Origin of the sequence: Streptomyces sp. A012304, from assembly GCF_026008495.1 — a bacterium.
Classification (GTDB): domain Bacteria; phylum Actinomycetota; class Actinomycetes; order Streptomycetales; family Streptomycetaceae; genus Streptomyces.
The window spans coordinates 207,616-249,514 of record NZ_BQUN01000188.1 but is presented as its reverse complement, the minus strand read 5'-3'; the positions used below and the strand labels follow the sequence as shown (position 1 = coordinate 249,514).

Genomic DNA, 41,899 nt, shown 5'->3' with positions numbered 1-41,899 from the left:
TGGGGCTGGGGAGGCTGGTACGGGTCCTCGGGCTGGTGCGGCCCGGAGGGCGGAGGTATGGACACAGGTACCGTGCTCCTGGATCGGACGGAAGGGCTCAGAGGCGCCGGGACTGCGGTGCAGAACTGACGTACGACTGGGCGCATGGTAAGCGCGGTGGGAGCGGGGGCGGAACGCGGGGCGCGAATGCGGCGATACGGGCGGTGAACGCGCGCGCCACCCGCTGGGCGGCGGCGGGGCCGGCCGGGCGGAACACGGTGTTCTCCCCCGCCGGGGTCTGGCCACTGCCGGCCTTTCGTCTGCCCCTGGGCGCGCCCGGCCCGGGCCTCACCATGACCCCGGACCCACACCCCGCGCCCCCGCCGGTCACCGGCTGGGCCTCACTCCTCGAACGCGGTGTCCCGCGCCCGCTTCTCCCAGGCGACGACGTCCTCCCGCACCGCGTCCAGGTGCCCCAGCACCGCCGTCACCGCGTCGTCCCCGAGGGGCAGCCGCAGCGGCGTCCGCTCGGACTCCAGCGCGGCGAGGATGAGGGCGGCGGCCTTGGCCGGGTCGCCGGGCTGGGCGCCGTCGCCGCCCGAGACGAAGCCGCGGGTTTCGCCGACCTTGGAGTAGACGCCGCTGTCGGCGCTGGCCCCGGCCCGGCCGGCCTCGAACAGCCCGGTCCGGAAGGCGCCCGGCTCCACGATCAGCACCTTGATCCCGAACTCCCGCACCTCGTCGGCGAGTCCCTCGCTCATGCCCTCCAGCGCGAACTTGGTCCCGCTGTAGGCCGAGAAGCCCGCGAAGGACATCTGCCCGCCCATGCTGCTCATCTGCACGATCGCGCCCGAACGCCGCTCCCGCATGTGCGGCAGCACCGCCCGCGCCAGCGCCGCCGGCCCGAAGACATGCACGTCGAACAGGGCCCGCAGCTCGGCTTCCGTGGTCTCCTCGAAGGCGCCGACGTGCGTACGGCCCGCGTTGTTGACGAGGACGTCGATCCGCCCGTGCCGTGCGACGACGTCCGCGACGGCGGCCTGGGCGGCGGCCGTGTCGGCGACGTCCAGGGTGAGCGCCTCCAACTGGTCGGGGTGCGCGGCCACCAGGTCCGCCAGACCGTCCGTCCGCCGCGCCGCGCCCACCACCACGTCACCTGCGGCCAGCGCCGCCTCGGTGATCGCCCGGCCGAAACCGCTGCTCGCCCCGGTCACCAGCCACACCTTGTTCATGCCGACTCCCCGTCTCTTCCTGGAACTTGGTCGCTCTCGCACCACCGATCCTGCGGGAGAACACGGTTGCCCGTCCAAGACCCCCGGTGATAACCGATGGCTATGACGAGCACGGACGTACACCTGCGCGATCTGCGCTACTTCACCACCGTCGCCGAGGAACTGCACTTCACGCGCGCGGCCGAGCGGCTGTACGTGTCCCAGCCCGCGTTGAGCAAGCAGATCCGGGCGCTGGAGCGGCAGTTGGGGGTGGAGCTGTTCCGCCGCGACCGGCAGGGCGTGACGCTCACGGCGGCGGGCACGGCGCTGCTGCCGCACGCGCGCCGGGTCCTGGCCGGGTGGGCCGAGGGCGCGGCGGCGGTGGCGGAGGCGCGGGCGGCGGAACGCAGCACGCTGGTCGTCGGTATGAGCACCAGCCCCGGCCGCGGCGGCCTGCTGCCCGCGATCCGCTCCCGTTTCACCGCCGCGCACCCCGACGCCGTGCTCCGGCTCCGCCAGGTCCCCTGGGAGGACCCGACGGCGGGCCTCGCCGACGGGGAGGCGGACGTGGCCTTCGTCTGGCTGCCGCTGCCCGACGCCGACCGCTACGCCTGGACGGTGATCGCCGAGGAACCCGTCGACATCGCCCTCCCCGAGAGCCACCCCCTGGCCGACCGCCCCGAGATCGACTTCCGCGACCTGCTGGACGAACCGTTCCTGGCCCTCCCCGAGAGCAGCGGCCCGCTGCGCGACCACTGGCTGGCACTGGACGCCCGCGGCGGCCGCCCACCGGTGATCGGCGCCGAGATCGCCGGCACGGAGGAGACGTACGAGGCGCTGGTGGCCGGCCTCGGCATCTGCCTGGTCGCCAGGGGCAACGTCCCCCTCCTCACCCTCGGCGGCGTCACCACCCGCCCGCTCCACGGCGTCCCCCCGAGCCGCTACGTCCTGGCCTGGCGCACGGAGGACACCGGACGCCCGCTGGTGCGGGGGTACGCGGAGGCCTGCCGACGGGTCGCGGGGCGGGCGGGCGGAGCCCCGGAAGTTCCGGCCTGGGTTCGTCCGGAGCCGCGATCGGTCAGGAGTGGGTGACCTCGAGGCCGGAGATGCGGACCTCGCCGTAGTTGTCGTCGGCGCACGGCGCGGAGTTGCCGCAGTTGGCCTGCGTGTAGGCCCCTGCCTTGAAGTAGTTGGTGTCGCCGTCGTGCGGGATCGTGGCTTCGAGACGGCCGTTGTAGTACACATCGATCTCCCCGTCCTCGGCCACGAACTTGGCCTCGAACTCGGTGCCCAGCTCGTAGTCGTCGGTGACGAGGTGGTGGTGGCGGTCGTCGCCGTCGGTGATGTAGAGCCTGCTGCCTTCGAGGCGGAAGACGGTGACGTCGTCGTCCCCGCCATGCACCTGCGCGCCGACCAGGTACGGCCGCTTCTTGGGCAGCGCCGTGAACGCCTCCCTGACCACCAGCGTGTGGGTGCCGTCCGTGGTGGACCATTCGGCTTCGTCCTCGCCGCCGTCGGTCATCTCCCGCAGTTCGGCGCGCGGGTAACTGGAACCTCCGGTCGTCACACCGTTGACGGCGGCCCGGAACCTGACCGCGTCACAGCCGGACTCGGCGCGGAACCAGGGCTTGGCCGAGAACGTCGCCAGCTCGGGCTGGGTCACCTCGGTGGGGTCCTCCTCGTCACCGGTGGGCAGGGTGAGCTTCCAGTTCGTCAGGTCGAGGACCTCGGCAGGGTACGTGCAGTCGGCGACCGCCGGCCTGTGCACGGCCGGGGAGTCGGCGTGCGCGGACGGCGTGAGCGTGGCGGCGGAGACGGCGGCGGTGACGCACGTCAGCAGGACGGTCCGTGTGCTGGGCATGGGGAGGTCCTCCGTCGGGGGTTTCGGCGGGTGCTGACGCGAACCGTAGGCGTCGTCGCCGGGAGGGGTCCCGGAACCGCTGAGCCGCCGCGCATGCGTGCGACTGATGAAGGGTCTGGGTAGACACTGCGCACGGTCCTCCGCGCGCAGTACTTTGATCGGTGCGCACGGCTCGGCCTTGTGTGATCCGGACTCGACCGATGGGGGAAGATCAGTGCGTTCCGGGGACGAGTTCGCCGACCGCTATGTCCTCAAGGAAGTCATCGGCGCGGGGCGGGGCGGCGACGTGTGGCTGGCCCACGACAAGGTCGTGGGCCAGGACGTCGCGCTCAAACCGGAGCGGACGGACGGCGCGGGCGAGACGGCGGTGCGGCAGCTGCTGGGCGAACCGCGTGCGATGGCCAAGTTCCGCGGCCACCCCCACGTCGTCACCCTGTTCGACGTCGTGACCGTGCCGTCGGACGGAGACGGGGCGGACACGTACTGGTTCGTCATGGAGTACATGCCCGGCGGTGGGCTGGACCGGCAGCCGACGGTCTCTCCCGCGCGGGCGGCCCGGATCGGTGCCCAACTCGCCGACGCGCTCGCCGCCCTGCACGAGGAGGGCATCGTCCACTGCGACGTCAAGCCCGCCAATGTCGGGCTCACCCGGCGCGGTGACGCGAAGCTGCTGGACTTCGGGGCCGCCTACCGGGTCGGCGGCAGCGAGACCATCACGGTCAACGGCCCGTACAGCTACACCCCGGACTACGCCGCCCCCGAACTGGCCCGGGGCAACGTCCCCCGGCCGGCCTCGGACGTGTTCTGCCTGGCCGCCACCCTCCACGCCCTGGTCACCGGTGTGCCGCCGCGTGGCAGCGAGCCCGAGGAGCCCGAGGAGAACGACGACCGCCAAGAGGACCCGGACTCCTGGGAGAACACCGAGCGCCTGAGGCACCAGCGGGCCGAACAGGGCTTCGTCGCGATGGACCCCGACGCCGTGGGAACGCTGCACCCCGTCCTCTCCGCCATGCTCCGGCGCGACCCTCGACAACGCCCTGACGCCCGCGAGGTCAAGCGGTTACTGGAGGAGCTGGCCGGAGCCGAGCCGAAACCTCCTGGGGACACGGCCGCCACCGCGGCCGGACGCCGGCGTCGGCGGTCGCTGATCGCGGCCGCGCTCGGCGCGGGCGCCGTACTGGTCCTGGGACTCGTCGTCCTCCCCGACGACGGCGCCGGTGGGAAGGCCACCCCCGGGCCCGGTCGGAGCGGGTCGGCGCGGGCGCAGGCCCTGATCGGCGATCCGCACACGGCCGATGTGTGTGCCCTGGCCGATCCCGCCGCTCTCGACCAGTTCGGCGGCAGGGACGGGGACGTCCGCGTGGACGTGGACTACGGGAACTTCGACCAGTGCGACGTGCTCGTGGACGTCGACGACAAGAACCGGATCGACGTGTCGATCCGCCTCCTTCGGGGCTCGCCGCCGGAGGCGTCCGAGCCCTCCCGCACCGTCGGACGGATCGGCATCCGCGACGACGAGGCGGAGAGCGACGAGTGCACCAGGCTGCTGGCCGCCGACGGCAGCACCGAGGACACGCTGGTGAAGGTCCGCGTCAACATGGGCAGGGGCTCGGTGTTCGGCGGCAACGCGACGCTGTGCACCGTCGCCGACAAGGCCGCCACGAGCGCGGCCGAGGTCCTCGACCGGGGTCCGGTCCCGCGCCGTTCACCGGCCTACCCGCAGCGGTCGCTGGCCTGGGCGGACGCCTGCGAGCTCCTCGACGCCAAGGCGCTGTCCGCCGTTCCCGGCCTCAAGGTCGACGTGCCGGACGTCGGCGTCGCGAACTGGAGCTGCAAGTGGTCGAGCGACGTCGACGAGCTGGATGCGGAGGTGAGCTTCTTCCGCGACCAGCCCAAGTCCGCCCAGGACGGCACGGTCCTCACACTCAGCGGATACCGCACCGTCGTCGAACCGAACGACGACGGTGACACCTGCACGGCCTTCGTCGAGGACCACAGGTACACCGGCCAGGGCGCCGAGACCGCCGCCGAGATGGTGCGCCTGGAGGTCGCCGGCGAGCGGCCCACGGACGAGCTCTGCGGGATGGCCGAGGACCTCGCGGCCTCCGCCGCCGAATTCCGCGCGCGATGACACGGCAGGCGCCGCCGCCCCCTTCAGGGCGCGGAGTCCGGCCAGGCCGTGTCGTCCTCCATCCGGTCCAGGTCCGGCGGTACGAGCGTCGTGGACTCCACCAACCCCTTGATCAGGTTGTGCAGCAGGCGGTTGTCGCCGGGGCGGCCCTCGGACTTGTCGTGCAGCAGCGGATACCGGAACCCGGCGCGGTCCAGACGGCGCCGTACGGCCTCGATCCGGTGCTCGATCCTGCGCTCGTTCCAGCCCGCGTCCGGCCGGAGGTAGGCGAGCTGCTTGGCGGCCACGGAATACGACAGGGGGCGCGGGTCCTCCTCGTAGAGCAGGTACCGCTGGCCCAGGACGACCAGCAGCAGCCGTTCGTCTTCGTCGAGCGCCCAGATCTTCGGTGACACGGTCTCGGCGGTCCTTCGCGACACCGGCCCGTGGTCGTCGTGGCCCGCCACGTACAGCTCGACCAGGTGCTCACGGTAGCCGGAGCCCTTCACGAACAGCGGGGTGTAACCGGTGTCGAGGGGGATCGCCTCGGTGCTCAGGTGCATCATCCGGCCGCGCGGCAGCCGTACGAGCTGCTGCCCGGTGTTGCGCAGCCACCACAGTCCCTGGCGGTACGACAGCTCACCGTGCTGCCGGCTCACCCCCAGGTCGTCCACGCCGACCCCCAGGTCGACGTCCGGCTCTTCGCCGCGTCCGAAGCGGAGGGTCAGGCCCGGCCTGGGCGGGGCGCTGAGCTCATCGGTGACCGTGCGGGCGTGCAGGGTTCCGGGCGTGGCGGGCGCGACGCCGCGCGCGAGGCTGGTGGTGAGGGGCATCGCCGGTCTCCTCGGTTCGTGGACTTGCCGGTTGTGTGGGCCACTGGGCACGCGTACGACGTTCCGGCCAGTGTCCATACCCGCTGCGGGACCCCTCCCCGATCCCGGTCCGTACGAAGCGACGCGCCGCTCGTCCGGGAGCCGTCCCCGGACGCCCGTCCGCCGAGGTAACGGTCCGAGCCGCCGCTCACCGGACGACCAGCGGCTTGAACGCGGACCGCACATCGGACCCGGATTCCGTCACGTACTCGCTCGTCGAGTTCGCGGAGGTGTAGATGGACCACGGGCAGCTCGTGCCGCTGATCTGGATCGTGCGCTGGGCGACGAGCTTGCCCGTGCGCAACTCGTACACCTTCACCGGGACCGCGATCTTGTGGAAGGTCACGTTCGCGGAGGCGCCGGAGGACCCGCTCTTGTAGTACGAGCAGGTCTCGACGGCACTCCCGTAGGTCTGCTCGCCCATGCAGACCACCAGGACCGCGTCGGCGGCGCCGCCCGCCTTCCAGGAGCCGGGGAGCTGCTTGGAGAAGTCGGTGCCGTACTCGTCGTAGGCGTAGAACAGCGCGCGGTTGACGCCCTTGCCCATGGGCTTCGCTCCGCTGTACTTCGCCGGGCTGGAGCAGTACTCGGGCTGTGAGCCGGATCCGCCCGCGAGCAGGTGTTGGACACCTGCCAGCTCGATGCTCAGTGTGGCCTTCCTGGCGCCCTTGCGGGCCTGGCCCGCGAGGGCGTCGCCGGGGTACCGGTCGAGCAGCTGGTTGTAACGCGTGCGGGCCTGCTCCCAGCTGTCCTCGGCCATGAGGTCGTCGCCGCATCCGACGAGTGCGGCGGGCTCGGTCCGTTCGACCGTGTCGGAGGTCCGGTCCAGAACGTCGTCACTGTGCTCACGATCGCGGAGCCAGTCGGTGACGGTGACGGTGTCGCAGGGGTCCTTGGCGGGCAGGCCACTGAGGAATCCGTTCAGGGCCGCCTCGACCGTCTTGTCGTTGCCGGGCTCCGCGAGCACCGCGGCGAGGGTACCGAAGCCGTCCTCCAGGGCGTCGGTGTCCCCGGTCAGCGCGGTGGTCAGATCGGTCCGGGCCGTCTGCAGCCGCTCGCAGGCTCGTACGGCCTCGTCGCCGCGGGCGGCGAGCGGCGCGTCGGCGACGCGGTGCCCGAACCACACCTCGTGCTGGGCTTTCAACACCCCGGCGCAGTCGCCGCGTTCGCGGGCGTGGGTGACGCTCTGCCCGATCCGGGAGGCGTCGTACCGCAGGAGACCCACGGCCAGCAGCACCGGCAGCGTGACGCCGAGCGCCACCAGACGCTGACGGCGTACCGCGACCCGGTCAGCGCCTCGGCCGGCCAGGTACCACCCGTGGATGATGACGGCCGCCCACCATACGAGCACGGCGATCTCGTACGACGCGTCTTCGGTCGCGACCAGCCGGGAGGCCGACACCACGGTGCCGGCCACGGCGGCGACGGCGAGTCTCCACCGCCCCATCAGCAGGTAGCCGATGCCGAGCAGGGAGGCGTTGCCGAGGGCGACGGCCACCGGGTCGTGCGCCCTGCCCTCGGCCGGTGCGGGCTCCGGCACCACGGGCGGCCCGGCGGCGTACGTCGGGTTGCTCATGCTGGTCTCCCCCGTTCGCAGCGGTCTGGGTGCCCGCATGGTGCGGCTCCGCTCCCGGGAGGGGTCCCGGAGCGCGCCCCAGGCCACCTCTGCCCCGCTTCCCCGGGACCCCTCCCGAGTCGCGACCCGCACAGTGGGCGGGGTCTTTTCCCCGGGCGAAGGGTGAGCTGATGGCGGAGGAGAGCGTCGAGGTCGTGATCTCGGCGGACGGCACCGTGGAAGTGCACGTCCAGGGAGTCTCGGGCACGCGGTGTCTGCAGGACACCGACGAGTTGGTCCGGCTGCTCGGCGGGGCGGTGGAGCACCAGGTACTCACCGAGGACGCCTACCAGCAGGACGCGGCCGAGCAGCAGGACCGCCTGTGGCAGGGATGAGCGGCCCGGGCACGCCGTGGCGGCTGCATGCCGTGGTGCCCCGAAGTGCCGCCAACGGTCCGGGAGTCCGGTACGTCGTCTGGAGCCAGGGATGCGCTCTGGGCTGCCCGGGGTGCTTCAACCCCGGGACCCACGCCGCGGCGGGCTCCGGTCTCGTGCGCGGGGCCGGCGAGGTGGCCGCCGAGGCGCTGGCTGACGCCGCGCGTCTGGAGGGCGTCACGCTGACCGGTGGTGAGCCGCTGGAGCAGCCCGCCGCGGTCGCCGCGTTCTGCGCCGAAGTACGGGCGCGCAGCAGCCTGTCGGTGATCGTGCTGACCGGGTTCACCCGCGCCGAGATCGAGGCGGACCCCGCACGGTCCGCGGCCGTCGCCAACGCCGATCTGGTCGTCGCCGGCCGCTACAACGCGCGGTTGCGGCTGGCCCGGGGGCTGCGCGGCTCGTCGAACAAGGAGTACTGGGCGCGTACCGGGCGCTACTCGGCGGACGACCTGGCCGCCGTGCCGGAGCTGGAGATCACCGTCGGGGACGACGCGACGGTCACGTTCACCGGGATGGTCGCGCCGGGAGGGGAGTTCTGAGTGGGAACCGTGGGCATCGCCGACGAGATCCGGCTGTATCTGCGCGCCCGGGTGGCGCTGATCGTCCTCGTCACGGTCGAGGAGCAGCGGGCGCTGGACGTGCTGGACCAGGTGCGGCGGGACCGGGATCCCGCCTCCGACCTCGTCACCTGGGACATCGCCGACGGGCTGGAGTCCGCGTCGGGTCGGCAGCTGCCCAAGGCGGCCACTCCGCCGGACGCGCTGAACAAGATCAAGGAACTGGCGCAGAAGGAGCCACGCCGCCGCGACCTGTATGTGCTCAAGGACTTCCACGCCTTCTGGGAGCGCGACCCGGCGGTGCGCCGGCGTCTGCGCAACCTCGCCCACAAGCTCGTCTTCACCGGTTCCTCGCTGATCGTGACCACTCCGGTGCGCGGCATTCCCGTGGAACTGGGCGACGACGCCGTGGTGGTGGAGATGCCGCTGCCCGAGGCCGACGCGCTGCGCCGCGAGCTCGACCACCTCGTCGACCGCACCAAGGGCGTGAAGTCCACGCTCACCCCCGCGGGCCGAAGCCGCCTGGCGCAGGCCGCGCTGGGCCTGACCGCCGCCCAGGCGCGCCGGGCCTTCGCCAAGGCCATCGTCCGCGACGACGTCCTGGACGACCGCGACATCGACGCGGTGCTGGCCGAGAAGAAAGCCGTCATCCGGGAGAACGAGGCCCTGGAGTTCTACGGCGCCGAGGAGAGCCCCGACGACCTGGGCGGCCTGGACGTGCTCAAGGAGTGGCTGCGGCTGCGCGAGCGCGCCTTCGGCGACGCCGCCCGCGAGTTCCGCCTGCCCGCCCCCAAGGGCATCGCGCTGATCGGCATCCCCGGCACCGGCAAGAGCCTCACCGCGAAGATGATCGGCGGGCTGTGGCGGTTGCCGCTGCTGCGCCTGGACGTCGGCGCGCTGTTCGGTTCGCTGGTCGGCGAGTCGGAAGAGCGGGTGCGCCGGGCGCTGCGACTGGCGGAGACCGTCTCTCCGTGTGTGCTGTGGATCGACGAGGTGGAGAAGGCACTGGCGGCCGGCGGGCACGACGGCGGCACGTCTCAGCGGGTGTTCGGCACGGTGCTGACCTGGATGCAGGAGAAGACCGCGCCGGTGTTCGTGGTGGCCACCGCGAACGACGTCAGCGCGCTGCCCCCGGAGACACTGCGCCGCGGCCGGTTCGACGAGGTGTTCTTCCTCGACCTGCCCACCGAGGAGGAGCGCCGCGAGATCATCACCGTCCACCTGCGCAAGCGCGGCCGCAAGCCGGAGATGTTCGACGTGTACCGGCTGGCCCGGGACTGCGACGGGTTCGTCGGCGCCGAGCTGGAGCAGGTCGTCGTGGACGCGATGTACGAGGCGTTCGCCGAGGAGCGCGACATCACCACCGACGACATCGCCCGCGCCGCCGCCCGCACCGTGCCGCTGAGCCGCTCCCAGCGCGAGGTCATCGAGGACCTGCGCGCCTGGCTGCGCGAGGGCCGCGCCCAGTCGGCGTCCTTCGCGGGGGCGGCGCAGGCGGCCGAGCACCAGGTTCCGGTGCTGGAGGTGTAGCGGAGGTGGCACGGCTGACGGAGGACGGCGCGGCCCGGCTGCTGCGGCGGGCCGCGCGGCGGAGCGCGGACGGCACGCGGGGGGTGCGGGCCCGCTGGGCGTGGCGGCGGCTGGTGCGGGCGTGCGCCTGCGGGGACGCGGCGGCCCAGGAGGCCGTGCGGACCGCTGAGTTGCCGGACACGGACGTACTGGAGCTGCTGGCGGCGGGACCGGTCGAGCCCGCTGACCGGGCGGCCTATCTGACGCTGATCGGGCAGCGGGCGCAGCGGCAGGCCCTGGACCCGGACGGGGCGCGGCTGGCGCTGGCGTACTGGACGGCGACGGTGGAGACCCGTGGGCGGCTGCGCGCGGCCATGGCCGCCGAGGGCGACGGGGAGGCGGTCCGCGTCGTCGTCGGCGGCGAACAGCGTGACCGCGTCGCCGCGATGTCGTCCGAGGACCTGGACTACCTGGGACGCCAGTTGGCCGAGCACCGGCGCTGGGACGAGCTGCGCTGGCTCGCGCTCGACCTGCCGTTGGCCAAGGCTGGGGCGACCGCTCGTCTGCTGCCCGCCGAGGAGCGCACCGGAGAGCGCGGTGTCCTCCTCACCGCGCTGTCGGCATTCCCTGCCGAGCAGTTGGCCGCCACGGTCGAGAAGCTGCCCCGCGATGCGGTGACCTCGTACACCGTCGGCATGGGGATGCGGGTTTCCTTCTCCCCTGACCAGGCCGAGATCGCCGTGGTCGCGGCGCGGTCGTCACCCGGCGTCACCGGGCCCGACGGTTTGATGGAGACCATTCGCATCGCGACCGGCGAGAGCGTCCCGCATGTCCGCCGGGAACCGGCGGCACAGCAGGCGAGGAGGAGGACGGGCCTGCTGTCGTGGGTGACGGCCCACTCGGTGCTGCACCTGGGCGACGAGCTCTACCGCATGGATCTGCTCCCGGGGAACCCGCCGGTCCAGGCCCTGATCCGGGTGCGTCCCGAGTACGAGGAGATTCTCCTGAAGGGCCCGGACGTGGTCTCCGGAATGGGCCGGGCGAGCACGGGCGTCGTCGCGGTCACCTCGTCCGGGCTCGTCTTCGTCGATCGCGGCGCCTCCCGCCCCAGGCATGTCGCCGTTCCCCGGATCGCCGCGGAGGCCGGCGCGCTCCTCGGGCCTGAGCCGCACACCGGTCATCTCCTGTGCGACATCACGACCCTCCCGGAATCCCGCTTGATCGCGATCGCCACCTCCCGCTCGCTCCTCGTGGTGGACGAACAGGGGACCGTACTCCACTACAAAGCCGGCGGCGCGACCACGGCGAGCTTCCTCGGCCCGCAGGCGCTGGCATTCGTCACGTACTACTCCGGGTGGGGACACCCGCGCAAGGTCCAGGTCCTCTCCGCGTCCGGTCGTGTGCCACTCGACGGCGAACATCCCCCGGAGCGGGGCGTGTTCGACCGGATCCGGACGCTCGCGTCGGGAGACCGGCCGTACGGTCCCGCGGAAACAGCGGCATTTCGAAGAGCGCTCACGACCCTGTCGGAGCATCCCCTCGATTCCCCCTTCGCCACAGAGCTGCACCGGCTGGCCCACGACCGCCGCGACCTGATCGCGGTGTCCACGCGTGCGGACGTGATGGTCACCGCGGTGAAGTCGCGCGCCGAGAGCACCGCCGTCGATGCCATCGAGGTACACGACGCTCACCTGCCCGCCGCCCGCGAAGCCCTGGAACAACCGCTGCTGCACGCCACCCCGCGGCAGTGGCACCGCGTGCGGGAGCTGGCTACCAAGGTCGGTGATCCCGAGGTGCGCAAGGCGCTGGATCTCCTGGCACACGCTCTCGCGGACCGCTTCGGCGCCGATGTCGCACTCGGCGCCGGGCCCGTGGCCGCGGGCGGCCCGCACGACATCGCCCTCGGCGGACACGGGGAGAGGTGAAGCGCATGCGTCCACGCACCGCCGCGCTCGTCCTGCGGCTTCCCCTGCGCAGGGACTCGCCGCGCCGCCGTGAGGCACTCGGCACCCTGGTCCGCGCGGCCGTCTGCGGCGCCTCCGACGCCCTGAGCGTCGTCACCCGGATCGCGGAGGCCGAGGGTGCCGACGGTGCCGAGGCGCTGTGGCGGGTGTGGCTGACACCGTCGGTGTCCGGGCGGGGTTCGCAGCGGTGGGCCTCCGCGTTCGTGGCCGGGCTGCTCGACACGGCGGCGCCGGTTCCGGCCCGGGTCGTCGACGCCGCCTGGACTGACTGGCTCCATGCCCACCACCCCGAGCTGTGGTCGCTGCTGGAGCGGTACGGCCGTCCCGCGACAGAGGCCGACGGCCGAAGGAACCTGCTCAGCCGCCTGGCACTCGGCGAGCAGGGCGTGGCACTCCCCCCGGCCCTGCTGGCCGGGGAAGCCGTCCGATTCGATCATCCGATCGGGGACGCCGCCCGTGCCCGCCTGCTCGCGGGCGACGATCCCGCGGCCGTCGACCTCGTCTGTCGTCACGCGACGGCGGCGGCCTCCTCCGATGCCCTCGCCTTCTGCCTCGCCCACCGTCTCGCCCCGTCCGACGAGGTCCAACGCGCCCTGTTCTTCGCACGGACCAGGCAGCGGGACCAGTACTGGGCGCTGGACCCCGACGGCGCGTTGCTGGCGCTCGGCTACCGGACCCTGCCGGCCGGGGAACGAGCGTCGCTGCGGGAGGCGATCACCGCGCTCGGCGGCGTCGACGTGCTGCGCGTCCTCGCCGGACAAGGCACCGGCGGCGATGGCCACCTCTCCCTCACCGAGAAGGAACGTGCCTTTGTCGTAGGTGAGCTGGCACAGCGACAGGACTGGGACCGGCTGTGGTCGCTCGTCATGCTGATGCCGCTTCCCGAAGCCGTGGACGCCGCACGCCACTTCGGCGACCGCGAACCGCCGGGCCACGCACAACGCCGTGTGGTCGAGGCCCTGCGGGCCGCGGACCCAGCGGGCGTACGCGGCTGCGCGCAGGCCCTCGGCGCCCCGCACGCCCCGCATTCCCGCGTCGAACTCGCCGCCCTCGACCCGCGCATCGCGGACGTCCATGATGTCGCGTTCTCACCCGACGGCACCCGACTGGCCTTCGCCGCCGGAGGGCTCGGCAACCTCGCCGGAGTCATCGACGTGCGCACCGGAGCGCTGGAGCGCGTGTACGCCGGCTTCACGGATCCGGTGAAGCGGGTGACGCACCTGGGATCGGACACCCTCCTCGTCGTCACGGAGGCGTCGGGAAAGCGGAAGCACGGTCCCGGGAAGCCCATGGTGCATCGCGCCGACCCCAGCGGCATCCGGCCCCTCGACTTCACCGACGAGTCGCGGCACGTCACCGTCACGGGCGTGGACCGCGTCGCCGGCGACCGGGCCTTCGCCGTGACCGCCGGGGCCTACGACTGGGACGGCAACCTGGAGATCGCGGTGTTCGTCGCGGGTCCCGACGGTCCACTCGTCCGGAGCCACGTGGTGGCCGGCCTCGCCGGGGGGCCGTCGACGGTCACCGCTGTCCGCCCCGACGGACGGATGATCGCCGTCCTCGGCGGTGAGCCCGACGCGTACGCCGTCGTGGCCGACCTCGCCGGTTCCGGCGTCACCCGGTTGAACACGGGATCACCTCTGGGCGCGGGCGAGCGGCTGCACGCCGCCATGTCCCCCTCCGCGCTGGTGCGGTGCACCTCCCGGGGCGACCTGCGCCTGTGGCACGCACCGTTCACCTCGGCGGCGCGGCCCCGGCGGATCCTCGTCCGGTCACCCGAGGCGGCCCCGATCGGGGTGGCCTGGTCGGCCGTGCTCGACCGCTTCGTGGCGGTGAGCGAGTCGCACCTGAACCTGCTCGCCGTTCCGTCGTCCCCCGGCAGCCGCATGCCCCGGAACCTCGTGGGCGAGACGATCACCCGCCCGGGCCGACGCGTCGCCTGGGCGGGGTGCCCGGTGCGTATCTCGCCCCGGGGCGACGTCCTGGCCGTTCCCGGCCGGGGCGGCACCGTCGACCTGTACTTCCTGGCCCTGCTCCGGACCTGTCTGGAGCACCGGTTCCGGCACGACGTGGAGATCGGCGCGGTGAGGAGGGGGGCGACCGTGCCCGGCTCCGAGATCGAGTTGGGGGGATGAGGATGGCGGAACGCGGGCTCACCGCGGACGATGCCGCCCTGCTGCTGCATAGGTCCGCGCGCCGGCGCGCCGACGGCTCCCGGGGGGTGCGTGCCCGGCACGCCTGGCGGCGGCTGGTACGGGCCTGCGCCGCAGGCGATCCCGCCGCGCAGGACACCGCACGCGCCGCTGCCGCGGGCCTGCGCGAGCGGGACGCCCTGGACCTCGCGGCCGCAGCACCGGAAGAGCCCACCGACCGTGCCGCGTATCTGGTCCTCATCGGGCAGTTCGCCCAGCGTCGGGCGCTGGACCCCGACGGGTCGTTGCTGGCCCTCGCCTACCGTGCCGCCCCGCCCAGGATCCGCGCACGGCTGCGTACGGCCATGGCCGCCGAGGGCGACGGCGAGGTCATCCGGGTGGTGGTCACCGGCGACCGGCGCGACCGGGTCGCCGAGATGTCGTACGACGAGCTGGACTACCTCGGACACCATCTGGCGGAACGGCAGGACTGGGCGGAGCTGCGCCGCCTGGTGCGCGACCTGCCCCTGGCCAAGGGGGCCGCGGCCGCCCGCCTCCTGCCGGTGACGGAGCGCACGGACGGGGTCGTGGGCCTGCTCGCGGGGGCGTCGGCGCCCTCCCCCGAGCAGCTGAGGGCGCTCGTCGACCGGCTGCCACGGGACGCTCCGATCACGTATGACGTCAGCGGGGACCACCAGGGCGCGTCCTTCTCCCCCGACACCTCGGAACTGGCCCTGAGGTACGCCGTGCGGAAACGGGGACTGCCCAGGGAACTCCGCGTGGAGACGCTGCGGATCGGCACGGGCGACATCACCCGTCGGTTCGCCGGAAGCACACCGACGGCAGCGGAGACCGAGACCTCGATCCTGCATCTCGGCGACGAGATTCTCGTCAAGCTGCGCGCCGGGGACGAACTGTGCCGGATCACCCGGATCCTGCCCGTGTACGAGACCGTCGGCGCGGCGACAGCCATGTCGGACCTGCGCAGGACGAGCCGCGGCGCGGTGGTGCTCTGTCCCGGTGGTCCGGCCTTCGTCGACCCCGGCGCGCTCGGGCTGCGGCACGAGCCGACCGCGCTCTCCGCTCCGCCCGGGACGGACAGGGGCCGGCGGTGGATCAGCGTCTGCCACACGCTCGCTACGCTGCCGGCGGCCCGCCTGATCGCGTTCTCCGACCTCAGGAACGTCTACGTGACCACCGAGGACGGACAGCTCCTCCACGCGATGCCCCTGTACCGCAGGGTCGGAGGGGATTCTCTGTTCTCCCCGGTGCTGTCCTTCCTCTCACGGAACTCACTGGCACTGCACCAGAACGCGTCCCGGGTCAGCGGTCAGTCGACCGAGATCTGGGAGTTCGGACCGGACGGCGACCCGCGCCGCACCGAGCACCGGCTGGGAGTGCCACGGAAACGGTGGCCCGACGACACATGGCGCGTGCCGGTCCTGGACGACGCCTTCGCCGCCCGTGTGTACGCCTCCGGGACCAGCCGGCTCGACATCGACCTGCCGTGGCTGCGGTACCCGCAGTCCGCCACAGCGGGAGTGGTACGGCAGCGCCTTCTCACCCTGACTCCGGGACAGGACATGTTCGTCGTGAGCCGGACCGGGGCCGATGACGGCTTCGAGGTCCACAGCCCTCATCTGCCCACCGCGCGCACGCTCCTCGAACGGCCGCTCCTGCACGGCCGACCGCAGGACGTACGGCACGTACAGGACCTGCGCTCGAGGATCGGTGACCCCGCGGTGCGGGACGCGCTCGACCTGCTGGCGACCTGTCTCATCGACCGCTCGGGCGGCGACATCGCCCTCGGCCGCACCGATGACGTCCCGGCGGGCGGGCCCACCGACCTCGCGCTCGGCGGCGGCCGGCGCGACCCCGAGGACCGACACCGGCAGCGGCACATCACTCACCAGGGAGAGGCATGACCACCCGTATCGGCATCGACTTCGGCACCGCCAACACCGTCGTGGCGGGCTGGGACCACGAGGCGGGCCGTGGCGTCCCCCTCCCGCTGCCCGGCGTCGACCTGCTGCGCGAAGCCGGCCCCGGCCCCACTCAGCGGGTGGTGCCCTCCCTCATCGCCTACGCCCACGACGGCACCACCCGCCGCCTCGGCGCACAGGTCACCCCCGCGATGAGCGACGACCCCGGCTTCACCGTCTTCGCCTCCACCAAGAGCAACGTCGCCGGACACGCCTACGACGCCGCCCGCCCGGTCGGCGACCGCAAGATCACCGGCCGGGAGGCGGCCACCCAGTTCCTCAGCGACATCATGGCGCTGGCGCTGCTCGCCATCGAGGACGACGACCTGGAGATCGTCGCCACCGCGCCCGTGGAGTCCTTCGACGGTTACCGCGACTGGCTGGTGCGGGAAGTCCGCGACGGCCTGCCCACCGCCCGCCTCCGCGTCGTCGACGAAGCCACCGCGGCCGCCGTCGGCTACAGCGCCCGGCTCAACCCCGGCGACGCCTTCGCCGTCGTCGATTTCGGGGCCGGCACCCTCGACGTCTCCGTCGTGCGCGTACAGGAACCGGACGCCGCGGGGTCCGGCGCCGGTGTGCGCACCATCGCCAAGCGGGGCCTGGACCTGGGCGGCAACACGATCGACGCGCTCCTCGCCGAACACGCCATCGGCCACCTGTCCCTGCCGCACGGCGACCAGATCGGCCGCAACCAGGTCTTCCGCCGCCTCCTGGCCTCCGCCGAACGGGCCAAGCGGGAGCTGGCCACCACCGAGCGGGCCGTGATCAGCGCCGCCGACGCCCGCACCGACCAGGTACACCAGGTCACCGTCACCCGCGACGAGTTCGACGCGCTGCTGCGCGACAAGGGCGTGCTGCGCCGGATCAACCAGGCCCTGCGCTCCTGCCTGGACTCCGCCGTGGCCCGCGGCTTCGGCACCGAGAACATCCGCAACGTCTTCCTCGTCGGCGGCAGCTGCCTGATCCCCGCCGTACAGGACCTGGTCCATCTGCATGTCGAACCCGATGTCGTACGCCTGGACCGGCCGTTGGAGGCGGTGGCGGCCGGGGCGGCCGGCATCGCGGGCGGCAGCGAGCTGTTCGACCACATCCAGCACGACTACGCGATCCGGCACGTCGACCGTGACACCGGGAGCTATCAGTTCGAGACGCTGGTCGAAGCCGGCACCCCCTACCCCACCGAGGAGCCCGTCAGGACCCTCACCGTCCGGGCGGTGCACGACACGCAGCGCAAGCTGGGCCTGGCCGTGTACGAACTCGCCCACGCCACCTACCGCGACGCCGCGGCCGAGCTGGAGATCGCCTTCGACGCGAGCGGCGGCGCCCGCACGGTGCCCGTCACCCCGCAGCAGCGCCAGCAGCGGTCCATGCTCTGGCTCAACGAAGACAGCCCCACCTTCCTGGAAGCCGACCCTCCCGCCACGGCCGGGGAGGACCGCTTCCGCCTGGAGTTCCGCATCGACGCCCACAAGCGCCTCACCGTCACCGCCTACGACCTGCGCCGCCAGACGCTGGTACTGGACCGGCAACCGGTCGTCCGGCTCGCGTGACACCCCCCACCGGCGTTCGCCACTCGCCGACTCCCCCACGCTCGGCTTCGCTCGCGCGGGAGGGCCCCCATCGCGTCGACTCCCTCCTCCGCCCTGCATCCGCACGCACCACACCCCGCTCGGGCCGGCCGAAAGGCACCACGCCTCGGAGCCGACCTGATCCACAAGACACCCCCTGGCCGAAGGAGACCGCGATGTCCCACTTCACCCGCGTCCGCACCGCGCTGCGCGAACCCGACCTGCTCGTCCAGGCCCTCGCCACGCTCGGCTTCACCACCGTCGAGACCCACGACACCCCGCAGCCCCTCTACGGCTACCAGGGCGACGCCCGCCCGGAACGCGCCGAAGTGATCGTCCGCCGCGCCCACATCGGCCGCCTCAGCAACGACATCGGCTTCCGCCGCCGCGCCGACGGCACCTTCGAAGCCGTCATCAGCGCGTACGACAGGTCCCGCTACAACGAGCCCTGGCTGACCGGACTGGCCCGCGCCTACGGCCACGCCGCCGCGCTGCGCTACGCCGAGGACAACGGCTACGAGGTGGACTCCGACGTCGAGGAGAACGGCCGACGCCGCCTTGTCCTGCGCCGCTACACATGAGAACCGCGCGCCCCGGAACACCGACAGGCCCTACCGGCACCCGGGCCGACACCGAGGCGACGGGCGCGCGGGACCCCTCCCGGGCCCCCGCGTTTAGAACGGTCCCATGACCACTTCGGAAACATCGGCCCGATGCCGTACGGCCAGGCTGTCTGCGGCGCGCGGCCCGGCGGGGACCGTCTGCGCCCTGGCCCTCGCCGCCGCGCTGACCGGCTGCGGCTCCGACTCGGGCGACGACACGGGGGCGCCCACACCGGCCACGACCTCGCGTTCGGCCGAACCATCCCCCGCCTCGCCCACGCCGACGAAGCCCTCCTCGTCGCCGTCGCCGACCGCGGTGAAGCCGATGAAGCCGTCGACACCGGCCGAGCTGCGGGCGTGTACGGACGGAAGCTGCACGATCGTCGTGACGAAGGGCACCGAGATACCACGCGCCGCCGGCCTGCGGGCGGGACCCTTCACGGTGAGCGCCGTCGGCGCCGAGGGCGTGGACCTCAGCTCGGTCGACGCCAGCGGATTCACCTCCAACCTGCTGGGGCAGCGCCCCGACCAGGGCGGGCCCTCCACCGTCAACGAGCTCTCGATCGCCGTCCTCGCCATCGCGGGAGACACCGCGAAGCTGCGGCTCTTCCCGGCGAAGTAGGGCGAGTGCCCCGGGCCCATGGGCCCGGCTCGCGGTCCGGATCAGAATGCCGGCGCGGCCTGCTCCTGCCGCGGTCCCTGACCGCGTGCCTTGAGGAGCGCGTCCCGTAGGCGGTTGTGGGTCATGGCCAAGCAGGCGTGCACCGCGCCGCGTGCCACCGAGAGTCCCAGGACCTGGGAGACGGTCGTGATCCGGGGGGTGGCCGGCAAGGACTGTTCGAGTCGCTTGCGTACCTCGGGGAGCACCTCGTCCACCAAGGGGCGCAACCGGCCGACGAAGTAGACGGATTCGGGATCGAGTGTCACGGCGACGATGCTCACGGCGGTCGTGACCGCCGTCGTGAACGCCTCCACCGTCTCGGCACGGGCTCGATGGTCCTGGGGTGCCAGCCACAGGTCCTCGACGCGTTCGATGTCCAGTCCGTGTTCACGAGCGAACTTCACAAGCCCCGCGGTGCCCAGCAGCCCGTCGAGGGTGCGGCCGTCGATGCCCGAGGAGAGGGAACCGATGTCGCCGAAGGCAGGAGTACGTCCCCGAGCCAGTTCCTGATCCCTACAGGTGGCGAAACTCAGGGTGCTGCTGACGCTGAACAGGGCGGCGTCATGGACGCTCGCGTCGTCCATGAGCACCTGGAGCAAGGACGCGTTCGCGTCACTGTCGAAGGTCACTGGAGCATCGACGAGCTTTTCGACCGTTCGGTGGAGGTCTCTGCCGGAGTAGATTCTCATCGCATCGGCAGGCCGGAAGACCTCGGCACCGTCGCGGACATGGGCGGGCAGTGCCGCGACGACCTGGCGCAGTGGCCCTCGCGCGCAGGCGCTGGTCTGCTCGATCAGGTCGACCAGCCACCGGCCGGCAGCGGGGACGTCGTGGTGCTCGACCGTCGGAACGGTCACATGTCCGATCTCACGGCCGCGTAGGTCGGTCACCAGCACGCCGGTGGTCAGGGCGCCGAAGCTGACCCCCACGACGTGTCCGGCCGTCTCGGGCACATCGAGGTACGTCGACGGACGGCCGCGTCCGGCGACGGCGTCGACTCCCCCGTCCACGACGAACCCGTCGGAGCGCAGATCCTCGACGGCCCGCGACACCGTCGCCTTGCTCAACCCCGTGAGCTCGATGAGCTTGTTCCGGGTCAACGGCGCATGGGAGAGAACCACGTCAAGGACACTTGCCTTGTTGTAGTCGCGCGGTGTGGGGTTGATGCTGCTCACCTCATGACCTTAGCGAGACCGTACGCGGCCCGAACCAGTGGTATCTGCCGGACTTGCGGGCAGTTCGTCGCCGCCTCAGTGCCGCCGCTCAAGGCCTGTCAGGGCGGGTGCTCAGCAAGCGGGCCACGACCTCCTCCATGGCGACGGCCATGGCCCGCTCCACGTTGACCCAGTCGTCTCTGGCGTGCTCCAGCAGGTAGTCGCGACGCTCGGGCACTCGCTCCGCGCGCCAATGGGTGACCAGCGCGCGAAGTGTGAGGCGTGCCAGCGCGGCGACAGGCAGGAGCGGGAGTTCGGTGTCCTTGATCGGCCGGGCCCGCTCGTATCCCGCGACGAAGCCGCATGCCTCACGCCAGGGATCCCCTGGTGTCCGGCCGAGAAGGTTCGCGAGAGACACGGCAGGATCGAAGATCAAAGCACTACGCATGCTGTCACCGAAGTCGATCACTCCTGTGACGAAGCTGTCCGTGCGCGGATCCACCAGGACGTTGTAAGGGCTGTAGTCACCATGGATCACTTGGGTCTCGAGATCACCCAGCCTCGGAACAACGGCCTCGCGGAAAAGGCGGAACACTTCTTGTGCCAGCCGACGGTGCACGGCGCCGGGCGTGTACTCGATGAGCTCCCGCAGCTGGTCGAAGTGCCGAAGGTCCCACACAAGGCGCCGCTCGTCCGCTGGATGCCTGAATGACCGCAGTGCCAGATCCACTCGCCCGAGCATCTGCCCGGCCTTGGCAAGCTGGTCGGGATCGGGGTTCGTCCGCGCCAGGACGGCACCTTCGACGAAGTCGAAGACGCGCAGGACTCGAACCCCGCCGTCTTTCGTCTCGATCGGTACGTTGTCGCTGCCTTCGACGGTCTCCTTGACCCGCTGGACGGGGAGATGAGGAGCTTCGGTTTCGAGGTGGCGCATCACAGCCGTCTGCAGAGCCACGACAGCTACCGCCTCGTCGGGCGGGGAGACCTTGACGAGATGGTCGGCCGTGGCGGTCCGCAACCGGAACGTGTCGTCCTTCTCGGTTGCCAGCCGTTCGAGATGTCCGCTCAGCCGGTAGTGCCGGGCGACGAGGGCGTCCACCACGTCCGTCTCGATGGGCTCGTGGGACGATGCCAGGCCGCTCTCCTCGAACAACTGCTGGGCGATACGTGCGGGGGGCGAGGTGTTCACGTTCGGTCCCTTCGGCTTTCGGCCTGCTACAGGCGCGTCTCGGCGATCTCCGCGAAGGTTTCGAGGAATCGCGTCACGTCGGCCGAGTCGAAGGCCAGCGGCGGCCGGATCTTGAGCACATTGACTCCTTCCCCGGTGCCGCTGATGAGGACGCGACGCTCGCGCATGTCGTTGATGACGTGGTCGGCGCGGACACGATCGGGCTCCAGCGACTCCCGGTCCTTCACCAGTTCGACGCCCACGTACAGGCCACTGCCGCGGACCTCCGCGACGTGGGGAGACTCGCGAGTGATCTCCTCGATGCCGGCTCGAAGGGCCCTGCCGTTGTCGAGGACCCGCTGCCGCACGTTCTCCGCTTCGAAGACGTCCAGAACCGCGGCACCGGCGGCAACCGCGATCGAACTGCCCGCGAAGGTATTGAAGTAACGGACATTCTGCCCGAACTCTTCGCACACCTCGGGCCTGAACACCACGCCGGAGATCGGCATGCCGTTGCCCATGGGCTTGCCCATCGTGACGATGTCCGGAAGCACCCCGTGGCGGCTGAACCCCCACATCGACTCTCCGAGCCGGGCGAATCCCGACTGGACCTCGTCGGCGATGTACACGCCGCCCGCGGCGTGCACCTCCTCGACCATGTCACGCAGGTAACCGACGGGATCGGTGAAGATGCCGTCGCTCGAGTACGCGCAGTCGGTGATCAGCGCCGCAAGCCTGTAGCCGTGGCGCTCGAGGTCGCTGATCGCGCCGCGCACCTGGCTTCGCATGTGGTCGGGAAGCGATGAACCCGGCGGGACGAGTCGCGGATCAGGAGCATCGATGAGCCGCACATTCGGCCCGAGCGGTGACCCGGCGCCGAGCGTCGGCGAGAAGCTCGCGACCTCGCGAGTGAGACCGTGGTAAGCCCAGCGAGTCACTACGATTCCCTCGCCGCCCGTGTGGTGGCGAGCCACGCGCACGGCCAGGTCGTTCGCCTCCGACCCGCTGCACGCGAAGCTGACCCTCGAGAGCGCTTCGGGCATGGTCGCCACAAGGCGCTCGGCGTAGTCGACGAGTGATTCCTGCACATAGCGCGTGTTGGTGTTGACCGCCGCCAGCTGGCGGGACACGGCCTCGACAACGTGCGGGTGTGCGTGACCGACGCACGGCACATTGTTGTAGGCGTCAAGGTAGTCATTGCCGTCCCGGTCGAACAGGTGAGCGCCTCGGCCCGAGACGAACTCGACCGGCTCGCGGTAGTTCAGTGCGTAACCGGGGCCCAGCACGTTGTTTCGCCGCTTGACGGTGGACTGCAATCGCTCAGGCAGTTCACCGAGCGCTGCGGAGTCGAACCGGTTGGGATAGTTGGCCAGCGCTCGACTCGGCGTCGAAGCCATCAGCAGATCCCCTCCTTCGTTGGCTTGCATCTCGTCGCGCCTGCTTCAGCGGCAGCCTACCAGATTTAGTTTCAGTTCCAACCTGAAACTTATTCCTGCCGGACGGGGTCGGCACCCGCTCGCGACGCACCTGCGCCAGCAAGGCCCGGCAGGTCCAGTTCCCGCTGGGACGGACAGGTCGCGGCGGGACCGACAGGACGGCGAGCTTCCACGACACGGCGGCTCCTCGGCCGCCGCGTTGGCTCCCGACGACCGTTTACGGGTGTCCCGCGGACTGGCTGCGGACCGGCCGGGGTACCGAGGCCGAGAAATCCATGGCGCACCGGGCGGATCCGCAACGAGACTGCGCAGATGAGCGACCGCTACCCCTGTCCCTGCTGCGGGCACCGCGTGCTCGACGCCATGCCCGGCTCCTACGAGATCTGCCCCGTCTGCTTCTGGGAGGACGACGGGCTCCAGTTCCGCTGGCCGACCATGGCAGGCGGGGCGAACAAGGTCTCCCTGATCGAGGCCCAGCGCAACTACCAGGACTTCGGCGCCTGCGACGAACACAGCCGGCGGTACGTCCGCCCTCCGGCCGAGGGCGAGCCGCTGGACCCTGCCTGGCGCCCGATCGACCTGACACGCGACTCCTTCGAGGACTGGGCAGTCGAGGACCGCGCCCCGTGGCCCGACGACCGCTCGGTGCTCTGCTGGTGGCTCCCCACTTTCTGGCGCCGCGACCATCCATGACCACCCACATCGAGAGACTCATCCAGCAGCTCGATGACTCGACCGGCCCGTCGTACGACGCCCGCGCAGAACTCATCGGCATCGGCTCCGAAGCCATCCCCGCCATCATCGACGGACTGCCCTCTCTCGGCGGCTTCGGTCAGCTGACCGCCATCGAAGTCTTCGAAGAAGTGGCGGACCCACGCTGCGGCCCCGCTCTGATCGCCCTCCTGGGCAGCGAGAACCCCACAGTCCGGGATTGGGCCGCGACGGCCCTGGCGAGCCTGGAGATCGACGGCGCGGTCGACCCCCTGCGCCACGCCTATCGCAACTGCCTCGACCGGGCGACGCCACCGGACTGGAGCGAGCCCGTCGCCATCCGCTGGGCACTGACCGAACTCGGCGCACGCAGCCCTGTCGTCCCGCCGCTCACGGCGCGCCTACGAGCCACCGCTGCGGACGACGCCCCGCGCTGGCCCTCGGCCCGCTTCGCCGAGATCGTCAACGACCTGGCCGACCACGCCCAGGTGATCCTCTACTCCCAGTTCTGGCGGGTGGACGCCGACTGCACGTACGGCGTCTCCGGCACCGGCCTGGACTGGGAACTCGACTGGGCCGCGCCCTGGGAGCACCTGGTCGAGGAGTCCCGCACCTGGTCCCTGCTGGAAGCCTCCGAAGCCCCCGCCGGCGACAACATCTTCGTCGCCCTCACCTGGATCGACCGTACCGACCTGTACCCGGAGAGGTGACAGATGCCGTTCCGGCACCCCGAGGAGATCGGGCACGGCTATGTGATCGAGCGCTACGTGACGAGGAAGGACTCGGACCACCCGCGTTACCGCGAACTGAAAAGCGGTCGTGTCCTGCGGCCCGGGTGGCCACACGCCGAAGCCTTCGCCCATCACCTCATAGACGACGCAGGTCGTCATCGCTGGCCTGGAGGCCGATCTCGGTATGGGTGACCGTGCGCCCCGCTCGGCGGGACAGCGCCTCGGCCAGGCCGCTGGCTGGAAGAGCAACCCGAGGACACCGCGGCTCCGGAACGACTCGGCCACCGGCGTGAGGACCGGACCGCGCCCAGCCCGGCCGCCCCGCACGAGCCGGCACCCGAGCCGCCCGTGGCCGCTCCAGGAAGCGGGGCGGGGTATCGCGGCCCGTGGCGGATCGCCCGGGAGGAGGAGCGCGCCGAGTGGACGTTCACGCCGTACGTAGGAGTCGGCCCCCTGCACTTCGGGATGACCTTGGAGGAGATCACCCGCGTCCTCGGCGAAGGACCGGCCGTCTCGTCCTACTCCCACCACGGCGAAGACCAGCAGCTCGACTACGCCGACTTCACTGAGAGCGGGATCAGGGCCCTCTTTCGCGACGGCCGCCTGGGGTGCGTTGCCGCAGACGCCCTCACCGGCCCCCAGGTGAGACTGGACAAGGCCCCGCTGACCGGCTGCGCACCCGCCCACGTGGAGGACTGGCTCGTCCACCGCACAACACGGCCTGGCGGCCTGGCGTACAGCGTCGCCGGCGATCCGGTCTTCGCCGACCTCGGCCTGGCAATCCGCTCCCAGCGCGCCGGCGACGTCCTCCTGACCCGGCCCCTCTTCCTGCTCCACGACTGGCTCGACCTGTGGCACGCGCTGCCCAGCGAGGAGTGGAACTGCTCCTGAAGCGTGGTCTGCGAGCCGCTTGCGTGCGCCGGTTCGGTTGAGCGGTGAGGCGCCAGTTCAGGACCTCGGCGGGGTGCTCGGCGCTGTCGAGTTCTGGCCGCCCGACCCACTCCGCCGCAGGTCAGACGACCTTTCGCCGGACGTATCAGACGTTGAAGCGGAACGTTCATGGAACCCCTTCCTTCCCAGTGTTCCCAAGGGTTTCTGCCCTCTGGAGGGGTGCAGGGTCAGCACCAAGTCAGCACCGTGTCGTCGGGTCAGCACGTCACGCCGCCACGGCGACGGCGCGTATCGGCGACGGCCGAAGCGCTTGCTGCATCACGTCCCGGCACCGGTCCCACGCCTCCGGGCACCAGGTGCCCGTACGTGTCGACGGTCGTCTTGATGTTCCGGTGACCGAGCCAGCGGCTCACTTCGTGGATCGGAACGCCGTTCGCGAGCGCGGTCGAGGCGAAGAAGTGGCGCAGGGAGTGCGGGGTGTACTTCGGCTTCTTGTCCGGGGTGACCACGCCCGCCGCCGCGCACGCCTTCCGCCAGTGATAGCCGTACGTCGACGCCGTGGGCATCTTCCCCTTGCCCCGCTCACGCGGCGCGAACAACGCCTCTACGCCGTCGACCTCGACCGTGCCCCAGCGCTTCAGGTGGTTGCCGATCTCCTGGTCAAGGAACGTCGGCGTGGGCACGTCCCGGTACTCGTCCGCCGTGCGGTGCTTGAGCGGCACAAACCGCGTCACGCAGTCACCCTGGTTCGCCTTGGCGCTGATCTGCCTACGCAGCCGCAGGAAGCCTTTCCGCTGACAGTCGGAGGTCAGCCCCAGAGCCTCACTGATACACAGCCCAGCGCCCGCCTGGAGCCATACCGTGAGCCGGTACTGATCGGACATGGCAGCGGCGATGGCGTACACCTCCGCGAGCGTCGGTATCTCGTCCGGGTCGACGGCGGCGCCTGCCGTCTTGATTGGCGGCACCCCGTCGCACGGGCTCTCGCATATGCGCCGTTCCTTGACGGCCGTCGCCATCATGGCGCGCAGGATGTTCATGCGGTCGTTGACCGTCGATGCCGCCAATCCGCCGTTCACCATGGCCGTCTGAAGCTTCTTCACGTCCGGGATAGTGACCCTGGCGAGGGTGCGGGCACCGAGCGCGGGAACCAGGTGGTTCGAGATGAAGCCCTGGTAGTTCCGTCGGGTCGACTCGTTCACCTGGTGCTGCGCGAGCCACTCTTCCGCCCACTTGCGCATGGAAATCTGCCCGAGCTGGTGGTCGATGTAGACCCCGGCCCGCTTGTCGTTCTCCGTGAAGGAGCGGCTGGACGGTGCCGTACCGGACGACTCTGTGACCATCTTCCCCGTCCGGGACGCGGGGGACTCCGGCTAATGGAAGGGCATCTACGAAGACCTCGCGGAACGTCAGGATCCTGGACACAGGCGGCCTGTGGCCGACCAGCACGCAGGCCACTGGGGACTACGAAAGCCCGAAGCCTCGAAGCCCGCCAGACAAAGGCAGCGGCTCCCCGAAGGAGCCGCTGAACGAGCAAGACGACTTACGTAAGTACGCGATTGCGTCCAGCGGCAAAGCCGTAAGCCTGTGCAGCGGCGAAGAGCAAGTACGCGAAGTCGCGAAGTGGTCCAACCAGGAAGCGGCCTATCGGCCGTTCTTGATGTAGACGACTTACGAGGCTGGACTCCCGTACTTGCTCTTCGCCGCTGCCTTCCTCGGGGCCGCGGGGCGGCAGGAGTCCAGGCTCACGTCCAGTTTCTGACGCCGTTGCCCCTTGCCCATGCCCTTCCACCGTTGCCCTTCACCGTCGTAGGGATGGGGCCTCACGAGGTGGTGGCAGCTCCGGTCGTTCCACTGTCCCCCGCCCTGGCCGCGGGCACCGTACCGTCTCTCACCAGATCCATGACCGCGTCAGTGTGTTCCCTGATCAGATAGTCCATGGCGTGCTCGGTCGACGACTGGTACTCAAGCTGCTCGCTGTAGAAGCGGAGCCGCTCCTGCGCGTCCTCGATGATCTCGCCCCAGGTTCGTACCCAGATCCGATACGTGGGCTGGTTGACAGCACATCCAGGCATCCGGTCCTGCTGGTGGGCAAGTTGACGAAGGCCGTCGTCCATGGCATTGCCGACGAGCCAGAAGTCCCAGGTCACCTTGGGGTCCCGGAACCTGTCGTCGTTCATGACCGCTTGTGCATAGCTGTTGATCTGCGTGAACTCGGACATGCCGAGTGTGGCATTCGACCTCTTGAGTTCGATCACGAGGTGGTGACGCTCCCCTTTCCGCTGCCGGGCAGCACGGGACAGCATCAGGTCGACGATCCCCCGACTCCCGTCCTCCCTCAGAACAGGGGCCGGTGCAGGTGTGTCCCGATCGAGAAGACGACAGTGCTGTCTCAGCACCTCGTTCAGACTGCGGTCGCTAACGTGCAGCCCGTACTCCTCACCGAAGATCCAGCACTCGTTCTCCAGGATCCGGTGCAGCTCGGTGCGTTCCTTGACCCGCCCCTTGGCCACGGGGTCGAAAACGAGGTGCTCCAGAGCCGACAAGAAGTCGAGGCGTCCGGTCGTCGCGGTTGACGCCTTGATCAGGGCTGATAGCGGCGTACGATCCAGCAGTCGGCTCAGCTCCGCCTGCTCCTGCTTGGAGAGCGCGAAGAGCTCCTCTGAGATACGGAGCACTTCGCCCGGTTCGTGGGTCAGTACCGAACGCAGAAGCGCGAAGGACACCTTCTGGGCTCTCTTACTCGCCGGCAGGTGCCGGACGACCGCGGTCGCCACAGCGTCGAAGGTCTCGCGCTCCGCACGCTCCTGGTCATTGGAGGGCTCGCCTGTATAGGGGTAGAAGCCCTCAGCACGCCACGAGTCGACGAGCTCACGACGGCGCTCGTCGGCGCGGGAACGGAAGTGCTCACGCATACGCTCCCGGGCTTCGGCCAGTACCTCGGCAGCGGGCCCCTCCGGTGTCCAATCGGCGAAGGCGAGGTCGCCGACCGAATCGTCCTCGAACCCCGACCAGGACAGGTACGCCGTGAAGTGGAAGCCCGGAGCCTGGATCTCCGGCTTCAGCTGCGCCAAGGACATACCTCGGCCGTCGCAGAGGAACAGAGCCCGGGAGTACGGACGCGACCATTCGATGATCTTCAGCTGGGCCGACGGGTGAGAACTGCCCGGCGGAGCCGCCACGTCGTACGTCTCGACGTGAACCTGCTCCGACGCCGGGTCCAGCCGCGTCCCGTCGTAGGTGATGCAGATGTCCGGGTATGCCTCCAGATGGAGCGCGAAGGCGGCAGTGAGCGCGGTACGGGCGGCGTCCTCGGTCAGCTTCTGGAGGTCCTCCCCACCGAACGCCTCGAAGATCGTCCCCGTCGCGCCAGCCGTCGGCTCGGGATCGCTGACGTCGAACTCGTCCATGGAGCCGCGATCGGACTCGATGACCACACGACGGCGGATCCCCTGCATTCCGCTCACGCTGGTCCAGCGCACCTCGCTGCCGAGCGCGAAGGCCCGGACTCGGCCTCGCCCGTTCTTCCCGTGCAGCACGCGCTTCTTGACCTCGCTGACCTGCGTGCGCTTCTTCCAGGACGTACCGATCTGCTCGAAGTAGTCGCTGCACTTCTCCGCCGCGATACCAGTACCGTCGTCGATCACGGCGACCCGGTCGACTCCACCGAAGTCGTTGCGCTCAAGCACGACGGTGACAGTCTCGGCGTCCGCGTCGAGAGAGTTCCAGATCAGCTCCTCGACGGCTCCCACGGGATGACGCAGGCGTGCCAGCTCCTCGACGTGCCCCCGCCCTACGGTCAACCGAAGCTTCGCCATGGGGTCAGCACCTTCCGCATCATCGTCATCTGATGGGACCAAGGGAGAAGCGGGACGCCTCCCGCGATCTTTAACTCGCATATCTGATAAACGTCACTCGATATTGTCGAGCAACGGAAATGCGTCCAGGATCTCTCCGGGCTTCCGGACAGACATGAGGCTGTTGCCGTGGAGAATGCCTCGTCCGGACATAAGCAGTCCTTGCTGCACTCAACGCCCCGTCCACAGCTCGTCAGAGAGTGGTGCGGCATTCAGACGATCACGGCGACTACGCCAGTCTGGCAGGAAGCCGTCCATCAGCTGAGCGAAGCGCTGACCGTGTCCACGTTCGAGATAGTGGACCATCTCGTGGACGACCACATACTCAAGGCACTCTGGATGCTTCTTGGCCAGTTCGGAGTTGAACCACAGGCGGCGGGTCTCCCGGTTGCAGGAGCCCCACTTGGTCTTCATCCGGCGGATACCCCACCACGGCACCGAAACCCCCAGCTTCGCCTCCCAGCGCTCGATGAGTGCAGGGATCGCCTGGCGGAGTTGCTCACGACACCACCGGTCGAGCAGGTCACGACGGCGCTGGTCACTCGTCCCATTCGGCACGTAGAGCAGCATTCGGTCGCCGTCGATTTCTACATGCGGGCGCCCCGGCCGCTCGATGACCTTCAGGCGTCGTCGAACACCCCACACGTAGTGAGACTCTCCGCTGACCATCTCGCGCACTGACTGTCGCTCAGCCGAGCGCAGTTGATCCTGCTGGCGCTTGATCCACGGCAACCGCTGGATGACGGCCAGGCGAACCTGATCGTCATCCAGTTGCTGAGGGGCGGCCACCCGGACGCGCCCTATGGGGGGGTACACGCCGATGTGTAGGTTCTTGATGTCCTTATAGACCACGTGGACGTCAATGCCCCGGACCGCGAGACGGGCGCTAGTGGTACTCATGCCTTGCCTTCACCAGTTCAAGGAGCTCATCAAGCCGGTCGAAATCGTCGGGCAGCGCTCGCTTCAGCGCGTTCCGAACCTTCCGCTCCCTTAACGGGTTACCCACCCATGCATGCGGCTTGGAGTGGAGCACTGCGGTGTCGACCTCGACAGCCAGTCGCTCATCAGGGAGGAAGAAGTCGACCAGGGCCCGCTTCGCCCCGTTGTTGGCCCAGGCGGGATACCTGTACGTGTCGTCAGACTCTCCCCTGCCAAGCTGCGCGGCAGTCTCCAGCAGTTTGGCGAGGTATTCCTGGTACTCGATCGCGCCCTGACGCCGCTCCTCGATTATGGCGTCGAGCAGCTCCGACATCTTGTCGAAGTACTTCGGGTTCGTCGCATGCTCTTCAATGATCAGCTTGCGCATGTTGTTGACGACCGTCTCGGCGACGGCTTCAGGGCTGCTCTTGATTCCCTTCGGCAGCTTGTCGAGGGCCCCGGCGCCCAGTTCGGCGATGAGTTGAACGAGGCCGGTGTCCTCGAAGTCGGACACAGTCTCGGACGCGTCCGCCTGGATGTAGGTGTCCAGAAGGAACCGCATACCGGCCTCGTACTGCTTGAAGTCGACGTCCTCGCCGGCTCCGAGCTTCACCTCATCGCGGACATCCGTGTAATGCCGGATCTCAGTGCGGATGTCCTCGGCCTCCTGGCTGGTGTATCCGGCGGCTTCCATGTCGTTGGCCAGGTTGGCGAAGGCCCGCGTAACCGCGGCTACCGCCTTGTACAGCTCGACACGCTTGGGCTCGTTGGCCTTGAGCTGCTCGGCGTTGCCGGGATCAGCCGCACAGAAGTACTGCTGGTACTGGAGCGTGTTCCGGGGCTGTGCAACCACCTCGCAGAGCGCGCGGATTCGTTCCAGCGCTTCGTCGAGAGCCTCTCGCCCCTTCTCGATCCGGTCAGTCAGCAGGCCCTCGATGTCCTGTGGTTCGTACCCGTCGAGTGCGCCGGACGTGTAGTCGGTGATGGCGTCCTGTAGGGAGTTGAACAGGTCGCGGTAGTCGACGATGCAGCCGAACTCCTTGTCGTCTCCGTCGAGTCGGTTGACCCGGCAGATCGCCTGGAACAGGCCGTGATCGCTCATCTTCTTGTCGATGTAGAGGTACGTGGCGCTCGGCGCATCGAACCCGGTCAGGAGCTTGTCGACGACGATGAGCAGGCGCATCCGGCCGGGCTCCTCGACAAACTGCCGTTTGACCTCATGCTCAAACTGGTCGACCTTCGTCATGGCGGCGTCTTCGGACTCGCCGAAGTGGTCAGCGAGCATCCTTCGATAGATGTCGTACTGACGCAGCTTCTCTGTCTGGCCTGCGCCGGAGTCCTCCTTGGAAATATCTCCGGGGCTCGGGGCGTAGCTGGTGACGATGGCGCACTTCCCTCGGAAGCCCGCGTTGCAGAACAGCTCGTAGAACTTGCATGCCTGGTAGATGCTCTCGCCCACGAGCATGGCGTTACCGCGCCCGTCCATCAGGCGGGGCTTGGTCTCCATATCGAGCAAGATGTCCTGCACGATCTGCTTCGCCCGAGGCTCGGAGGAGATGACCTTTTGCATCGTGCCCCAGCGCTTCTTCAGCTCTGCCTTGGACAGATCGGTCATGCCGCGAGTCTTGGCCTCGAACCACTTGTCCACCTGCGCCGGCGATGTCAGGTGCTGGTCGATGGAGCGGGCTTCGTAACAGAGGTCGAGCACGACGCCGTCTTCGACGGCCTCGTCGAACTTGTACGTGTGGATGAACGACCCAAATTTCTCCATGCTGGTGGCCTTGTCCGCCTTGAGAAGCGGCGTCCCCGTGAACCCGATGAACATGGCGCCCGGCAGCAGGTCCTTCATCGCGTCGTGCATCTTGCCGGACTGAGTGCGGTGGGCCTCGTCGACGAAGACGAAGAGGTTGCCCTTGGCCTTGAAGCCCTTGGGGATCCTAGCCTTGAGCTCCTTGATGAACTCGTTGTCGGCCTTGGATCCGTCCTTGCCATCCGCCGAGCTACCGAACTTGTGCACGAGAGAGCAGATGAGCCACTCGGCAGACTTGTTCAGCGTGTCCAGGAGGTCCACTCCACTGCTGGTGCGATAGATCTGCTCCTTGACGCCGTTGAAGACCTTCTCGATCTGTTCGTCCAGCTCGGTGCGATCGGTGATCAGCAGGACTCGGGCGTCATCTTGGTGCTCCCGGATCCACTTCGCCAACCACACCATCGTGAGCGACTTCCCCGAGCCTTGGGTGTGCCAGATGATGCCGCCCTCGCGGCGGCCGATACGTTCCTGCGCGGCCTTGACGCCGAAGTACTGGTTGTGTCGGCACGCCTTGCGGATACCGGAGTCGAAAACGGTGAAGTCATGGATCAGTTCAAGCAGCCGCTCCTTACCGCACATCTGGAGCAGAGCCCGGTCCAGCGGCTCCTCGACACCGGAGGGTTCCTTCCACTGCAACCAGTACTTCTCAGGCGTATCGATGACGCCGTAGCGCAGGCCCTCCACGTCGTTGCCGGCAAGCACGAGCTGCACAGTAGAGAAGAACGGCCGAATGAACTGGGGCGTCTGATTTCCGATGGTCTGCCGAATACCCTCACTCACGGCCACCCGGGAACGCTTGAGCTCCAGAGTCACCAGGGCAAGGCCGTTGACGTAGAGCACGATGTCGGGGCGCTTCGTCTGCTTCCCGACGATCGTCACCTCCTCAACGACGACGAAGTCATTGGCCTGCGGGTCGGCCCAGTCAATGAGCCAGACCGTCTCGTAATGCTCACCGGCGCCCGGCTTGACCTTGACCCCGTAGCGCAGCAAGTCATAGACGGCGCGGTTCGCTTCGTACAGGTCACGACCGCTACCGAGCGCGGCTGCCTTCTTGAGCTGGTCAATCGCTTTGCTAACGAGGGCACTGTTGTAGCCGCGGGCGCGCAGGTTCGACTCCAGCAGCTCGACCTCGATGTTCGAGTTTCCTGCGCGTCGCTCCCAGCTGCCGAGGTAGCGGTAGCACAGTTGATCCCTGAACAACGATACGACCCGCTTCTGGGACTTACGCTCAACCTGCCCGACATCGCTCACTTGGCGTCCTCCGTTCCCCCAGACAACTGGGTTCGGCCGGTGAGGAGTTCCTGCATAACTCCCGTTCTCACTGCCCGCTCCTTGTCGAGACGCACTCGCAAGTGATCCAGTTCGTCATCCGCATCAGACAGCACCTTAGCGATGGCCTCCTGCTCATCCAAAGGAGGAAGCAGGATCCGGAGGTCACGAACCATGGTGGCATTTAGGTTCGCCTGGGTTCCCTGCTGACCCATCTCCCTAACCTGTGCCTTCATGGCTGTGAGGCAGTAGTAGAGGTAATCGCGATGGAGGTCTCGACCAGGCACGATGCCGAGAATTGCTTGGCTGGACGACACGCGGCCCATGGCGATGGCGCACTCACCGAGCGATGCGTACATCGCATACAAGACGGCACCTTCCGGATATAGCTTGGCAGTGCAGTGCGCCAGTCCGTCAGCGCTGAGGGTTTTTTCCGTTGCGTGGACGAAACGGCCAGCTCGCGTCATATCCGAGATAGAAACCCACGGGATTCCACCACCGTAGTATTTGGCCACGCCGGAGGGCGGCGTCCCGCCACTACTCATTGAGGCATGGTCTCCGAGCCGAGCCTCATTCCACGTTTCCCGGTAGCCCGGCAGTCGCGTCTTTCCGGTGAGGAGCTGTTGCATGAGCCCCTGTTTGATCGCCCGCTTCTTGGCCATCAAGCGCTGCAGGGCAGTGGCCAGACCGTTTAGATCATCGAACAGTTCACCCAAGCGTCGCTGCTCGGACGGCGACGGAAAGGGGAGCGGCATGGAAATAAATTTGTCGCGGGGAAGATGAGCGATGCTCGTCTGTGTCACATAGTTCGCGAATGCTCCGGTGTTCGCCCAGTACTCAAGGAAGGCCAGCATAAGCCGAACGTCAAAGCCGCCTTTGGGTCGCAATCGGTGCAGGGCCTTCTGGAAGTAACACTCGGCAAGTTGGTTCTGCCAAATCGCCGCACGACCGACTTCCCCCCCCTCGCATACGAGGAGATCACCTTGGCGCAGACGGTATCGATGCATATCTGCCCGGGTCATGGGAACCACGCCAGCGGCACTGACGTCAATCCGCCCCCACTGCACCGCCCGGTTCCCAAGGTATGGCTTAGGCTCGCCCGTATTCCGGGCAGCATCGAGCATCTTCCCGAGTTGCACGTCGAACTGCTCACCGACGGTGCTTGAAGGCCACCGCGGGCCGGGCGGGGCGCTCACCGGACCCCCATGTTGGCCAGATGCCGGGCGACTTTGGATTCAAGATGTTCCAGTTCTGCGACCAGCACGCCGACGGGTTTGGCGTAGCGCTCCCCAAGTTCCCTGATACGACTCACCAAAGCGAGCGTCAGCGCCTCAACCCTAGAGGTCACGCGCACCGTGATCGTCGTCCACCACTTGTCGTCCAGTACGAGTTTCCGCACGTCGCCCTCTGTGAGGTCGCCGTACTTCTTCAGTGTCGCAAGATGGAGCGCCGCCTCTGCTTCCTTAGCGGCCTTCTTGGCCACGGCCTCTGCGTTATACAGCTTGATCAGGTGCGCCAGGGCCTCCACTTCGTCGTCATCCGTTCCTTCGTGACGCGCGGCCTTCAGGCGGGCCGACGCCAGCGCCTTGTTGATCTTTTCTTCGTCCATGGCACCCGCCAGGAGCCCATCCTCCGAGGCATGCTCCTCGATGTACTCCGCAACCGCACGGCCGGCATCCTCGGCTGCTGCCACAAGCTCGTCGAGCTTGGCTTGGTCGTCGGCAAAATAGCGCGCCACAATCAGAGCTGGCGGGATCAAGTCCATCTTGTACTTGACGGCGCTGCGACCAGCCCCCACCAATAGGTCGGGCGTCTCGGACAGCGCACGGTTCTTGTCTGCCGTGATCTTGCGCGGCTTGGCGGCCTCGGTCCAGCCGTCGTTCATAATCATGAAGACGTCGTCGTGCATGACGTCATGCCAATAGGTCATGAGTTGCTCGTAGACGTCGTACTCGTCCACTAGAGGCACCGACTTGAAGTGATCGAGCAGATCGTCGCTGAGCGTGGCGATAAGGTCGTTCGGCTGGGTGTCAGCGTCGATGCCTTCGAGCCGATCGCGATGTGCGCTAAACCACTCGGACGTGAGGGTGCGGGCCCCGGCGGCGAACTTCTGAAATTCGGGCGAGCCGAGGATCACCTGCTGAATCTCGTCAGCGTCGATGGTCAGATCGTTGTAGCCAGGACGGTTCGGCTGCAACAGCTGGGCGCGCAGCTGCGGAAAAGCGTCCCAGTAACCGGCGAGCGCGTCGAGGTCGCGGTCGGGGATCCCGCCGTGCAGGTGCGCATGGAGGTCCTGGATGTCCTCGGGCTCGGAGGAGTCGACGTAGCGGGGGATGTTGAGGTTGTAGTCGTTCTTCGGATCGGCGATCTCCGACAGCGGAACCATGCGCGAGTAGCGGTCGATCGTGGTCTGTCGCGTGAAGACGTCGACGATCTTGTGGATGTCCTGGCTGCGAAGGCGGTTCTTGTTGCCGTCCTTGATGAAGCCCTTGGACGCGTCGATCATGAAGACGCCCGTGCGGCCGACGGCGTTCTCCTTGTCCAGAACGATGATGCAGGCGGGAATGCTGGTCCCATAGAAGAGGTTCGCGGGGAGGCCGATAATGCCCTTGATGAACCCCTGCTTCAGCAGGCGCCGACGGATCTCAGCTTCGGCGTTGCCGCGGAAGAGCACGCCGTGCGGGAGGATGACCGCCGCCTTGCCCGTGCTCTTGAGTGACTTGAGGATGTGCAGCAGGAAGGCGTAGTCGCCGTTCTTCTCCGGCGGTCGGCCGTACTCGAAGCGGCCGTACTCCTGCTCCAGCCCGTTGCTCCAGGACTTGATCGAGAACGGCGGGTTGGCCACGGCGAAGTCGAACGTCTGGAGTGCGTTCCCGTTGGTGAACTGAGGGCTCGTGATCGTGTCGCCCTTGAGGATCTCTGCGTCTTCGTTCCCGTGCAGGATCATGTTCATCTTGGACAACGCCCACGTGGCGTTGTCCTTCTCCTGGCCGTAGATCGTGATGCCTCGCGGAGCCTCGGCAGCGACCTTCAGAAGCAGCGAGCCTGAGCCACAGGTCGGGTCGTAGACCGTCTGGTCCTGGCGAGTGTCCTTGGTGATGCCGACCACCTTGGCCAGAACCCGCGAAACCTCCGCGGGCGTGTAGAACTGCCCCTTGCTCTTGCCGGACTCCGTGGCGAAGTGGCGCATCAGGTACTCGTAGGCGTCACCAAGAAGGTCGTCACCCTCCGCGCGCGAGCCGCGGAAGTCCAGGTCGCTGAAGATCGTGACCAGCTTGGAGAGCCGGTCCTGGATCTCCTTGCCCTTGCCGAGCTTCTCCTCATCGTTAAAGTCGGCGAGGTCGATGACGTTGCGCAGGTCGTTCGCCTCGGCGAGACGACTGACGATCTTGTTGAAGCGGTCGCCGATCTCCTTGTCCCCCTTGGCGGCGACCATGTCGTCGAAGGAGCCGCCGGGCGGGACGTCGATGAGACTGTCGGGGTCGGCCTTGGCCTTGTCGGAGACGTACTTCACGAAGAGCAGCGTGAGGATGTAGTCCTTGTACTGGCCGGCGTCCATCCCGCCGCGCAGCTCGTCGCAGCTCTTCCAGAGCGAGCTGTAGAGGTCTGTCTTCTTGAGGGCCAAGGCTCTTCTTCCCGGTATGTCATGGCGGTCGCGCGGGCCGCCAACCCTGATGCCTGCGGCGTGACGCACGTCGCGCGGCCGTTTCCAGCCGTCGATGCGAGTTCCACGCAAGCGTGTCGAGCCCGTCGTGCTCGTCGCGGACCTCGCCGACGATCTCGGCGGCAGCCGAGTCCACGCGGGAAGCGTAGTAGAGAAAGCGGCAGAGCTGCCTTCTATGGGAAGAGAGGCACCTCGCGGCCGACGCCAAGCAGAGCCGTCCGGCGGGCGGGCCACAGAGCGAAGACGGCAATCCGCTGCGGCGGCCAGAGGATGCACCTTCGCGAAGACTCGAAGACGTACGAGCGCCACGGAACCTGATCGGGCGATGTCGGGTGATTGCCTGACAGGCGAGGGACGGGTCCGGTAGATCTGTGCGCGTGACTGACTCCACGCCCAGCGATCCCATCCCCGAGGACGGCGAGCCCACCTCTTTCACCAAGGCGAAGGGCTGGGTCAGCAAGCACAAGCCGAAGATCCTCGCCGTGGCCGGCACGGTCGGCAGCGCAGCCCTGGCCGTCGCCGTCCTGGCCGCTAGGCATGCCCAGGAACAGAACGTCGCCGAGGAGTCCCAGGACACCGGGTCGGCCGCCGACTCTAGAGAGGAGAAGGAGCAGCGGAACCCGCCCGCCAAGCACAACGTCGCCCCGCACAAGAGACGGCTCGCAGACGGCCGCGAGATCGACGTGTCGGGTTACGAGCGGGGCGGCTCCTCGGAAGACGAGGACGAGGACCCCGGCGAGGCCGCGGCCTGAGCGCTTCTCATTCCTGTGCAGTGCCAACGGATGCCCTGCAGAACGGTCGGATCGCCGCTGACCTGCGGCTTCTATCGCCGCCGGAGGGAGCGCCACAGCTGTCCCGTCGCCCCTGGAACCGTGGCAGAACCCGAGCTGCTAAGACGCGGCGGCCGACGACGGGCCCCTTCGGGGGTCGTACCCCCCACCCCCGCTCTCACCTCTGGCTCTTCACGCCGCCCGCCGCCGTCCGTACGATCCGCGCATGATCAAGCTGACGTGGGCCCTGGTGGCCGAGCACGTGGACGAGTGGACCGGGGACGACGCGGCGCAGGGCGCGTCCGTACTCGAAGCCAGGGCGGGGGCCTCGGTCGAGGCGAGCGGCATGAAGCCGGAGGCCGTGCAGCATTGGCGTACGGACTTCCTGACCCCAGTGGTCACGTCGCTGCGCTCGGAAGGCGCGGCAGCTCTAGCCAGGGGAGAATCGTGGAGCCGGGCGGCAGGACCGTTCATGGCCTGCGCATCCCCGCTCAGCTGAACACAGCCCGTCTCGTGAGCCAGGCAGGCTGACCGGCTCGCCGAGTGGCGCGGAGCCTTGGAGCCGCGATGAAGCTCAGGGCTCCAGCTGTGCGCCTTGCGGCGCGTTCCTCCTTCTCCCGGAGCATCGCCTGGTAGGCCGCCTCCACCTGTTCCGTCGGGAAGCCGAACCTGTTGAGCACCCACCAGACATCCTCGGCCGTCCGCTCCGGGGCATTGGCCAGCTGTTGTTCGATCCACTCCTCCTTGGTCATCGTCTTCTTCGGCTCGGAACGCTTCGCCATGGGTTTCGTCCTGTTCGATCTCATACGGAGGTTCGTGTCTGTGTCGCGTGCTGGGGCCGTCGGCGTCGCCTCCAGCGCGTCTGACGGCAACTGAAGCCACCAGAGCGAACGACGTGCACACCCGCCTGAATCCCTCGTGGCCGGTGCGTCCCATGTGCCCCATGCACCCGATGTCCACGGCCGCCCCGTCCTCGGAAGGCGTCGCCGACCAGTCGCAGCGGAGACACTCGGCCTCGAACGTCACGTCGGTGTCTGGGTGCTGGGTGATGCGGTGCGTGACGTACCGCAGCACAGCGCGGGGCATTACTCGCCCCCGTGCGCGTCCCGCAGGTGTGCGCGCAGGGTCACGTTCATGTCGGACACCTTGGAGTAGTCCCAGACCGATCCGGCGTTGGCCCGTTGTACCGCGAGGCCGAGGCAGTCCCGGCAGCCCGGGACGGGTTCCGGCCGTGCCGGCGGTAGGGAAGAAGCCACCGGCTCCGGCAGCGTCGACGGTTCTCCGTGCATCTCGTATGCCTCCCCGAATCTCGTCGAGAAGGCCATGCTCAGCCGGTCCGAGGGGCCGAAGCTAGGGCGTTTCCCGTTCGCGCAAGAACGCGTCCCTGATGTCCTCGACTAGGGCGCGCATTGTGTCTCCAGCAAGGGACACGGAGGCGAAGCGGTCGAACTTCTCGACGTACAGAGAGACGTCCCGTGGGTCGGTGACGACCACCTCAGCGTGTGTCGTCTCGACCGTCACCACACGGTCGTCCCGGATGACGAAGGAGTGACCGGGCACGTCGCGCTGCGGCGCGTCGAGGGGGACCACGCGCACGTCCACGTTCGGCAGGCGGGACACCGACACGATGCGGTCCAGCTGGCCCGCCATCATCGCGGGCGGAAGGAGACGCCAGCGCAGGACGGGTTCCGTAACCACGAAGTGCAGGGCTTTGCTGGTGTCGTACAGGACGCGTTGCCGCTCGATCCGGGCGGAGACCGTACGGGAGAGCTGTTCGTCCGTGAGGCCCTTCGGCTCCAACACTGCCCGGATGTACTCGGGCGTCTGGAGCAGACCGGGGACCAGGGACGGCTGGAAGAGGCGCAGGAGCGTCATCGAAGACTCCAACGCCCTGATCTGCTCCTGCTTCTTGTGGTAGCCCATGCGCCGGAACAGGCGCCATGCGGTCGCCTCTGTGGCCTGTGCACGGGCTACGGCGAGGTACTCGGCCTTGATCTCCGGGGACACGTCCAAGGCCGTGAGGATGCGTTCCACGTCCGCCGTCGCCGGGGCGACACGGCCGTTCTCGATCTTCGACAGCTTGGCGGTCGACATGACTGCGCTGCGGGCGACGGCCTTGGCCTCCTTGCCGGACACCTGCCGCAGCGCCCGCAGCGCGGCGCCGAGTTCTGCCTGATTCACGCTGCTCCGTGCTTTCCCCACCACTCGGTGAACGGCACCGACATGGCCAGGGCGACGCTTCGATACGTCGCGTACTGGGACTCCTCGCCCGTGGGCAACGCTCCCGGTGCCGGGACGAACGTCGGCCCGGTGAACGCGCCGTTCTCGTCGTAGTTGAGCACCACAGGCTCGCGGCCGTCGAAGAGCCAGAAATCGGGCACACCCTCCAGCGGATTCGGGCGGTCGGTCGTGTCGAGGATGTGGAACTCCTCACCCGCCGTCATGTTCGTCTGGTAACCCCAGCTCAGCTCGTAGCGGAGGTACGGCGTGAGCGGGCGGGACAGGACGTGGACGCGCACCATGCGCTTGCCGCTCTCCGTCGCCTTTCGCACGGTCTCCAGCCAGCCCGCGTTGTAGTCGGCGGGCTTGGTCTCCCCCGCGAGGAAGGCACGGAAGGCGGCAGGGTTGCCCGAGTTGCTGTAGTCGTCGAGGGTCTCCAGCCGGAACGCCTCTTCCTGGAAGGTGGAGAAGCGGGCAGCCAGGTCGTTAGATGCGCTGATCACGGATTGCCTTCCGGATGAGGTCCATCGGGATTTCCACCAGGGATTCGCCCTCCGGCACGTCGAGGCCGTGTCCCGTCGGCACGCCTCCCTGCACGATCAGGGTTCCCTTGTCGGTCGCATACAGGGTGGGACAGTCCCCGTTCTCACAGGTGGTGGCCAGCTTCGTCAGCCTCATACGGTGCCCCCCTCGTTCCCCTGCTCCGGTGTCCCGTTCATCGTTCCCAGCCGGCAGCCTGCACAACAAGAGGTTCGGGTTTCCAGAACGGGAAACCGGTCCGCCGTCGCTTCGTCCGGGTCAATCCCTTCGGCTGTCCTCCCCTCTCCCACCGGAGCCCCAGGTCAGAGCTTCTGAGAGTCGCCGCCAGGGTCAGCACCAAGTCAGCACACGACCCGGAAACAGCCTGAATCCGCAGGAGAAAACAGGAAGGGGCCAGACTCGATGATCTGGCCCCTGACCTGGGGATTCATGCCCTGACCAGCCACGTTAGCCGATCAAGGACTCAGGCACTACACGTTGAAGCGGAACTCCACCACATCCCCGTCCTGCATCACATACTCCTTGCCCTCCATGCGCGCCTTCCCCTTCGCGCGGGCCTCCGCCACCGAGCCGGTCTCGACCAGGTCGTGGAAGGAGATGACCTCCGCCTTGATGAAGCCCTTCTGGAAGTCGGTGTGGATGACTCCGGCGGCCTCGGGGGCGGTGGCGCCCTTCTTGATGGTCCAGGCGCGGGACTCCTTGGGGCCGGCCGTGAGGTAGGTCTGGAGGCCGAGGGTGTCGAAGCCGACGCGGGCGAGGGTGGCGAGGCCGGGCTCCTGGGCGCCGACCGACTCCAGCAGCTCCATCGCGTCCTCCTCGTCCAGCTCGGCGAGGTCCGCCTCCAGCTTGGCGTTGAGGAAGATCGCCTCGGCGGGGGCGACCAGGGCGCGCTGCTCGTCCTTGAAGTCCTCGTCGACCAGTTCCTCCTCGTCGACGTTGAAGACGTAGAGGAAGGGCTTGGTGGTGAGCAGGTGCAGGTCGTGGAGGAGTTCGTTGCGCTCGGTGCCCTGGACGATGCCGTGCGCGAAGAGCGTGTCGCCCTTCTCCAGGATCTCCTTGGCCTCCTCGACGGCCTTGACCTTCGGGGCGATGTCCTTCTTGATGCGCGACTCCTTCTGGAGGCGCGGCAGGACCTTCTCGATGGTCTGGAGGTCGGCGAGGATCAGCTCGGTGTTGATCGTCTCGATGTCGTCCTTCGGCGAGACCTTGCCGTCGACGTGGACGACGTTCTCGTCCTTGAAGGCACGGATGACCTGGCAGATCGCGTCGGACTCGCGGATGTTCGCGAGGAACTTGTTGCCCAGGCCCTCGCCCTCGCTGGCGCCGCGCACGATGCCCGCGATGTCGACGAAGTCGACGGTCGCCGGCAGGATCCGCTCCGACTTGAAGATCTCCGCCAGCTTGGCGAGCCGCGCGTCCGGCACGCCGACCACGCCCACGTTGGGCTCGATCGTGGCGAACGGGTAGTTGGCCGCCAGCACGTCGTTCTTGGTCAGGGCGTTGAACAGGGTCGACTTGCCGACATTCGGCAGACCGACGATTCCGATCGTGAGCGACACGTTGCGACTTCCCGTACGTGAGAGGGCCAGGGGGCCGGTGAGCGGGCCAGGGGGCCAGGAGACCGGCCGATCCACCAGTTTACGGCGTGCCCGGCCCTGCCCCGGCGGCCCTGTCGAACGCATGGCCAAGGTCTTCCCGACGGCGTGTCCCGTGCCCGATTCGGCACATAAGCCGACCTAAGTTGGACCGGTGGAGCAACACAG

At 68.8% G+C, this 41,899-nt stretch carries 37 protein-coding genes; 17 read left to right on the top strand and 20 right to left on the bottom strand.

From position 1 onward, the window contains the following. Window positions 1–380: 380 nt before the first annotated feature. Window positions 381–1,211, bottom strand: a complete 831-nt coding sequence (locus tag ALMP_RS39130; protein WP_264936744.1) for an oxidoreductase — start codon at window positions 1,209–1,211, stop codon at window positions 381–383. Between the two features lie 96 nt (window positions 1,212–1,307). On the opposite strand from ALMP_RS39130, the gene ALMP_RS39125 reads away from it, so the two are divergent. Further along, window positions 1,308–2,282 carry a LysR family transcriptional regulator gene (locus ALMP_RS39125; RefSeq protein WP_264936743.1) on the top strand — a complete coding sequence of 325 codons (975 nt, stop codon included), beginning with the start codon at window positions 1,308–1,310 and terminating at the stop codon, window positions 2,280–2,282. Here the strand turns inward: ALMP_RS39125 and ALMP_RS39120 are convergent. Next, window positions 2,269–3,051, bottom strand: coding sequence for a polysaccharide lyase family 7 protein (locus ALMP_RS39120; RefSeq protein WP_264936742.1), 783 nt, complete (start codon window positions 3,049–3,051; stop codon window positions 2,269–2,271). The two genes, ALMP_RS39125 and ALMP_RS39120, sit on opposite strands and share 14 nt — an antisense overlap. Before the next feature lie 214 nt (window positions 3,052–3,265). Between ALMP_RS39120 and ALMP_RS39115 the strand changes: the two genes are divergently transcribed. Continuing rightward, window positions 3,266–5,182: a serine/threonine-protein kinase gene (locus ALMP_RS39115; protein ID WP_264936741.1), complete on the top strand. Its 1,917-nt coding sequence runs from the start codon at window positions 3,266–3,268 to the stop codon at window positions 5,180–5,182. Between the two features lie 23 nt (window positions 5,183–5,205). Here the strand turns inward: ALMP_RS39115 and ALMP_RS39110 are convergent, their stop codons facing one another. Together ALMP_RS39110 and ALMP_RS39105 are read right to left on the bottom strand one after the other, a co-directional pair. Then, window positions 5,206–5,994 (bottom strand): FHA domain-containing protein, encoded by a 789-nt coding sequence (locus tag ALMP_RS39110; RefSeq protein WP_264936740.1) that lies wholly within the window; start codon window positions 5,992–5,994, stop codon window positions 5,206–5,208. A gap of 187 nt (window positions 5,995–6,181) precedes the next feature. Beyond that, on the bottom strand, window positions 6,182–7,609 hold the full coding sequence (locus ALMP_RS39105) for a tol-pal system YbgF family protein (RefSeq protein ID WP_264936739.1): 1,428 nt from the start codon (window positions 7,607–7,609) through the stop codon (window positions 6,182–6,184). A gap of 170 nt (window positions 7,610–7,779) precedes the next feature. Here ALMP_RS39105 and ALMP_RS39100 point away from each other — a divergent pair, with 170 nt between their 5' ends. The 8 genes from ALMP_RS39100 (at window position 7,780) to ALMP_RS39065 (ending at window position 18,315) form a co-directional block, all read left to right on the top strand. Continuing rightward, the gene (locus ALMP_RS39100) at window positions 7,780–7,983 is read left to right on the top strand and encodes a DUF2997 domain-containing protein (RefSeq protein ID WP_264936738.1); all 204 of its coding nucleotides are present in this window, start codon (window positions 7,780–7,782) and stop codon (window positions 7,981–7,983) included. Further along, on the top strand, window positions 7,980–8,561 hold the full coding sequence (locus ALMP_RS39095; RefSeq protein WP_264936737.1) for a radical SAM protein: 582 nt from the start codon (window positions 7,980–7,982) through the stop codon (window positions 8,559–8,561). The genes ALMP_RS39100 and ALMP_RS39095 overlap by 4 nt, the downstream gene beginning before the upstream one ends. Further along, window positions 8,562–10,109, top strand: coding sequence for an AAA family ATPase (locus tag ALMP_RS39090; protein WP_264936736.1), 1,548 nt, complete (start codon window positions 8,562–8,564; stop codon window positions 10,107–10,109). A 5-nt stretch (window positions 10,110–10,114) separates the two neighbouring features. Further along, on the top strand, window positions 10,115–12,013 hold the full coding sequence (locus ALMP_RS39085) for a hypothetical protein (RefSeq protein ID WP_264936735.1): 1,899 nt from the start codon (window positions 10,115–10,117) through the stop codon (window positions 12,011–12,013). A 5-nt stretch (window positions 12,014–12,018) separates the two neighbouring features. Beyond that, window positions 12,019–14,187 (top strand): hypothetical protein, encoded by a 2,169-nt coding sequence (locus ALMP_RS39080; protein WP_264936734.1) that lies wholly within the window; start codon window positions 12,019–12,021, stop codon window positions 14,185–14,187. After that, a complete protein-coding gene (locus tag ALMP_RS39075; protein ID WP_264936733.1) occupies window positions 14,184–16,109 on the top strand; it encodes a hypothetical protein in 1,926 nt (641 codons plus the stop codon). Before ALMP_RS39080 ends, ALMP_RS39075 begins: the two co-directional genes overlap by 4 nt. Continuing rightward, the gene (locus ALMP_RS39070) at window positions 16,106–17,716 is read left to right on the top strand and encodes an Hsp70 family protein (RefSeq protein WP_264936732.1); all 1,611 of its coding nucleotides are present in this window, start codon (window positions 16,106–16,108) and stop codon (window positions 17,714–17,716) included. Before ALMP_RS39075 ends, ALMP_RS39070 begins: the two co-directional genes overlap by 4 nt. 194 nt (window positions 17,717–17,910) lie before the next feature. Next, window positions 17,911–18,315, top strand: a complete 405-nt coding sequence (locus ALMP_RS39065; protein ID WP_264936731.1) for a DUF1257 domain-containing protein — start codon at window positions 17,911–17,913, stop codon at window positions 18,313–18,315. 93 nt (window positions 18,316–18,408) lie between these two features. Here ALMP_RS39065 and ALMP_RS39060 read toward each other — a convergent pair whose 3' ends face one another. Continuing rightward, window positions 18,409–18,735: a hypothetical protein gene (locus tag ALMP_RS39060; protein WP_264936730.1), complete on the bottom strand. Its 327-nt coding sequence runs from the start codon at window positions 18,733–18,735 to the stop codon at window positions 18,409–18,411. On the opposite strand from ALMP_RS39060, the gene ALMP_RS39055 reads away from it, so the two are divergent. Further along, window positions 18,722–18,958 carry a hypothetical protein gene (locus ALMP_RS39055; protein ID WP_264936729.1) on the top strand — a complete coding sequence of 79 codons (237 nt, stop codon included), beginning with the start codon at window positions 18,722–18,724 and terminating at the stop codon, window positions 18,956–18,958. The genes ALMP_RS39060 and ALMP_RS39055 overlap by 14 nt on opposite strands. Window positions 18,959–18,999: 41 nt before the next feature. On the opposite strand, the gene ALMP_RS39050 is transcribed toward ALMP_RS39055, so the two are convergent. From ALMP_RS39050 to ALMP_RS39040, 3 genes are all read right to left on the bottom strand, one after another. Continuing rightward, on the bottom strand, window positions 19,000–20,172 hold the full coding sequence (locus ALMP_RS39050; protein ID WP_264936728.1) for an ROK family transcriptional regulator: 1,173 nt from the start codon (window positions 20,170–20,172) through the stop codon (window positions 19,000–19,002). Between the two features lie 88 nt (window positions 20,173–20,260). Beyond that, window positions 20,261–21,340: a phosphotransferase gene (locus ALMP_RS39045; RefSeq protein WP_264936727.1), complete on the bottom strand. Its 1,080-nt coding sequence runs from the start codon at window positions 21,338–21,340 to the stop codon at window positions 20,261–20,263. A 26-nt stretch (window positions 21,341–21,366) separates the two neighbouring features. Further along, the gene (locus ALMP_RS39040) at window positions 21,367–22,716 is read right to left on the bottom strand and encodes an aspartate aminotransferase family protein (RefSeq protein WP_264936726.1); all 1,350 of its coding nucleotides are present in this window, start codon (window positions 22,714–22,716) and stop codon (window positions 21,367–21,369) included. A 351-nt stretch (window positions 22,717–23,067) separates the two neighbouring features. Here ALMP_RS39040 and ALMP_RS39035 point away from each other — a divergent pair, with 351 nt between their 5' ends. The 3 genes from ALMP_RS39035 (at window position 23,068) to ALMP_RS39025 (ending at window position 25,088) form a co-directional block, all read left to right on the top strand. Then, the gene (locus tag ALMP_RS39035; protein ID WP_264936725.1) at window positions 23,068–23,448 is read left to right on the top strand and encodes a CPCC family cysteine-rich protein; all 381 of its coding nucleotides are present in this window, start codon (window positions 23,068–23,070) and stop codon (window positions 23,446–23,448) included. Continuing rightward, window positions 23,445–24,176 (top strand): HEAT repeat domain-containing protein, encoded by a 732-nt coding sequence (locus tag ALMP_RS39030; protein WP_264936724.1) that lies wholly within the window; start codon window positions 23,445–23,447, stop codon window positions 24,174–24,176. Before ALMP_RS39035 ends, ALMP_RS39030 begins: the two co-directional genes overlap by 4 nt. Before the next feature lie 369 nt (window positions 24,177–24,545). Next, window positions 24,546–25,088: a hypothetical protein gene (locus tag ALMP_RS39025; protein WP_264936723.1), complete on the top strand. Its 543-nt coding sequence runs from the start codon at window positions 24,546–24,548 to the stop codon at window positions 25,086–25,088. Window positions 25,089–25,345: 257 nt separating this feature from the next. Here ALMP_RS39025 and ALMP_RS39020 read toward each other — a convergent pair whose 3' ends face one another. The 5 genes from ALMP_RS39020 to ALMP_RS39000 all read right to left on the bottom strand — a co-directional run bounded on the left by ALMP_RS39020 (window position 25,346) and on the right by ALMP_RS39000 (window position 33,796). Continuing rightward, window positions 25,346–26,431, bottom strand: coding sequence for a site-specific integrase (locus tag ALMP_RS39020; protein ID WP_264936722.1), 1,086 nt, complete (start codon window positions 26,429–26,431; stop codon window positions 25,346–25,348). A gap of 480 nt (window positions 26,432–26,911) precedes the next feature. After that, window positions 26,912–28,906 carry an ATP-binding protein gene (locus tag ALMP_RS39015; RefSeq protein WP_264936721.1) on the bottom strand — a complete coding sequence of 665 codons (1,995 nt, stop codon included), beginning with the start codon at window positions 28,904–28,906 and terminating at the stop codon, window positions 26,912–26,914. 210 nt (window positions 28,907–29,116) lie between these two features. Then, complete coding sequence (locus tag ALMP_RS39010) at window positions 29,117–29,797, bottom strand: M48 family metallopeptidase (protein ID WP_264936720.1); 681 nt, start codon at window positions 29,795–29,797, stop codon at window positions 29,117–29,119. A 34-nt stretch (window positions 29,798–29,831) separates the two neighbouring features. Continuing rightward, complete coding sequence (locus ALMP_RS39005) at window positions 29,832–32,924, bottom strand: type I restriction endonuclease subunit R (protein ID WP_264936719.1); 3,093 nt, start codon at window positions 32,922–32,924, stop codon at window positions 29,832–29,834. Then, on the bottom strand, window positions 32,921–33,796 hold the full coding sequence (locus tag ALMP_RS39000) for a restriction endonuclease subunit S (protein ID WP_264936718.1): 876 nt from the start codon (window positions 33,794–33,796) through the stop codon (window positions 32,921–32,923). Before ALMP_RS39000 ends, ALMP_RS39005 begins: the two co-directional genes overlap by 4 nt. 129 nt (window positions 33,797–33,925) lie before the next feature. On the opposite strand from ALMP_RS39000, the gene ALMP_RS38995 reads away from it, so the two are divergent. Beyond that, entirely contained in the window at window positions 33,926–34,108 is a 183-nt protein-coding gene (locus ALMP_RS38995) for a hypothetical protein (RefSeq protein ID WP_264936717.1), read from the top strand. A 26-nt stretch (window positions 34,109–34,134) separates the two neighbouring features. On the opposite strand, the gene ALMP_RS38990 is transcribed toward ALMP_RS38995, so the two are convergent. Continuing rightward, complete coding sequence (locus tag ALMP_RS38990) at window positions 34,135–36,567, bottom strand: type I restriction-modification system subunit M (RefSeq protein ID WP_264936716.1); 2,433 nt, start codon at window positions 36,565–36,567, stop codon at window positions 34,135–34,137. Between the two features lie 416 nt (window positions 36,568–36,983). On the opposite strand from ALMP_RS38990, the gene ALMP_RS38985 reads away from it, so the two are divergent. Together ALMP_RS38985 and ALMP_RS38980 are read left to right on the top strand one after the other, a co-directional pair. Beyond that, window positions 36,984–37,358, top strand: a complete 375-nt coding sequence (locus tag ALMP_RS38985) for a hypothetical protein (protein WP_264936715.1) — start codon at window positions 36,984–36,986, stop codon at window positions 37,356–37,358. A gap of 244 nt (window positions 37,359–37,602) precedes the next feature. Continuing rightward, a complete protein-coding gene (locus tag ALMP_RS38980) occupies window positions 37,603–37,875 on the top strand; it encodes a hypothetical protein (protein ID WP_264936714.1) in 273 nt (90 codons plus the stop codon). Here the strand turns inward: ALMP_RS38980 and ALMP_RS38975 are convergent. The 6 genes from ALMP_RS38975 to ychF form a co-directional block, all read right to left on the bottom strand. Beyond that, window positions 37,868–38,158, bottom strand: coding sequence for a hypothetical protein (locus ALMP_RS38975; RefSeq protein ID WP_264936713.1), 291 nt, complete (start codon window positions 38,156–38,158; stop codon window positions 37,868–37,870). The two genes, ALMP_RS38980 and ALMP_RS38975, sit on opposite strands and share 8 nt — an antisense overlap. A gap of 303 nt (window positions 38,159–38,461) precedes the next feature. Continuing rightward, window positions 38,462–38,665: a hypothetical protein gene (locus ALMP_RS38970; protein ID WP_030145785.1), complete on the bottom strand. Its 204-nt coding sequence runs from the start codon at window positions 38,663–38,665 to the stop codon at window positions 38,462–38,464. Between the two features lie 61 nt (window positions 38,666–38,726). Further along, the gene (locus ALMP_RS38965; protein WP_264936712.1) at window positions 38,727–39,557 is read right to left on the bottom strand and encodes a helix-turn-helix transcriptional regulator; all 831 of its coding nucleotides are present in this window, start codon (window positions 39,555–39,557) and stop codon (window positions 38,727–38,729) included. Next, entirely contained in the window at window positions 39,554–40,099 is a 546-nt protein-coding gene (locus ALMP_RS38960) for a DUF6879 family protein (protein WP_264936711.1), read from the bottom strand. The genes ALMP_RS38965 and ALMP_RS38960 overlap by 4 nt, the downstream gene beginning before the upstream one ends. After that, window positions 40,083–40,274, bottom strand: coding sequence for a hypothetical protein (locus tag ALMP_RS38955; RefSeq protein WP_030145782.1), 192 nt, complete (start codon window positions 40,272–40,274; stop codon window positions 40,083–40,085). Before ALMP_RS38955 ends, ALMP_RS38960 begins: the two co-directional genes overlap by 17 nt. A 332-nt stretch (window positions 40,275–40,606) precedes the next feature. Beyond that, on the bottom strand, window positions 40,607–41,695 hold the full coding sequence (gene ychF / locus ALMP_RS38950) for a redox-regulated ATPase YchF (protein WP_264936710.1): 1,089 nt from the start codon (window positions 41,693–41,695) through the stop codon (window positions 40,607–40,609). Window positions 41,696–41,899 lie beyond the last annotated feature (204 nt).

What these genes read in the sequence shown, in the direction of transcription:
- ALMP_RS39130 (WP_264936744.1), bottom strand. Translation starts at nt 1,211, where the DNA reads ATGAACAAGGTGTGGCTGGTGACCGGGGCGAGCAGCGGTTTCGGCCGG.
- ALMP_RS39125 (WP_264936743.1), top strand. Translation starts at nt 1,308, where the DNA reads ATGGCTATGACGAGCACGGACGTACACCTGCGCGATCTGCGCTACTTC.
- ALMP_RS39120 (WP_264936742.1), bottom strand. Translation starts at nt 3,051, where the DNA reads ATGCCCAGCACACGGACCGTCCTGCTGACGTGCGTCACCGCCGCCGTC.
- ALMP_RS39110 (WP_264936740.1), bottom strand. Translation starts at nt 5,994, where the DNA reads ATGCCCCTCACCACCAGCCTCGCGCGCGGCGTCGCGCCCGCCACGCCC.
- ALMP_RS39105 (WP_264936739.1), bottom strand. Translation starts at nt 7,609, where the DNA reads ATGAGCAACCCGACGTACGCCGCCGGGCCGCCCGTGGTGCCGGAGCCC.
- ALMP_RS39100 (WP_264936738.1), top strand. Translation starts at nt 7,780, where the DNA reads ATGGCGGAGGAGAGCGTCGAGGTCGTGATCTCGGCGGACGGCACCGTG.
- ALMP_RS39095 (WP_264936737.1), top strand. Translation starts at nt 7,980, where the DNA reads ATGAGCGGCCCGGGCACGCCGTGGCGGCTGCATGCCGTGGTGCCCCGA.
- ALMP_RS39080 (WP_264936734.1), top strand. Translation starts at nt 12,019, where the DNA reads ATGCGTCCACGCACCGCCGCGCTCGTCCTGCGGCTTCCCCTGCGCAGG.
- ALMP_RS39075 (WP_264936733.1), top strand. Translation starts at nt 14,184, where the DNA reads ATGAGGATGGCGGAACGCGGGCTCACCGCGGACGATGCCGCCCTGCTG.
- ALMP_RS39070 (WP_264936732.1), top strand. Translation starts at nt 16,106, where the DNA reads ATGACCACCCGTATCGGCATCGACTTCGGCACCGCCAACACCGTCGTG.
- ALMP_RS39065 (WP_264936731.1), top strand. Translation starts at nt 17,911, where the DNA reads ATGTCCCACTTCACCCGCGTCCGCACCGCGCTGCGCGAACCCGACCTG.
- ALMP_RS39040 (WP_264936726.1), bottom strand. Translation starts at nt 22,716, where the DNA reads ATGGCTTCGACGCCGAGTCGAGCGCTGGCCAACTATCCCAACCGGTTC.
- ALMP_RS39035 (WP_264936725.1), top strand. Translation starts at nt 23,068, where the DNA reads ATGAGCGACCGCTACCCCTGTCCCTGCTGCGGGCACCGCGTGCTCGAC.
- ALMP_RS39030 (WP_264936724.1), top strand. Translation starts at nt 23,445, where the DNA reads ATGACCACCCACATCGAGAGACTCATCCAGCAGCTCGATGACTCGACC.
- ALMP_RS39020 (WP_264936722.1), bottom strand. Translation starts at nt 26,431, where the DNA reads ATGGTCACAGAGTCGTCCGGTACGGCACCGTCCAGCCGCTCCTTCACG.
- ALMP_RS39015 (WP_264936721.1), bottom strand. Translation starts at nt 28,906, where the DNA reads ATGGCGAAGCTTCGGTTGACCGTAGGGCGGGGGCACGTCGAGGAGCTG.
- ALMP_RS39000 (WP_264936718.1), bottom strand. Translation starts at nt 33,796, where the DNA reads ATGCTGGCCTTCCTTGAGTACTGGGCGAACACCGGAGCATTCGCGAAC.
- ALMP_RS38980 (WP_264936714.1), top strand. Translation starts at nt 37,603, where the DNA reads ATGATCAAGCTGACGTGGGCCCTGGTGGCCGAGCACGTGGACGAGTGG.
- ALMP_RS38975 (WP_264936713.1), bottom strand. Translation starts at nt 38,158, where the DNA reads ATGGCGAAGCGTTCCGAGCCGAAGAAGACGATGACCAAGGAGGAGTGG.
- ALMP_RS38970 (WP_030145785.1), bottom strand. Translation starts at nt 38,665, where the DNA reads ATGCACGGAGAACCGTCGACGCTGCCGGAGCCGGTGGCTTCTTCCCTA.
- ALMP_RS38955 (WP_030145782.1), bottom strand. Translation starts at nt 40,274, where the DNA reads ATGAGGCTGACGAAGCTGGCCACCACCTGTGAGAACGGGGACTGTCCC.